We start from the raw sequence: 55,785 nt of genomic DNA on the forward strand, positions 1-55,785 counted from the left end.
TGAACGATGGCGCGGCTGCGCTGATCCTTGCCTCGAAAGACGCCGCCGAAAAGCACGGTCTGACACCCATCGCCAAGGTGCTGGGCGGGGCCGCCGCCGGTGTTGCACCGCGGATCATGGGCTTTGGCCCGGCGCCCGCGTCGAAAAAGCTGATGGCCCGTCTCGGTCTCACGCAGGAAGACTTTGCGGTGATCGAGCTCAATGAAGCCTTCGCCTCGCAGGGCCTCGCCACGCTGCGCGATCTGGGCATCGCCGACGACGACCCGCGCGTGAATCCGAACGGCGGCGCGATCTCCATCGGCCACCCTCTGGGCATGTCCGGCGCCCGGATCACCGGCACCGCGATGCTGGAGCTGAAGCCAGGTGAAAAGTCGCTCTCGACCATGTGCATTGGCGTGGGGCAAGGCATCGCGATTGCGCTCGAAGCCGTCTAACTCTTTCAGCGGGCGGAGAAGTCCTTCGCCCGCTGATGCAACAGACTGGCCAGAAAATCCGCCGGACTGTCCCGTGTGAAATCGAATTTCCGCGTCACCCCCACCGCCCCTGTCATATAATCGACGCCGAGATCGAGTGTCGAAAGCCGCCTCTCGGACAACTCTCGTTCGACGACGCCGCGCGAGATGAACCAGAGCATGTCGGAGCGCTCCACAAGCGGAAGGCCCACAGGCCGCGCCACGGTTTCGAACCGCACATCCACATTTTCATCAAGCCCTGCGGCAATGAGATATTGCATCACCTGTTGGCGAATGATCGAGCCGGGATTGGGCAAGATCACGGGATAGCGTCGCAGCGCCTCCACAGGCGAGAGCGCCAGCCCCGGATGATCTTTGCGCCCGACCAAAAGCACAGTTTCGTCGTAAAGATATTCAAACGACAGCCCCGTCATCTCGCGCGCAGGCGCCATACGGCCGACAACGAGATCCAGCCCGCCAGAGCGCATACGATCAATGAGATAGCGGTTCGGTCCGGTGATGACGGCGATACGCGCGTCCGGGCGCAACTCGGAAAATTCCAGCGCCACGGCGGGAAACAACCCGCTCGCCACCGTCGGCAACACGCCGACTTTCACCACATCCATCCGCCCGCCGCCCGTCAGCGCCCGCACCCCGGCCTCAAGACTTTGCAAGGACGACAGGGCATGACGGCGAAAGGCCTCGCCTGCGGGCGTCAAAACCGCCTGTCGCCCCGTGCGGGTGAACAGTTCCGTGCCCAGCTGCGCCTCCAACTCGCCGATGGTTTTCGACAGTGCCGGTTGCGACACATTCCGCGCCCGCGCCGCAGCCGAGATCGTGCCCGCCTCCGCCACCGCGAGAAATGCCTCCAGATGGCGCAGTTTCATGCCGTTAGGTATATTCATTTGGTTATGCTTTTTGCATCATATTGTATTTTTCACAGAGAAATACTTATGGCAATCTGACAAAAAGGGAAGAGAAGAATGCACGCACTCAAACGCGACTGGGGCACCATGCATGTTCGCCACAAAGGCGGCACTGGGCCTGCTCTGGTCTTTATCAATTCACTCGGCACCGATCTTCGCATGTGGGACGAGGTTTGCGCGCACCTGCCGCAAGACTGGATCACTTTGCGCATGGACAAACGCGGGCATGGCCTGTCGGACACCGCGCCCGAAGGCTACGGCATCCCGGAGTTGACCGAAGACGTAATCGCTGTGATGGATGACGCGGGATTGACCACGGTCATTCTGGTCGGTTGCTCCATCGGCGGGCTGATCGCACAACATGTGGCGCTCATGGCGCCGGAGCGGGTCACCGGGCTGGTTCTGTCAAACACCGCGTCGATGCTGGGCGCGGCCGAGGGCTGGCTCACCCGTATCGAAGCTATCCGCGAAAACGGCATGGCGGCGATGGCCGAGGGCATTCTGCCGCGCTGGTTCGGCCCCGAGATGCTCGCAAATCCGAACGCGCCTTTGTGGCGCACGCTTTTGGCCCGCACCGATCAGGACGGCTACATCGCCACCTGCGCCGCGATTGCCGGCACCGACATCACAGACCGCCTCTCCGAGATCACCCAGCCCGCGCTGGTTTTCGGCGGCAAACACGATCTGGCGACCCCGCCTGAAGTGGTCGAGGCACTGGCCCGCGCCCTGCCCCGCGCCGATCTGGTGATGTTCGACAGCACCGGGCACCTGCCCGCCATCGAGGCGCCGGAGGCCTTTACCGAGGCATTGACGAAATTCGTGGAAAGGATCGCCGCATGAGCGAAAAATTTGATCAAGGCATGAAAACGCGGCGCGAAGTTCTGGGCGATGCCCATGTCGACCGCGCCGAGGCCGCGAAGACCGAGTTCGACCTGCCGTTCCAAGGCCTCATCACCGAAGGCGCTTGGGGGACCGTCTGGTCCTCGGACAAAATCTCGCGCCGTGAGCGGTCTATGCTAACCATCGCGCTTTTGGCGGCGACCGGAAATTTCGAGGAAATTCCAATGCATATCCGTGCCACCGCGCGCACGGGTGCGACGAAAGACGACGTGGCGGAGGCACTGCAACACGTCGCAATTTATGCCGGTGTGCCGAAGGCGAACCATGCGCTCAAGCTCGCCAAACAGACCTATGCGGAAATGGAGGAGACCCAATGACCAGCCTGATCAAAGATCAGGGCCCGCTGATCCCGCGCAACCGCGCGATTCACCCGGCCCCCTACGACCCCGATTACAAGACCTCTGTGGCGCGCTCGCCGAACCTGCCGCTTTTGTCGATGGAAAGCTCTCCGTCGGAGGAAACCGGCCCGACCTTTGGCCATGGCAAACTCGGCGCTTTGGACAACAACCTGATCCTGAACTGGACCAAGGGCGCGGCCCCTGCCGTGGGCGAGCGCATCCTGATGCATGGCCGGGTCCTCGATGAAAACAACCGCCCCGTTCCGCACACGCTGGTGGAGATTTGGCAAGCCAACGCCGGCGGCCGCTATCGCCACAAGAAAGACACCTATTTCGCGCCGCTCGACCCGAATTTCGGCGGCTGTGGCCGGACCATCACCGATGAGAACGGCTATTACGAATTCCTGACCGTGCGTCCCGGCGCCTACCCTTGGCCGAACCGCGCCAACGACTGGCGTCCGATGCACATTCACATCTCGGTCTACGGTCACAGCTTCGGCCAGCGCCTGATCACGCAGATGTACTTCGAGGGCGACCCGCTGATCGATCACTGCCCGATCGCCGCAACGATCAAAGACCGTAGCCAGCTCGACCGCCTTGTCGCGCCGCTCGATTTCTCGAAATCGCGTCCGCTCGATTTCCTCGCCTATAAGTTCGACATCGTGCTGCGCGGCCGCCGCCAGACCATGTTCGAAAACAAGATGGAGGGTATGTAATCATGGTCCAGAAACTTGATGTTCTGCAAGAATCCCCGTCGCAAACCGCGGGCCCCTACGTCCACATCGGATTGATGCCGAGCCATGCGGGCAACGCGGGCGCTTATGAAAACGAAATCGGCCTTTCGCCCATCGACGGCGACGTCCAGGGCGAGGTGATCGAGATCACCGGCTCCGTGTTTGACGGCACCGGCTGGGCACTGCGCGACGCCATGGTGGAAAGCTGGCAATGTGATGGCAACGGGATTTTCCCGGGCCAAGAAGGCGCCGACCCGAATTTCAACGGGCTCTGCCGCTTTGCCGCCGATGCCGAAAGCGGGGAATTCACCTTCCGCACCGTGAAACCGGGCGCCGTCAAAGGCCGTGGCGGAGTGATGAGCGCACCGCATATCTCGCTTTGGGTGGTCGCGCGCGGCATCAACATCGGGCTGAACACCCGGATTTATTTTGACGATGAGGACAACGCGAACGATCCGCTGTTGAACCGGATCGAACAGCGCCCGCGTGTAGATACTTTGATCGCCAAGAAGACCGGAGAGGGCAAATACCGCTTTGACATCCGGCTTCAGGGCGAGCGGGAAACCGTGTTCCTCGACATCTGAACGAAAATCTGACGGTATGGAGGGGGCGGCTTCGGCCGCCCCTCTTGTTCTGAAAGGAAAAATGATGAGCCTGAGCGTCTTTGATCACCCTTGGCTGTCCGGTCTGTTTGGCGACCCTGAGATGGCGGCGGTTCTCGCGCCTGAGCGTCAGATGGCGCATATGTTGGCGTTCGAGGCGGCGTGGTCGCGGGCCTGTGGCAAGGCCGGATTGTTCGACGCAGCACAGGCCGAAGCCGCGGCTCTCGCCACTGAGACGGCTGAGATCGATCTGGCGGATATTGCCGCCGGCATGGCGCAAGACGGCGTGCCGATCCCGCGTCTGGTGAAACAGTTGAAAGCCCTTGCACCCGGCGAAGCGGTGCACAAAGGCGCGACCTCTCAAGATGTGGTGGACACGGCTTTGGTGCTCGCATTGCGCGAGGCGTCTTTCCTGATCGCCGGACGACTGATGGAGCTGGACACCCATCTCAAGGCGCTTGAAGACCGCTTTGGCGACACCCCACTGATGGGCCGCACCCGGATGCAGGCGGCGACCGAGATCACCGTGCGCGACCGCGTTCTGGCCTGGCGCCTGCCGATTTCCGATCACCTCAAGACACTCGATCAAAAACGCGCCGATGTTGAAAAAGTGCAAATTGGTGGAGCCTCGGGCGACCGCAAAGCGCTTAGGGACAAGGCCGATCTTGTCGTCTCTGAGGTGGCGAAAACGCTCGGCCTCGCGCCCACGGACAAGACATGGCAAACCATGCGCCACGGGATCGCGGGCTACGCCTCATTTCTGTCGCTTGTGACCGGGTCATTGGGAAAAATCGGCCAGGATATTGCCCTCATGGCACAGCAAGGCATTGAAGCTGTGTCAATTTCCGGCGCGGGGGGCTCGTCGGCCATGCCGCATAAACAAAATCCGGTCGCGGCCGAGCTTTTGGTCACGCTGGCGCGCTTTAACGCCACGCAAGTCAGCGCCATGCACCATGCGGTCATACATGAACAGGAACGCTCCGGCACGGCCTGGAGCCTTGAGTGGATGGTCCTGCCGCAGATGCTGATGGCCACGGGGCGGTCGCTCTCAATCGCCATTCAACTCGTTCAAAACATTCAAAGATTGGGCGACCCGGCATAAAGCGCCGGGCCGTTTGCCTTAGAACGGCAGACCGATGTAATTCTCTGCCAGATCACGCCGCGCGGTCTCCGACGTCGCCAAATGGGTCAGCGTCGCCTTGCGCATTTGCTCGGCAAAAGCATCCTCGCCATCAAATCGGTGCAACATGGTGGTCATCTGCCAGCTAAAGCGCATCGCTTTCCAAATCCGCTCCAGCGCACGGGTGGAATATTCGTCCACGCCGGTCTTGCTGCCGCCTTTCACCGCGTCGATCAGCGCAGTGTAGAGATAGTACACGTCCGAGGCGGCAAGGTTCAGCCCCTTCGCCCCCGTCGGCGGCACGATATGGGCGCTGTCACCCACGAGGAACAGATTGCCCCAACGCAGCGGCTCGGACACAAAACTGCGCAGCGGCGCAATGCTCTTTTCGATCGACGGCCCGGTGACGAGACGGCTCGCTGCCTCTGACGGAATGCGGCGCGAAAACTCGTCCCAGAACCGCTGATCCGACCAATCCTCGACCTTATCCGTGAGCGGCACCTGCACGTAGTAGCGCACAAGGTTCTCGTTGCGCATCGAGGCCAGCGCGAAGCCGTGGCGGGAATTCGAATAGATCAACTCGTCATGCACCGGCGGGGTCTCGGACAGGATGCCCAGCCAGCCAAAGGGATAGACCCGCTCGAACTCGCGACGTTTCTCTTCGGGAATGGTCTTGCGCGACACGCCGTGGAAGCCATCGCAGCCCGCCACATACAGGCATTCAAGCCGCTTGCGCGTGCCCTCATGCGTAAATTCGACATGGGACTTCGCCTGATCGAGATCGTGAATTTCCACGTCAGAGACTTCATGCAGCACGGTCGTGCCCATGGCGTCCTGCGCGTTGTACAAATCCGTCGTTACCTCCGTCTGGCCGTAAACCATGACCTGCTTGCCGGTCAGATCTTTGAAGTCGATGTGCACCATCAACTCCTCGTCGGTCAGATAACAACCGTCATGCGGAATGCCCTCAGCGTCCATTCGCGCGCCGACACCCGCCTCGCGGAGCAATTCGACAGTGCCCCACTCAAGGATGCCGGCCCGGATACGGGCCAAAACGTGATCTCGGGTGGAACGTTCGAGTATGACGGTCTCGATGCCCGCTTTGTTCAAAAGCTGCGACAAAAGCAGGCCGGATGGGCCGCCGCCGATGATGGCGACCTGGGTGGTCAAAGTGGTCATATGCGTCTCCTCCAATTTGAGAAGACTTTAAAGCGAGCGGCTTGACACCGGAATGGACCCGCGCGGCAATGAATGGTACTTTTCCGGCATGAGTGAGCACAGCCAGATTCCCGCCTTCAACCTTTTTGGCGAAACCAGCGCATTCCCGGACGTGATCCATTGCGAACGCATCTTTGATCGCGCACGGCTCCACGGTTGGAAAATCTCTCCGCATCGACATCACCAGATGGCGCAGGTGTTTCACATAGAAAAAGGCTTTGCGCAGGTCATTCTGGATGGGGAAGAAGCCACACTAAAAAACGGCGAAGTTCTCTATGTTCCGCCGAAAATTGTGCATGGGTTTACCTTTGAGAAGGGCACTGAAGGGTTTGTGCTGTCGCTGCCCTCTCCCGTAGTGCAGCGTCTCGGACCGCAATCGCAACCTCTGACGGCGTGGCTCAGTGGTACGCATCACGCGCCCCTCTCCGACACAGCCAGAGGGCTCTTGTCCCAGATTGCACTATTTCATGATAAATCTGGTATATTTCGCGCACAGAAGCTTGTCGCCCTGTCACATGCGCTCTTGGTGACATTGGCGGAAGACAGCGCCCAGATCGACACTCCGGACCAAGATCAGACGCGGCAAATGCAGCAACTGGACGCCTTGATCGCCGATCATATGACGGAGGGCTGGAGTGCCACCGACTATGCCCGAGCGCTGCATATGACCGCCGGTCATTTGAACCGGATCGTGCGGCGCGACAGCGGGGTGACACTGACCGAATATCTCGAAACCGCGGTGATGACGGAGGCCTGTCGCCACCTCGCTTTTACGCGGCTCCCGGTGGCGGAGGTGGGCTATCGGCTGGGCTACACAGACCCGCCGTATTTCTCCCGCCGCTTCCGGGCGCGCATGGGGGAGACCCCCACGGCCTATCGCGCCCGGGTCGCGGGAGATATTTAAGCGCTGAGTGGCAACCGCACCGGCAGAGGCCGACGCGCCACGCGTTTGGCCAGACGGACCATATCCGCCTCGCCCGTCGCCGCCAATTTGCACCAGACCGCTCGGAACAAAACTTCGCCGGTCAACACCATGAAATCATGGGCTTTCTCCACGGCTTGCTCAGACATGCCTGCACGCGCGCTTTGCCAGTCGGACAAAAGCGCGAGACAGTCGGCATCGCCAGACGCCAGCTCCTCAACAAGTGCCGCAAAGGCGTCCGGTCCCTCTGGCGCACGCAGACCGCGCGTCGCAATGGCCACCGCATGGATGCCATTCGCACCCTCGTAGATCGAAGTGATCCGCGCATCGCGCCAGGTTTGAGACACGCGATATTCGGTCAGGTAGCCATAGCCGCCCAGCACTTGGATGCCGAGATCAGCGGCATCGATGCCCGCATCCGTACAGAACACCTTGCAGATCGGCGTCAGAAAATCGACCAGCGCGCGATTCTGACCGAGGGTCAGCTCGGCCATGGTGAGATAGGTCATGGCGCGGGCGCCGAGCGCGAGGGCTTTTTGCGCGTCCAACATGCGCTGCACGTCCGGGTGATCGGCAAGCACAGCTTCGGCGCCATCGGGCTTGCGACCCTGTTTGCGTTCGGCGGCATAGTCCGCCGCGATGTCGTGCGCGCGCGAAGCATGCGCCACGCCTTGCAGCGACACATCGAGGCGGGCGTGGTTCATCATGGTGAACATCGCCATCAGCCCCGCGCCCTCTTCGCCGATCAGTTCCGCATGCGCACCATCAAAAGCCAGCTGACAGGTGGGCGAGGCATGGAGGCCCAGCTTTTCTTCGATCCGGGTCACCGTGACCGCGTTGCGCGTGCCATCAACCTCGGACGAACAAAGGAACAGCGACAGGCCTTTGACACCTTCGCCGCCGGTTCGGGCAAGCACCAGATGCAACACGTCCTCGGACATGTCCTGATCGCCGCCGGAGATGAAAATCTTCTCTCCCTCGATCCGCCATCTGTCACCCGAAGGCGTGGCCTTGGTGCGGATACGAGAGAGATCGGACCCCGCGCCCGGTTCAGTCAGGCACATGGTGGAGAGCGTCTTGCCCGCCGCGAGACGCGGAATCCAATGCTTTTTTTGCGCCTCAGTTCCGAATTTCATCAGCGTCGAAATGGCGCCCGGCACGAGGTTGCAAACCATCTGCATCGCGTGGTTCGCGCCAGAGAAAATCTCCGAGACGCCCGCCGCCAAAAGGGCGTTTTGCCCCATGCCACCGAAATCCTCGGGGGCTGTGAGGCCTTGCCATCCGCCCTCCGCGAGCTGGGTGTAGGCGTCTTTAAAACCATCGGGCATGGTGACACGGCCATCGGAGAGGGTGCAGCCCTGCGCGTCGCCCGGCTCGTCCAGCGGCGCGATGATGCCCTCGGCAAAGGCGGCGAAATGACCAAGAATGCCCTCGGCGAGTTCGTCGTCCCAGTCAGGCAAACGCTCCGCCCCAGCCACGTTGCGTAGGCAAAAGAGAATGTCATCAAGCGGCGCTTTGAACGGCGTCATTCGGAGACCCCCAACAACCGCATCGCGTTCTCCTTCAAAATCAGCGGCCGCACTTCGTCGCGGAACTCGGCTTTGTCGAAGGCGTCGAGCCATTTCTCCGGCGCGATCATCGGCCAGTCGGAGCCGAACAACATCTTGTTTTTCAACAAAGTATTCGCGTAGCGCACCAGGATCGGCGGGAAGTATTTCGGCGACCAGCCCGACAGGTCGATGTAGACATTCGGCTTGTGGGTCGCGACCGACAGGGCCTCCTCCTGCCACGGGAAAGACGGGTGCGCGAGGATGATCGGCATCTCGGGAAAATCGACCGCCAGATCGTCCATATACATCGGATTCGAGTATTTCAGCCGCATGCCATTGCCGCCCTTCATCCCCGATCCGACGCCGGTCTGACCGGTGTGAAACAACGCCGGTTTGCCGGCCTCGGCGATGGCCTCATAAAGTACATAGGCGCTCCGGTCGTTCGGATAAAACCCCTGCATCGTCGGGTGGAATTTAAAGCCCTGAATGCCGTGATTTTCCACCAGATCGCGCGCCTCGCGGGCGCCCAATTTGCCTTTCGCGGGGTCGATTGACGCAAACGGAATGAGGATGTCGGAATGCTTGGCGGCGGCGTCGGCGACCTCGTAATTGTCGTAGCGGCGGTAGCCCGTCTCGCGCTCGGCATCGACCGGAAAGATCACGGCGGCGATGTTTTTCTCGCGGTAATGCGCAGCGGTCTCGTCGATGGTCGGCGGATGGGCCCAGGGCGCGTTGAAATATGTCGCCATCGCGGATTGCAGATCGTCATAGCCGTCATCGTGGTGACAGCCGCAGGCCTCCTCGGCATGGGTGTGAAAATCAATCGCGCGGACGCTGGAAAAATCTACCATATTCAATTCCTTACACTCGGATCAGGGCCGGATCTTCGTTGTCGTAGAGACGCTCCAAAAGATCGGCGCGGCGGGTGATGATTTTGCGGGTGTTCAACGACCCTTTATCGGTGATCTCGCCATCTTTGACCGAGGGCGGCTCGGACAGGATGATGGCGCGGGCAATGCGTTTGGCAGAACCTGAAGCGGCGCGGGCCATTTTGCGCAAGACGTGGTGAATTTCGGCCTGAAGATGATCGTCGATCACGGCACCCTCAGAGGTGTTGTCGTCATGCACGTGATCGGGGCGCGGGAAGACGAAAAGGCCGATCTCGCCGCGATCATGACCACAGATCACGACATCAAGCACCAGCCCACGCAGGGCCTCCAACGCATCGAGACGCAGTTTGCCCGCCTGCACCCATGTGCCGGTCAGGAGTTTGAAATCCTCTGAAACGCGGCCATCAAAAACGAGGCCCCGGTTCGGATCGTCATTGTCGAGGAATTTGACCGCATCGCCGGTGATGAAAAAGCCGTCTTCGTCAAAGGCCTCTGCCGTTTTCTCCGGGTCATGCAGGTAGCCGGGCATGACGTTCGGGCCTTTGACCCGGATTTCACAGCGCATGTCGTCATCGGGCAAAAGCTTGATCTCGGTCCCCGGCAGCGGCACGCCGATCACGCCGGAGCGGCCGATATGTTCGTGCACCATGACGTTGGCGGGTGCAGTCTCGGTGAGGCCCCAGCTTGAGATCATCAGCGGCAGGCGCCCGCGCACTTCCATCGCCATCTCTTCGAGCCGGGTCCAGATGTCTTGCGGCAGCGACGCACCCGCGTAGAACAGCATGTCGAGGTCTTTGAAATAGGCCTCGCGCAGCGCCATGTTGTGCTCCATCTCATGCACCAGCATTGAGAAGCCCACAGGTACGTTGAAGGCAAAGGTGCCTGCCTTGTCGGTGATGTTGTCGACGGTGTGCTGGAACAGCGCCTTCGTGGGTTTGCCATTGTCGATGTAGAAAGAGCCGCCATGCATGAGCATCATGTTGACGTTATGCGAGCCGCCGAAAACGTGGTTCCAAGGCAGCCAATCGACGATGCGCGGCGGACGTTCTTTGGTGAACGGCAGGACGGAGACCATCTGCGATTGGTTAGCGCACATCATGCGCTGGGTGGTCATGACGCCTTTCGGGTCCGAACTAGAGCCCGAGGTGAAGAGGATTTTCGCCAGCGTATCCGGCCCAACTTTTGCATGGACGGCCGCGAGGTCCACACCCGCATCCCCTTTCAGGAGATCGGCAAAGGGAGTCACCGGGCGCGGGGCGCCTTCGGGATTGACCGCGACAATCTCGATGCCGTCGAGATCGGAGAGGGCCAGCGCCTTCGCGTAGCGCGCGGCGTCATCGACAAACGCCATTTTCGGCTTCGTCTTACCGATCGCATATTGTAGGCGAAAATGCGCCTCTTCGATCAGGGAATATTGTTCGGCCAAGGGCACAGTGGGCACACCCGCCCATTGCGCGCCGAAAGACAGCAAAGCGTGATCGACGGAGTTGCCGGACATGATCAGGATCGGCGTCGTCTCATTGAGGCCGCGCGCGGCCAAGGAGGCAGCAATCGCTTTGACGCGCTCCAACACCTCCGCATAGCCCAACTCGCGCCAGCCCGCGCCGGAGCGTTCGGCGAGATAGGTGTGATCCGGGCGCTCAGAGGCCCATTTCTCCAACCAGACCCCGGTGTGTTCGACCACAGGATCGAGCGGCAGGGCCGAGGTCAGGATGATCTCACCCGCGCTTTTGCGGTCCATGTGCACCGAATGCGGTGCAAGCGTCAGCCCCGTCGTTTGATCTTTCATAGATTCCTCCCAAAAGCCGATAAGATGCGGCTATTTTCTCCCGACGCGGCCCAAAAGGGTCCGAAGCGTGGTCCGTTCTTCATCCGTCAGCGCAGCAAACAGAGCATCCTCATGGGCCTCGACCGCCCGCTCAGCTTCGCGCCATTTTTTATCGCCCAGCGCAGTGGTGCGCAGGGCATATTGCCGCCGGTCCCCTTCGACGCGTCCGCGTTCGATCAGATCGGCACTTTCCAATTCATCCACCAAGACCACCACGCCGGAGCGCTCGATATGCAGCGCCACGGCGAGGCGGCTCTGGGAGATGTCGGGGTTTTCCTGAATGATCGCGAGTGCGGAAAAAGACGTCATCCGAAGCCCCAGAGGCTCCAGCACCTGGGCCAGATCCTCGCGCACCGTCAGGAAGGCACGCTTCATGTTGTAGCCCACGAATTGGCGCAGGTTCTGGTCGGTGATTTCGGTATCTTTATCGCACTTGCTCATCGTCTCTTCCTCAGTTGGCCACCAAATCCACCAGCCAATAGCTCAGCACCGGGAAGCTGACCAGAATGGCGATGCGGAAGAACTCCGCGATGATGAAAGGCGTAGTGCCGCGGAAAATCTGGCTCGTCGGGATGTCTTTCGCCATTGAGGAGATGACAAAGAGGTTCATCCCCACAGGTGGCGTGATCAGCCCCATCTCGACCACCACCAAAGAGATGATGCCGAACCACATGGCTTGCTGTTCCGGCATGAGACCGAAATCGAGCGCCATGATCGTTGGGAAAAACACCGGCACGGTGAGCAAGATCATCGAGAGACTGTCCATGAGGCAGCCCATGACGAGGTAGAAGACAATGATCCCCAGAAGCACGACCATCGGCGCCACATTCGCGGCGGCAAAATAATCGGCCACTTCGGAGGGCATACGAGACAGAGCCAAAGCGACGTTGAAGATGTCCGCCCCAAAGACGATGGCAAAGATCATCGCAGTGGAGCCCGCGGTGTCGATCAGGCAATCCAGAATGGCCCGGCCATCCAGCCCACGGGTCAAAAGCCCCGCGACCAGCATCAGGATCACACCGACGGAGGCGCCCTCTGCAGGCGTGAAGAACCCGCCATAAATGCCGCCCAGCACGACCACGAAGATCACGACCACATGCCAAATGTCTTTCAAGGCTTTCAGACGCTGCGCAAAACTTGCGGCCTGATGGGTCGGGCCCTCTTCAGGGTAGAGCCGGACATAGATCGCGATGGCGATACAAAATCCGATGACGGCCAGAATGCCGGGAATGGTCGCAGCCAAGAACAGTTTGACAATGTTCTGCTCGGTCAAAAGTGCGTAGATGATCAGCACGACAGACGGCGGAATAAGAATACCCAAGGTGCCGCCCGCAGCCAAAGAGCCGGAGGCCAAAGCGCCAGAATAGCCATGTTTGCGCATCTCCGGCAGGGCCACGCGGGCCATGGTGGAAGCGGTCGCGAGAGACGAGCCGGAAATGGACCCGAACATCGCACAACCCGCCACAGAGGCCATCGCCAGACCGCCACGCAAATGTCCGATCCAAGAGTTCGACGCCGCAAAGATCGCCGCAGAGATGCCGGAGCGCGTTGCGAGATGTCCCATGAGAATGAACAAAGGCACGATGGCCAGCTCATAGGACATGAATTTATCGACCCAGGCCGTGTTGAAATAGGCCATGAGCGCGTAAGGCGAGGCGAGCGTGACATAGCCCACGGCGCCGACCAGCCCCATGCCCAAAGCAATCGGCATCCGGGCAAAAATCAGGAGCAACAGCCCCACGACCATCAGGGTGGCAATCGTCATCGGCTCCATCAGCGCACCTCCAGACCGCGAAAGGCGGTGCTGATCATCGGCAGGCCTTGCAAAAAGGCCACGATGGCCGAAAGCCCGGTGCCCAAAAGCGCGGGCAGATAGACCCACCACACGGGCGCGCGCAGCAACATGGTGCGGTCGCCATAGTCATGCATTTCCAAAAGTCCCATTGCGAGCCGCCAGGTCAGAAACGCCCAACAGACGGCGAAAATCATCGTCCAGACGCCATCGAACCGGCGCTGGGTCACGGGTTTCAGCCAGAGCGTGAAGAGATCGACCATGACGTGCCCCTTGTTGAATTGGCACAGAGGCAGGAACAGAGAGGCACAGGCCGCACAGGCCAGCTCGACCAATTCGAAATCCCCGCGGATGCCGCCCAAACCAAGGTTGCGCATCACAACCGACAGGGTGACGGCCAGAGAGGCGGCAAAAATCACAGCCCCCCCAAGCCCAGCAGAGGCCAGGCAAATCGCCCGGAGCGCGAGGAACAGGGGGGTGTGATCCCCCTGGTCCGTTTCAATGTTAAGCCGCTCGGCCATGATGGATCACCCGGCGTCCAGAAGTTCGTTGGCACGCGCCACGATGGCCGCCCCGTCGAGACCCGCGTCGTTCAGCTTGCCGATCCATTCGTCATAGACAGGCGCCGCCATTTCACGCCATTTGGCGATCTCTGCGCCCGGAATGGTGTGGATCTCATTGCCCTGCTTTTCGACGACACCGCGACCGAAGGCCTCAAACTCATCGAATTGCGCGCCGAGGCGGCGGGACAGATCAGGGCCGGAATGATCGTCGATCACCTTGCGCAGATCGTCAGAGAGACCTTCATATTTGCGCTCGTTCATCACCAGCGCGAAGGTGTTTGCGTAAAGGCCACGCGCACCCGCTTCCGGCTCGTTGGAGATAGACGTCAGTTCCTGCAGCTTGAAGGCCGGAACAACCTCATACGGCAGGCAGCAGCCGTCGATCACGCCATTCGAAAGCCCCACGACCATCTCGGTCACCGGGAAGAACACGGTCTCGGCCCCCATGATCTCCAACATCTTGCCCGTCGCCTGATTGGGCGCGCGCAGTTTGAGACCCTTCACGTCGTCAGCGGTCGAGATTTTCTGGCCACGGGTGTGGAACTTGCCGCCATCATGGGTGTGGAATGCCAGCGGCTTCAGCCCGCGATATTCGTTCTGGCCGAACTCATCCATAAGCGTGTGCATCGCGACCGAAGTCTTCTCGGCATTGGTCACCATAAAGGGCAGCGCCATGGTTTCGGCCACCGGGAAACGGTCCGGCGTGTAGACCGGCAGGGTCCATGTGATGTCGGCAATGCCTTGACGCGCCTGATCGGCGAGTTGGGGCGGTTTGCCGCCAAGCTGCATCGAGGGGAACATCTGCATCTCGATGGCACCATTCGTGGCCTCGGAGATTTCCTGAGCCCAAACGTCAAAGAACCGGGTCTGCATCGGGGCCACGCCCGGCAGGAAATGCGCCACGCGAAGGGTCACTTCAGCGGCGTGGGCTTTTTTGAGAAAGGCGGGTGTCGCAAGGGCTGCGCCCATTGTGGCCATAGCCATACGGCGAGTCATATTTGTCATGTGTAATCCTCCCAAATCATGACGGATGCCCGGTTTGTCTCGGGCTATGTTGTGATTGGATGCGGGCCGCCTCCTCTGCCGCCCGCCTCAATACGCATTGCGAGAGCCCGTTAACGGAAGATAGGCACGCGCTTTTCCAAGAAAGCCTTGAGGCCCTCCTCGGCATCTTCACTGGTCTGCGAGACGGCGGCGCACATGCTTTCCATGAACAAGCCGTCCGCTTTGGACATATCCTCGATCCGGCTGATCGCCTGAATCATCATGTAATTCGACAGGGTGGCGTTCTTGGCGATCTTGGCCGCGAGTTTCTGCGCCAGAGCCAAAGCCTCGCCTTCGCCCACCGCATAATGGGTGAGGCCCAGCGCCAAGCCTTCGTCCGAATTGTATTTGCGCCCGGTCAGCATCATCTCGCACATGCGATCCGCGCCAAGGATACGACCAATGCGCACCGTCGCGCCGCCGCCAACAAAGATGCCGCGCATGCCTTCGGGAAGTTGGAAAATTGTCGAAGGCTCCGAAATCCGCACATGAGTGGCAGCAGCCATTTCAAGCCCGCCACCGATAACAGCGCCGAACATCGCCGAAATCACCGGCAGCCCGCCGAACTGGATCTTCTCCATCACGGAATGCCAGTTGCGCGAGTGGCGCATGGTGCCCTCTGCGTTGCGAGCGACATGTTCGGACAGATCGAGGCCAGAACAATAATGCCCCTCCGTCCCGGTCATGATCACAACACGCACGCCCTCTGGCGGCGCTGAAAAGAACCCGTCGATGGCGTCCAAAAGCTCGTCGCACATGGCGTTGCGCTTGCCGGGGCGGTTCATGGTCAGAGTGGCGATCGGCCCCTCGATGTCGATTTTGAGAATCTCGCTGGTCATGGTGTTTTCTTCTTATTTGATCGGCATACGCGCAGCGGCGTCGAGGCGAATAACCGTCCCGTTCAGCATCGGGTTTTCAACAATCGCCTGCGCGAGGCGGGCATATTCGTCCGGGTCGCCCATGCGGGACGGGTACGGCACGTTTTTGAGAATGTCGGCGCGGATATCATCCGGCAGACCGGCGCTCATCGCGGTCTCAAAGAGCCCCGGGGCGATCGCCATCACGCGAATGCCGAAGCGAGCAAGTTCACGCGCGGCCGGCAAGGTCATCGAGGCCACGCCGCCTTTCGAGGCGGAATAGGCCGCTTGCCCGATCTGACCGTCTTCGAAGGCGACCGAGGAGGTGTTGATGATCACGCCCCGCGCGCCGTCTGCGTCCACCGGATCAGCGGCGGCCATGGTGCGGGCGGCGATGTTCATCACCGCGTAGGTGCCCAACAGGTTGACGTTCAACGCCTTGGCGAAAGTGTCGATGGTGAGCGAGCCGTCCCGCGGCAGGATGCGCCCTGCCGTGCCGATGCCCGCGCAAGACACGACAATGCGCGGCGTGCCCAAGTCGCTTTCGATCTGCGCGAACGCCGCCTCGACCGCGCCTGCGTCGCTGACATCTACGGCATAGCCTGTGCCACCGATTTCAGCCGCCGCTTTGGCCGCCGCCTCCCCAGACAGATCGAGAATGGCCACCGTGGCGCCCGCGCCAGCGAGGCGCTTTGCCGTGGCAAAACCCAGCCCGCTGGCAGCACCCGTCACAACGGCGACATGCCCTTTGATCTCCATGATGTCTCCTCCCGTTTGAAGAAACCATGCAGAGGATTAATTGTTCTGTCAATGAACAATTAAATGGATGACCTATCTCGCAGACGCAGCATGATCATGCGCCCACTCAGAAACACCATAAACTTCAACGAATGCGCAAAGAGGCCCCTGCCGAGAGGCCCCCGCCCCTCAAGCACACGTTGCAATGCAGCAAAGCTCAGTTTGAGCGAATGTCAGGATTTCTTGCCGAGAATCAGAGGCGCACGACTGAGGCTGTTTCCGGCGTCGGCCGCCTTGGCCGCGAGGCGCAGAAACTCACTGCGCTCCTCATCCGAAAGACCCGACAGGATGTCATCCTGAAAACCACGCACCACGGGGATCAGGGTCTCCAGGAGCGCTTCGCCATCGGGCGTCAGATGCACCAACCGCGCGCGCCGATCATGTTCAGAGACCTTCCGCACAATCAGCCCCTTGCTTTCGAGCCGGTCAATGACGCCACCAATCGTCGCACGATCATAGGCGATCATCCCCGCCAGCCGCGCCTGATCGATGCCAGGATTGGCGTGCACCGCATTCATCGCCGCGAATTGCACCGACGTCATGGTCAGACCTTGGGCCTTCATCCGCTCCTGAAACACGGACATCGAGATCTGATTCAACCTGCGAATCAGATGCCCGGCCATGTTGTGAATCTCAAGAGCCATGATGAGTGTTCCCTTCGCATCTTGCGGCATGTCGCCCGCCTCATTGCCTTATTCGGGTGACGCAGGTCAATAATAAGTATGCTTACGGAATTGACTCAGATCAATAGTAAGTATACCAATCATTCAAGGCGCAACGGGAGTGCGCCACAAAATTACGACAAATTTTCGGAGGAGCTCACATGTCCATTCGGGCCAAATTCACCCGAGCCAAGCTGCTCGGCACCATCGCCGCAGCGACACTCGCATCCGCAACGTCTGCCTTTGCACAGGACGTCACCCTGATCATGCACCACTTCCTGCCGCCGGTGGCCAACGCTCATAAGGTGATGTTGGAGCCTTGGGCGCAGAAGGTCATGGATGAAAGCGACGGGCGCATCGAGGTTCAGATCTATCCGGCCATGTCGATGGGTGGCAAACCGGGCGAGCTCTACAACCAGGTGCGCGATGGCACAGCGGACATCGTCTGGACGCTTCTGGGCTACACCCCGGGCGTCTTCCCCCGCACCGAAGTCTTCGAGCTGCCCTCCGTGCACGAAGGCTCCGCCACTGACACAACCATTGCGCTGAACGCCTCGATGGATCTTCTGGCCGAGGATTTCAAAGACATCCACGTGCTGTTTCTGCACTCCAATGACGGCAACCTGATCCATTCCGGCAACAAGGAAGTCACCACCTTCGAAGATGTTGCGGGCATGAAACTGCGCACGCCGTCCCGCACCGGGGCCTGGCTGATCGAAGGCATGGGCGCCGAACCTGTGAGCCTTCCGGTGCCCGCCGTGCCCGAAGCCATGGCGAAAGGCGTGATTGACGGCGCGATGACCACCTACGAGATCGTTCCCGCCCTCAAATTGCAGGAACTCGACAAATACACCGCAGAGCTGCCGAATGGCGACCGATTCGGCACCGCCGTCTTCATGGTGGCGATGAACAAAGACGTCTACGAAGACCTGCCTGATGACCTGAAGGCCGTGATTGACGCCAATTCCCGCGCCAATGTCGCCGCCGAGATCGGCGCGATGTGGGAAGGTTTTGAAGAGGCCGGCATCGGCGCGCTCGATGGCGCGGGCGTCACACGTCACACCTTCTCCGACGAGGAAGCCGCAAAATTCCATGCAGTGAGCGAAGAGGTCGTGGCCCGTTGGGTCGTTGAAGTGACCGAAAAAGGTATCGACGGCGCCGCTCTCGTGGAACAAGCCCGCGCGGCCGTCGCCGCCGCACACGGCGAATAAAGCCCGCGACTAATCATACATCCTGAGTGGCGGGATCCTCCCGCCGCTCGCCCCAAACGAAACGCACCCAACCGGGAGGCATGCTATGCACGCTCATGTGACGCGTCTGGCAGACATATTCGCTATGCTTGGAGGCGCGATCCTCTTTGTCATCGTGATGGTCACCACCACCAACACTGGCGCCTTTATTCTTGATCGGTTCATGGGCCTCTTTGGCCAAGACGTCTCCGGCCTGCCCGGCTACGAAGATTTCGTCCAACTCGCCATTTCCGGCGCAGCACTCATGTTTTTCCCCTACACGCAAGCCTCGCGCGGCCATGTCGCCGTGGATTTGTTCGTCGCCAATGCGCCGATGCCCGTGAAACGCGTGCTCGACCACATGTGGCTTACGTTGACTGCCGCGATCGCGCTGTTTCTGGCCTATTGGATGGTCCACGGCATGCTCGAATCCCGCTCTGACGCCGCCGAAGCCGGTGTCCTCGGCTGGCCGATCTGGCCCTTCTACATTCCCGGCATCGCCTCCATGGTCCTTTGGGCCGTGGTCTCCGTGAGCCAGATTTTCGGAGACGCGCGCTATGCTTGATCCCATCACCATCGGGGTTGTCGGCCTCGTCGTTCTCTTTGTCCTTCTGATCCTGCGCATGCCCGTCGGCATCGCGATGATCATCGTCGGCATCGGCGGCACCTATGCGCTCTCGCTGGCCCTGCCCTATGTGCGCTTCGTGCCCTACATCCGTCAGTTCAAATCGCTCCTGTGGGAGAATGTCGCGAGCTACGATCTCTCCGTCGTGCCTTTGTTCGTTCTGATGGGCTACATCGCCGCCGAAGCGCGATTGTCTTCTGATCTGTTCAAAGGTCTCGAAGCACTTCTCTCTCGCCTCAGAGGCGGCGTGGCCATGGCGGCCATCGCGGCCTGTGGCGGCTTTGGCGCGGTTTGCGGGTCTTCGCTAGCGACCGCCGCGACCATGGGCAAAGTGGCCCTGCCGGAACTCAAAGAACTTGGCTACAAGGACCGTCTCTCTGCAGGCGCTTTGGCCGCAGGCGGCACGCTTGGCATCCTGATCCCGCCCTCGGTGGCGCTGGTGATCTATGCGATCATCGTCGAAGGCTCAATCCTCAAGATGTTCCAGGCCGCCGTAATCCCCGGTCTTCTGGCCGTGCTGTCCTTCATCGGTGTGATCGCCATTCTGGTCCGTGTGAACCCGTCGCTGGCGCCAGAACCCCGCCCGATGCCGCGCGATGAACGCAACCTTGCGCTCAAGCGCCTCTTCCCCGTGATCCTTATCTTTGGCGCGATCATCCTTGGTCTGGGTTTTGGCCTCTTCACACCGACGCCCGCCGCCTCCATCGGCGTCTTCCTGATCGGCGCTTACGGCTTTGCGCTCCGCGCTCTGACTGGCGAAGGTCTGAACATGAAAGGCCTGCGCCGCGCGTTGCAAGCCACGGCGATCACCTCCGGCATGATCTACCTGATCCTGTTTGGCGCCGAAGTGCTTAAGGGCTTCTTCACCCGCTCCGGCCTGCCGCAAGCGCTCTCCGAGTGGGCCGCCACCTCCGGCATGGACCCGATGCTGGTGCTGGTGATCATGCTGATCGCCTTTGTCATCCTCGGCTGTTTCATGGAAAGCCTCGCGATGATCCTCGTTGTGGTGCCGTTCTTCTGGCCGACGCTGATCGCACTCAATGGCGGCGAATATGTCACCGCAGAGACCGCCGCCTACGGCATGGACACCGAGAGCCTCAAAATTTGGTTCGGTATCCTCGCGCTCATTGTCGTCGAGCTTGGGCTGATCACGCCCCCTGTCGGCCTCAACGTCTTCATCATCTCCTCGCTTGCCAAGGACACCCCCATGTCCACCGTTTTTCGCGGCGTCATGCCCTTCCTTGGTTCCGAGGTCATTCGCGTGGCTCTGATCCTCATGATCCCGGCCCTCACCCTCACCATTCCACGCCTCATCGGCGGCTGACATAAGGAGACACTACCATGTCTGATCTTCCCATTCTCATTGCCGGTGGCGGCATCGGTGGCCTTGCTGCCGCCTGTGGTCTGGCCCGCAAAGGACACCGGTCCATCGTTGTCGAACAAGCCCCCGCCTTGGGCGAAATCGGCGCCGGCATCCAGATCGGCCCGAACGCATTCCATTGTTTCGACTATTTGGGCGTCGGCGACGAGGCCCGCGAGAAGGCGGTCTATATCGACAAGCTGCGCCTGATGGATGCACAAACCGCCGAGGACATCACCTCTATTCCCTTGGACGAGCCGTTCCGCGAGCGCTTCAAAAACCCTTACGCCGTGGTGCACCGCGCCGACCTGCATGGTGTTTTGCTGAAGTACTGCGAAGACAGCCCGCTGGTGGATATTCGCACCTCACACGTGGTCGAAGGCTACGAACAAGACGGCACCTCCGTGACACTCAAAGTCAAAGACCGCGATCCGATCAAGGGTTCCTTCCTGATCGGCGCCGAAGGTCTGCGTTCTGCGATCCGCGGTCAGATGATCGGCGACGGCGAGCCGCGCATCTCCGGCCACACGACCTACCGTTCCGTCATTCCCACCGAGCAAATGCCCGAAGACCTGCGCTGGAACGCGGCCACGCTTTGGGCCGGTCCGAAATGTCACATCGTGCACTACCCGCTCAAGGGCTGGAAAGTCTTCAACCTCGTCGTGACCTATCACCGCGACGTGCAAGAGGCCATCGCAGGCCGTCCGGTCTCTAAAGAAGAGGTCGCACAAGGTTTTGAGCACATCCACCCGAAGGCCCGTCAGGTCATCGAACATGGCTCCGACTGGAAACTCTGGGTGCTCTGCGACCGCGATCCGATTTCCAACTGGGTCGACAACCGCGTGGCGCTTTTGGGCGATGCTGCCCACCCGATGCTGCAATACTTTGCGCAAGGCGCCTGTATGGCCATGGAAGACGCCGTCGCCATGTCCCATTGCATCGAGCATTACGGCGAGAACGTCGAGCGCGCGCTGCAAATCTATCAGGAAATGCGCAAGGTCCGCACCGCCCGCGTCCAGATGAACTCCCGCCTCATCGGCGAATACATCTACCACCCGGACGACGCCAAAGCCGCCGTGCGCAACCACGTCATGTCGAACATGACCCAAGACGAATGGTACGACCAGCTCTCCTGGCTCTATGGCTCGACCGGCCTCGATGACACGACTGTGAACGCCGCGCTGAAAACCGCCGCCGAATAACCTCCCCTTTCGAAGAAACGCAAAAAGGAACCGATATGTCCTATGTCTTCCCCCCCGCCCCGCAGGCCTCCGTGGCCGTCGACGGCACTGACGACCGCCTGCCGGTCCGCCGCATCTTCTGCGTCGGGCGCAACTACGCCGCCCACGCCCGCGAGATGGGCAAGGACCCCGATCGCGATCCGCCCTTCTTCTTCACCAAACCGGCGGACGCCGTGGTGGACTCGGGCGAAGTGGTCGCCTACCCGCCGCAGACCGAGAATTTCCACTACGAAGCCGAGCTGATCGCCGTGATCGGCAAAGCGGGCAAGAACATCGCAGAGGAAGACAGTCTCAACCACGTTTGGGGCTATGCCGTCGGCAACGACCTGACGCGGCGCGACCTGCAACTCAAGGCCCGCGAGCAAGGCCGTCCTTGGGATTGGGGCAAGGCGTTCGACCGCTCTGCTGTTATCGGCCCGGTGTTCCCGGTTGAAAAAGTCGGCCACCCCGACAAGGGCGCGATCAAGCTGACCGTGAATGGCGAAGTCAAACAAGACGCCGATCTCGCAGAACTCATCTGGTCGGTGCCTGAGATCATTTCGATCCTGTCGCATTCCATCGCGCTTGAGCCCGGCGATCTGATCATGACCGGCACCCCCGCAGGCGTCGGGCCGATGGTTGAGGGCGACGTCTGCGTGGTCGAGATCGAAGGCCTCGGCAAGATCGAGACCCCCATCGGAAAACGCGAGGCGTAGGACATGCCTTTGAAGTTGCATAACTTCTTCCGCTCCTCCACTTCAACGCGGCTGCGTGCCGCGTTGAACCTCAAGGGGCTGGAGTATGACTATATCGCCTATGTGCTGCGCGACGGGGAAACCCGGACGCCGGAGTATCTGGTGAAGAACCCGCAAGGCCTCGTGCCAACGCTCGAGACCGAAGACGGCAGCTTTCTGACGCAATCTCTCGCCATTATGGAGTGGCTGGAGGAGACCCACCCGGAGCCCGCGCTTTTGCCCGCAGATGCCGCCGGTCGCGCCCGTGTGCGTGCGCTGTCATACATGATCGCCTGCGAGATTCACCCGCTCAACAATCTGCGCGTGCTCTTCCGCATCCGCGATCAGTTTGGGGCCGATGAGGAAGCCCAAAAAGAGTGGTTCACCCATTGGGTCACCCTCACCTTCGACGCGCTGGAAGCAGAGCTTTCCGCCTCCGCTCAGACCGGCACCTATTGCCACGGCGACACGCCGACGATGGCCGATTGCTGCCTCTATGCGCAGGTCTGGAACAACAAACGCTTCGGCGTGCCGCTGGAGAACTGGCCGACGATTTCCCGCATCTATGCGGCACTCGACACGCTACCAGAGATGACCAAAGCGGCACCGCCCAACCAACCCGACGCCGCCTGAGGCGTCGCCCAATATGCGCGCGGCCTGACGCGTGACCAACCCGGAGGAAATTCACCATGCTGACCGAAGATCGCAGCCACGACACCATCGAGCACGGCATGCAGCCGGAGGACACTCCGGAACTGCGAGAACTCTATAAAGGGTTCGAAGAGAACAACCTTTTGCCGCTCTGGACCCAGCTTGGCGACCTGATGCCGATGACGCCCAAATCCAAAGCTGTGCCACATGTCTGGCGGTGGGCCGATCTTTTGCCGCTGGCGGAAAAATCCGGCGAGCTGGTGCCCGTGGGGCGTGGCGGTGAGCGTCGCGCAATTGGCCTTGCCAATCCGGGTCTCGGCGGCAATGCCTATGTGACGCCCACGCTTTGGGCCGCGATCCAGTATCTTTGTCCGGGCGAGAACGCGCCGGAGCACCGCCATTCGCAAAACGCCTTCCGTTTCGTGGTCGAGGGCGAAGGCGTCTGGACCGTTGTGAACGGCGATCCGGTGCGCATGTCGCGCGGCGATCTGTTGCTGACGCCGGGCTGGAATTTCCACGGTCACCACAATGTCGCGACGGAGCCGATGGCCTGGATCGACGGGCTGGACATTCCGTTCTCGCAACAGATGGATGTGGGCTTTTTCGAGTTCGGGTCTGACCGAGTGACCGACAATGCGACGCCGGATTATTCGCGGGGCGAACGGCTCTGGTGCCACCCGGGTCTGCGCCCGCTGTCGCAGTTGCAAAACACTGTGTCTTCCCCGATTGGCGCTTATCGTTGGGAGTTCACCGACCGGGCGCTGACCGAACAGCTTTTGCTCGAAGACGAGGGCCAGCCCGCCACGGTTGAACAGGGCCACGCCGCGATCCGCTACGTCAATCCGACCACCGGAGGTGACGTGATGCCGACGATCCGCTGCGAGTTCCACCGCCTGCGCGCAGGTACGGAAACCGCAACGCGCAACGAAGTCGGCTCGACCGTGTTCCAAGTGTTTGAGGGCAAGGGCGCCGTGGTGCTGAATGGCGTCACCCACAAGTTGGAGAAAGGTGACATGTTCGTCGTGCCGTCTTGGGTGCCGTGGTCCTTGCAGGCCGAGACGCAGTTCGACCTGTTCCGCTTCTCGGACGCGCCGATCATGGAACGTCTGGGCTTCATGCGTCAGATGGTCGAGGGGCAATAACATGTCTCTCACCGAGACAGACATCGCCGCCCGCGAAGCGCTAAAGGAACGTTTGGGCAAGGGGGCGCGGTTCGACGCCCCCAACGCCCCCGCCGAAGATTTGTTGCTCGCCCGTCGCGGCACCGCCTATTTCGCTCGCAAACTCATGGAACTCACGGATGACGACCTCTATGCGCCCTCCGCTATCGACGGCCTGAGCCGCGCGCATATCATTGTCCGCGTCAGTTACGAGGCCCGCTATCAGGCGCTGGCTTTGGAGGCTTTGGACAAGGGCGAAGTCTTGGAGTTGCCTGAAGAACTGCCCTCGCTCGATCTCGCAGCGACCCTTCCGGCCCGCGCGCTTCGGCACCTATTCCAGCATTCCGAAGTGCATCTCAACGTCTGTTGGCGCGATCTGTCCGAGGACCAATGGGATGCGGCGCTCACATTGGCCGACGGCACGCAAACGACCCCACGCGCCCTGCCCTTGATGCGCGCGCAAGGCATCTGGCAAGGTGCCCTCGATCTCGGCAATGGTGCAAGGCTCAAGGATGTGCCGAAAGCGCTCGCGCTGTGATCACTCGTCGAGCAAGTGCTCGTAACGCGCATCCGTCAGGGTCTTCATAAAGGCCACAAGCGCGTCAATCTCGCGATCCTCAAGCGCCGGTCCCGTGGTCAGCTCTTCCATCGAGAGGTTCTGCGGCACCTCCGGCGCACCAAAGCGTTCGCCGGTTTCCGGGTTGAGCATCCGCGCCTCGGATTTCGTGTTGTAGGTGTTGTAGAACAGCACGACCGTGCGCAGGTCCTGAAACACACCGTTGTGCATATAGGGCGCGGTCACGGCGACGTTGCGCAGCGTCGGCACCTTGATCTTGCCTGCTAAACCCGCCGTATCCTCGACCAGCGCGTTCTGCGCCAGCCCCAGATCGACCTGCCCCCGCCCAACGCCGTTCATGTCGCGCAGCGCGCCATTCTCCGGCACGCCGATGTTGTGATATTCGTAATTGGTGAAGGTCTCGCCCTCCATCCCCGCACGCGGCAACAACTCGTGGCACAGGTTGCAATTGGTGAATTGCTGAGAAAAGAACAGCGTCTCGCCCAGCATTTCCTCGCGCGTCAGTTCTGCTTCCCCGCGCAGGTAGCGGTCGTATTTGCTGTCAAAAGGAGAGAACAGATCGGTGCCTTCAAAGGCCGCAATCGCCTTGGTCATCGCCCCATAGGCCTCGTCTTGGTCGGCAAATATCTCGTCGCCGAACAGATCTTTGAAAGCCACGACATAGGCTGGGTTTTCCTCTAGTCGCGCCACCACGGAGGCCGCATCCGACATGCCCATCTCGATCGGGTTCAACGGCGGCCCGCCCGCCTGATCGGCCAAGGTCGCGGCGCGTCCGTCGTGGAACTGCCCACCGCGATAAACGCCCTCATCAAGCTTTTCGAACATCGGCGCGAAATGCGCGTAGCTCGCAGTCGGCGCGTTGCGGTCGCCCAAAGACACACCATCGTCGCCCGGCGAGGCCATGCCACGCGGATCGGCAAAGGCATATTCGGGATCATGGCAGGTCGAACAGGATTGCGTGCGGTTCTTTGACAAGTTTTCGTCAAAAAACAGCGCCTCCCCCAGCCCTTCGAGTGTGGCGAGGTCTTCCGCCATCGCGGGCGTGACCAGCAAAGTGCAGAAGAGCGGCAGGGCGAGCGTTTTCATCATGGGCTTCCTGAAAAGCATGGGCAGATTTCCAAAGCACGGCGTCTATCGAGACGGCCTTATCCGAGCTTTTCAATCAGGAATTTGACCAAAGTCAAGCCCCGCACCCAAATCGTGATCGCACGTGCCGAAAGCCCTTCACAAATGGCATCGCCGTTGACCACTTGACGCTCCAAAATCCATAGCCTAAACACAGGGCTCTACGCGGCGGGCGTTGTGTAGTGGTAAGACCTTAGCCTTCCAAGCTAATGACGCGGGTTCGATTCCCGCCGCCCGCTCCAAAATCCCCCTCCATCTCGAAATCTGTGGCCCGGCGAAAGGTCGTCCTGCGGTTCTCTTTGGCAAAAATTCTCATAAAAAACGGGGCCGCAAAGGACCCCGCTTAAACGTCATGTCGCTCCGAGATCACTTCTCGAAGGCACAGCCTGCCGGGATGCCGAGTTTGGCAAAGACTTTGGCCGCAGGGCACCAGCCGGTAAAGGACGATTGCAGCAGGTTGGCGCCGATAAAGACGGTGAACCAAACAAAGCCGGGGTGGACGAACTGGGTCAGCGCAACGCTGATCAGGACCATGATGCCGGCAAAGCGGAACACAGCGCGGTCGATGGACATGGGGGATTCTCCATAAAAGGTATGCCAAGTTTGGGACTAAGATATCAGGTCTTGAATACAAATTCAATATATTGAATGCGAGTTATCCACCGGATCGCACCCGAAACGTCCCCTGCGCTGTGGCGATCAATTCTCCGGTCTCATCGGTTAAGTGCCCTTCAGTGAAAAACGTCTTGGCCCCGCCGCCCAGACGCCGCCCCACTGCGATCAGCCGCGTGCCTTTTGGACGCGACAGATAGTTGATGTTCAGCGACAAGGTGAGCGTCATGCGCCGATCTTCCGGGTCACCCGTGTAAGCCCCAGAATAGCCCATCGCGGTGTCGAGCATTGTGGCATAAACGCCGCCATGCGGAAGGCCCGAACGGTTCAGGTGCTCGGGCGCCACCGTCGCCTCGAAGCGCGCCACATCCCTGTCCCACCCGGTCATTTCAATACCCAGATGCGCCAGCGCCGCAGACGGCCCCTCCAGAAGCGATGTGTTCATTCTTCGATCTCCTCGATCAGCTCAGGGCCACTGGCCCGATTGGAATTCACGGCCTTGCCGACGCGGTGAAACTTGAGCGAGTCGTCAGAAGCAGGCTGCATCAAACGTGCGGCGCCATGCCCTTCTTCACCCAGCCATTTGCCCCAGTCGTGGGGCTGCAAAATAACAGGAATTCGGTGATGAATTTCGGCCATCCGCCCCGTGGCCTCGGTCGTGACCATAGCACAAGTCGTCAGCCGTTCACTGTTTTGCTCCCACGTTTGCCAAATGCCCGCAAAGACCATCGGGCCCTCACCAGAGGGCTGGATGTACCACGGCAGCTTCTCCCCCCCTTCGGGGCGAAACCATTCATAAAACCCATCCGCCGGAATGAGACACCGGCGCGCGCGACAGGCCTCGCGAAAGGCGGGTTTCTCGGCGAGGGTCTCGGCGCGTGCGTTGATCAAAAGCGGCCCGTCAGACGGCGTTTTATACCAATGCGGGACAAAGCCCCAGCGCATCGGCACGAGGCGGCGCTGGCCCTTATCCTGCTCGCTTTCCCGGTAGATCACATGAATCTGCGTCGTCGGGCATATATTATAATTAGGCAGGATCGGCAGGTCATTCGCGGGCGCGGCCTTGAAAAGCTGCGCCATGGCGTCACTGGGCATGGAAAGGGCAAAACGTCCGCACATAGGCGCATTTTACGTGCTGGGGCGACGGGGGCCAGAGGCGATCGTGCAGGTGAGGGAATGAAATAGTGCGCTCCCTGCCCAATGGGCGAGGCCGCAGGAGAATCGATCTGACATTTCGCCAACTCGTCCGGCCCCCATCGCCACAACATCAGCTGTGCAGCGTAAGGGAAGCGGGCACGAAAAATGCGGCAACGCCTCTAGAGCTTGTAAGTTCGAGAGCCAGCTGCGGTCTCTCACCGATGCGCCTTACGCGCCAGATCGATCTTGGCGTCCATCATCGACATCTCCTTCATGATCTCGGTCCGCCGTGTCCGGTCTCCCGTTTCACGCAACTCCTCGCGCAGTTTTTCCAAATGCCGCGACAGAGTTACGAACTCTGGCACGCCACCGTTTTCCTTGATCACCCGATTGAGCAAGGCGTTCTCCGGGTCGTCCTCCTGCGGCAAGGGCTTGCCCGCCCCCGACAGGTTGTCAAAGGCGCCCTCACGCTCGGCCTCGGCGATCTTCTGATTGATCAGATCGATGAGTGGGTGATCCATCTACGCCTCCTTCGCGGCCCTGAACCGCGCGAGGCTTTGCGCGGACCAGACCTCTTTCGGCTTGTAGAAGCCCTCAAACACCTGCGCCCCTTCGGGCAAAACGACCCAAGGCAGTTTCGTCGAGGTGAAGATATGCACATCCGGCACGATCTCAGCGCGCTCCTCAAGCGTGCCGCAGCGCACGAAGGCAAAGGCCTCTCCCGAGCCCGCGTAGTGGGACCACAGCGCGACCTTGCAGGTCGGGCACCGCGCAATGGTCTGGCCATGACCCGAGTTCGAGGGCGTCATCACCATATCAGGCAGACCCTTGGTGAGTTTAATCTCAGATGTCTCGACATAGGCATTCAGCGCAAAGGCCGATCCGGTTTCCCTCTGACACCAAGTGCAATGACAGCAATGCACAATCATCGGCGGGGCCGTGACCTCGAATTCCACCTCACCACATGTACACCGCCCGTGCATCGTCGTCCCTCCATAAGAAAAGCCCCCGCATGTTCGCGAGGGCTTTTCCGTTTGTCTAGATCGAACCGCCTATTACCCATCGCGGCTCCGCGATTTACTTCACGGTGATGCGACCGTCCGTGTAGGGCGTGTAGGGCGCGTTTGCGATCAGATAATCGGCCAGAACGTCGGCGACATCGGGGCCGAAGTCATAGGCATTCTCAGCGCTCAGGAACATCTTGTAGCCATCACCGCCGTTGCGGACGTAGTTATTGGACGCCACGCCATAGACCTTGTCCATCTCGATCGGAGCGCCGCCGACCATCACGTCGGAAATACGGGCGCCGACCTCGGCGTTCGGGTCAACGGTGTAGGACATGCCGGACACTTGCGGGAAGCGGCCCGCGCCATCGGCCATCTCCGAGACACCGTTTTCAAGCGCTGCGACGATGGTTTCGCCTGTCACCTGGAAGGTCGAAAGCGTATTCTGGAACGGCAGAACCGTGAGCACGTCGCCCATGGTCACCTGGCCACTTTGAATGGAGGCGCGCAGGCCACCGCCGTTTTGGATCGCGATTTCGATGCCTTGATCTTTCACACGCTCCAGCATGGCGTCAGCCACGAGGTTGCCCATGGCGCATTCAACCGCACGGCAGGTTTCGCGAGCCCCATCGATGTCAGCGGCGGCTTCCGCGACGACCGTAGCTTTCAGCTCGTTGATCGGTCCGGCCAGTTCGGCAACACGCGCTTTGATGCTTTCATCTTCCGCCACGGAAGCGTCGAGCAGGATCGGCGCGCCCTCGGCGGAGATCAACGCGCCATCGTCGTCAAAGGTCAGCACGAGGTGACCGAGATATTTCGAGTAGGCATAGGCGGAGACCACCGGGACCTCGCCAACCATGGTCGGGTAAGCCATGGCGCCTTCGATCTCGTTGGAGAACAGCGTGTGGGAGTGACCTCCGACCACAGCGTCAATGCCAGCGACCTCTTCCGCGAGAGACATATCTTTTTTCACACCCACGTGGGTCAAGGCGATGATCTTGGTCACACCTTCGGCCTCAAGCGCGGCCACATCTGCGGCAAGGCTGTCGGCTTCGTCTTGGAAGATCACATTCGGGCCGGGGCTGGAGGTCTCTGGCGTGTCGACTGCGAGCGCGGAGATGATACCGATCTTTTCGCCGCCCACCTCAAGCACAACATGGTTCTTCACCTTGTCCGCCAAAATGTTGGATTGCGACACATCGAGGTTGCCGGAGATCACCGGGAAGGAGACGTTATCAATCAGCTTGAGCGTGCCATCGGGACCATCGTCGAATTCGTGGTTGCCCAGCGCCATCACGTCATAACCGATCTTTTCCATCATCTCGGCTTCGACATCGCCCTTGTAGGTCGTGTACATCAGAGAGCCCTGATACTGGTCGCCGGCGTCCAGCAGGAGCACGTTCTCACCGTCGAGTTCAGCGCGCATTTCGGCGACTTTCGTGGCCAGACGGGCATAGCCGCCAAAGCACTCACCCGCGGCGTTATCCTCTTCGGCGCAGGTGTTGTCGTATTTCGTAATCGGTTCGATTCGGCTGTGCAAATCGTTGGTGTGAAGAATGTGCAGCGTATATTCGGCATGCGCCGCGCCGGCCATCAGAGCCATTGCAGCGGTGGTGGTGAGAACTTTTTTGAGCATATCGTGCCCCCTGTTAAACTAGATGACCCCGAGCCTGACCAAAGTTTATCAAAGAGTCAAAGCCCAGTGCTGGGATTTGGCTACATTCGCAACGTAACGGATTTGTAACGATGCAATGACAGGCAGATCATCCTTTTTCGACGTTTGGCCCACTCAGCCACCCGTCCAGCACCTCATGCGCCAGTCGTTCAGGGTCGGTCTCAAGCCTTCCGGTCAAAAGCCGCATCCAGGCCGCCGCCATAATCGTCTCCGCGATGCCCTCGGCGGACACACCCGGCTTTACCTCTCCCCGTTCGATCGCGATTTCAACCACATCACGCAGCGCCTCAAGCCGCTCAAGGCGATACCCCTCCAAGGCCTCCGCGACATCCGCGTTGCACTGCGCCTCCGCGATGATCAGTGCGAATATCTGCCCTTTCGGTGTCTGCCAATGCGTGAATACAAAGCGGTAAAACGCCGAGATTGTGGCAATCAAAGTGCCTTTATCCCCATGCGTATGGCTGCCCTTTGCGCGCTCATAGACCGCAACCAGCAAGGCACCGCGCGACGGCCACCACTTATATAGCGTCGCCTTGCCCGCCCGCGCACGCTTCGCCACGGCCTCCATGGTCAACCCCTTCACGCCCTTCTCGACCAAAAGCGCCTCGGCCGCCTCCAAAATCGCCTCCTCGGTCGCGGGATTGCGCCGCGCTCCAATGGATCGACGTTGCGGCCGAGACTTTTTCCCCTCTCCGCCCATCGCCTCCGCGGAGGGGGCTGTGCGATTTGCCACAGGATTTGTCACAAGCTGATCCTTTACATATCAAAACGCATCGTTCATATAACTCTAACGAAACGCATCGTTCTCTTTGGAGCTACCATATGTCTGCATCCACCGCCACCCCATCCAAAACTCCTCCCAGAAAACCCAACCGCCTTCGTTTCAGCTTTTTTGTCTTTATGGGCGTCTACCCTCTGGTGACCGCTGTGATCTACGCGCTCACCCCCTTCACCTCCGAGTGGCAGATCTGGCAACGCAACCTCATTATGGTGCCCATGATCGTCGGCTCCATGGTCTTTGTCATCATTCCGGCGATCCACAAGCACTGCCACCGCTGGCTCTGAACCACGCGGCATTTTCGCCTCTGCGTGAAAGTGTCATTGACCGCGCGGCCCGGCACTGGCATCTGGAAGCCATGCTGATTTACAAAATCTTCCGTGCCCCCGAATGGACGGCAATGCAGACCGCTGGCGAGACCCTCGGCGCCCCCGTGGATCTCGCCGACGGCTATGTCCATTTCTCCACCAAAGATCAGGTCGCCGAGACCGCCGCGAAATGGTTCGCGGGTGAAGAGAACCTGCATCTTCTTGCGCTCGAAAGCGATGCGCTTGCGCCCCATCTCAAATGGGAACCCTCACGCGGCGGCGCACTTTTCCCGCACCTCTACCGGGCGCTGACCATGGAGGACATCCTTTGGGTCAAACCCCTGCCGCTTGGCCCAGAAGGCCATATCTTCCCCGATCTGTCCTGAGCCCCTAGGAGCCGCAAATGTCTATTTTCGAACAATTCGGCATGATGGTCCTGCGCAGCTTTGACCCGGAAAAGGCGCACACGCTTTCTCTTTCCGCGCTGCGTGCAGGGCTTGCCCCCCTGCCCGGTCCGGTCACCTCGCCCCGGCTCAAAACCACCTTCGCCGGGATTGAGATGCCTAACCCTGTCGGCCTCGCGGCAGGGTTCGACAAGAATGCCGAAGCCATCCCGCAGCTCTCGCGCGCGGGTTTTGGCTTTATCGAATTGGGTGCGGCCACGCCACGTCCGCAGCCCGGCAATCCAAAGCCGCGCCTGTTTCGCCTCACAGAAGACCGCGCGGTGATCAACCGCTTCGGTTTCAACAACGACGGCATGGAAGAGATCGCCAACCGCCTCGCCCGCAGCCGTCACGCCGCCAACGGCATCGACATTCCCGTTGGCCTCAACCTCGGCGCCAACAAGGACAGCGAAGATCGTGCCGCGGATTTCGCCAAGGTTCTGGCGCATTGCGGCAATTTCATCGATTTTGCGACGGTCAATGTGTCGAGTCCCAACACCGAGAAGCTGCGCGACCTGCAAGGTGCCGAAGCGCTCGAAGCGCTCTTGGCCGGCGTCCTCGACGCCCGCAAGGGCCTGAAACGCGCGGTGCCGGTTTTGCTGAAAATCGCCCCCGATCTTGAGCTGACAGAGCTACAGGAAATCGCCGAGGTCGCCCGCAAATCCGGCATCGACGGCGTCATCACCACCAACACCACGCTGTCGCGCGAAGGTTTGAAATCTGCACATAGAGGCGAAGCAGGCGGGCTTTCCGGGCGTCCATTGTTCGAAAAGTCCACGCGCGTGCTCGCAACGCTCTCCCGCGAATTGGGCGACGACGTGCCGCTCATCGGCGTTGGCGGCATCTCTTCGGCGCTCGATGCCTATGCGAAAATCCGCGCGGGCGCCTCTTTGGTCCAACTCTATTCCGCGATGGTCTACCAAGGCCTCTCGCTCGCCCCTCGCATCGCGCGCGGCCTCGACGACTTGCTGGCGAAAGACGGTTTCGACCACGTCTCGGAGGCGGTTGGCACAGGACGCGGCGACTGGCTCTAAGCCGCCGTTTCCTTTGCTGCCCAAATACTCAAATCAGACCTCAGCACTCCGCTCCAGCCCCGGATATTTCGCAAACAGCGTCGCGCCACGGGCGATGTAGCTGATCATAAGCGCCGCCCAAAGCCCGTGATTGCCCCATAGCGGGATCAACACGGCCACCGCCGCCAGATAGACCAAAAGCGACAGCACCATCATATTGCGCATGTCGCGGGTGCGCGTCGCGCCGATGAAAATCCCGTCGAGCATCCAGGCCGCCAGCCCCAACAAAGGCCCGGCCACCATCCACGGCAGATAGGTGCGCGCCTCCGCACGCACATCTGGCGCGGTGGTCATCACGTCGATGATCGTGCCGCCCAAGACGGCAAATCCCAATGCCAGCAAAGCGGACACGATCAGCCCCCAAAAGGACGCCAAAACCGCGCCTCGGCGCAGCGCCATGCGCGACCGCGCGCCCAAGGCATTCCCGACAATGGCCTCGGCGGCAAAAGCAAAGCCGTCGAGCGCGTAGGCAGTGATTTCGATGAATTGCATCAGAATCTGGTTGGAGGCCAGCGTCAGATCGCCGAAACCCGCGCCAAAGAACGTGAAGCTCACCATGATGCCCAAAAGCAGGACGGAGCGGATCAGGATATCCGTGTTGACCCGCAGCATATGCATCAACCGCGCGCCATCGAAGACCTGCGCCCAATCGCGCCAGAGTGTGGTTTTGAAGGCATCTCGACAGAGCCAGAGGCCAAAACCCGCGCCGGAGACCTCGGCCAGAACCGTCGCGATTGCCACGCCCTCGACGCCCCACCCCAGCCCCAGAACGAACCAGAGATCGAGCCCGATGTTGAGACCGTTCATCCAGAGTTGCAGCAGAAGGACCCCGGTCGTGCGCTCTTGTGCGATGAGCCAGCCGGTGAGGCCAAAAACCGCGATGTTAAACGGCGCGGACCAAATGCGGATGCCGATATAACTGCGCGCAAGGCTTTCGACCTCGATTGAGGCCGGCGCCACTTGAAACGCCGCCCAGAGGAGCGGCGCTTGAAAGAGGATCAAGAGCCCGCCACCGATGACGCCGATCATCAGCGCGCGGGTCAAAAGCGCGGCCACTTCGGCCGTATCGCCTGCGCCCCGCGCCTGGCTGACCATACCGGTCGTGCCCATACGTAGAAAGCCGAAGACCCAGTAAAGAGACGCTAGAATAATCGCGCCAAGCCCGACCGCTCCGATGGGCGCGGCCTCCCCCATTTGCCCCACGACGCCGGTGTCGACCGCGCCCAAAATAGGGACAGTGGCGTTGGACAAGACGATGGGCAGCGCGATTTTCAGGACCCGTCGATGGGTCAGGGGAAGCGCTTCAGTCATTGGGAGTGCGAGTGTCCGGCATCAGGAAATGCCCTGTCGCATGCACAGTCGGGCGCGCGCGGTTGTCCTGCCAGGCCTCAACCTGCACCGAGGCGTAACGCCGCCCGGCGCGTGTGATCTCGGCACGGGCATAGGCATCGCGCGGCAGGCCGGAACGCAGGTAATCAACGGTCAGGTCGATGGTTTTCGGAAACTTCGGCAGCACATCCACGGTCTCACCCGCTTCGATCTTGGGCCAGACCATCGACCAGCTCAAAGTGATCAAGGCGGTCACCTCGAGAAAGGCTGCCAAAGCTCCACCATGCAACGCAGGCAGCGCTGGATTGCCGATCAAATCGGGGCGATAGGGCATCACGGCGGTCAACTCATCACCGCGGCGTTCGAATTCGAACCCCATGAAAGCGATATAGGGCACGCGCGCCACCAGGGCTGAGAGCGCGGCATCACGGCGTTCCTTAACGACCTGAATCGGTTCGGGTTTTGCGCGGCTCATGAGTTGCCCCTTTCCACAGTAAAGGCGCCAGTGGCGGCGGCGACCGGCACATCGGAGGCCCCATCGGTGGCGGAGACCCGCACGAATCCCACAGCACGCGTCATGTGATAGCAAATTGCATGGGCCGTGATCGTCGCGCCGGGTTTGGCTGCGCGCATATAGTCGATTCTGAGATCGAGCGTGGCGGTCGCAAGCCCTGCGTTCGGATGGCTCATCACCGCAGCGCCCGCGCAGGTGTCCATCAGGGCCGAAACGGCGCCACCGTGGATCACGCCGCTTTCCGGGTCCCCAATGAGCTTTTCCGAATAAGGCATGTAAACCTCTGCCTCGCCTTCCCCAATGGTTGTCAAAACCATGCCAAGCGCCTCGCAGTGCGGCAGGCTCGCAATGAATTGGCGGGCGATTTCGGTGCGGTCGGCGGACATGATCTTCTCTTTATGGTCTTGCGTCTCGGCTCTGTCGGCGCGCTTTTAGTGAGGTGGCTGACAGGCGTGTTCATAATGTGTCCTGCCGCTCTCGCTGCAAGGAGAAAATCATGCAAAGCACATACGCGCGCCCTGAGCTGACGCAACGAAACCTGTGTGCGGAACATGGCTTGATCCGTCCCCTCGCGCGTGGCTATGGTCGCGCACGACAGCGGAATAGAGTTGCCAAACTGAACTCATCAGTTTAGATGCGACGTGAGGAGAGAGAAGCCATGTCCGATCAACGTCTCACGTTCAAAGAGATGTGCGCCGAGTTCGATGTGACCCCGCGCACGTTGCGATACTACGAATATATCGAGTTGTTGGCCCCCGAAAAGGAGGGTCGGTCACGGTTCTATACGCCGCGTGAAGTGGCGCGCATGAAACTGATTTTGCGCGGGCGTAAATATGGGTTTTCTCTGGAAGAAATCCGGCAGTGGCTGTTGATCTACGGCGAAAAGGGCACGGCGGCGCAAGCACAGGCTTTCCTTGAACTTGCCGATCGTCAGCTGACCGCGCTCGAAGAGCAAAAACGTGAGCTTGATCAGGCCTTGGCTGAACTCAAAGAGCTGCGTGAAGAGACAGCGAAGAGCTTTTCTGGCTAAACCGCGTCCGACCGTTGTCGCCCTTGCGACGTTACGTTCCATTACAAGCCCCCCAAGACTCGCCCCACACACGCAGCCTGAAACCGGCTGCGCGATACGTCATTTATAGGAACGACCGGCCGACCACCAAAGCGCTTTAAATAACTATATTCCTTTAAAAACATTCACTTCTCCAAATCTAAACCAAATCGTTTGCATTGACGTGCGCGAAAGAATATTTTGTCGGAGTTCAGCAGAGCTTTTATCCTCGTCGCGTCGCCCAAAAGTGACGCCACGTTTCGATTAAAGAGGCCTCTGTGATAAGATTAGAGTAAGTGCGAAGGCAAAGCTTCGCGCCTCAGAACAGGTCGCCACGTCCCGAGGGTTTACCCCATAGGACCAGCCACCTAAGCGACGAGACCGGAGCACGCCGACGTGACGAATGAGGTTATGACGATCCGTGAAATGTGTGATGCGTTCGACGTGACGCCCCGCACATTGCGCTTTTACGAAGCCAAGGAGCTTTTGTTTCCGATCCGCGAGGGTCAGAAACGGCTCTTTACCAAACGGGACCGGGCGCGATTGACGCTGATCCTGCGCGGCAAGAAATTTGGCTTCGCCCTTGAAGAGATCCGGCAGCTGCTCGATCTCTACAAGGAGGAAGATCACGGCGAAAAGCAGTTGCGTGAGACGCTAACGGCCTATCACGCGAAGCGCGCGGAAATGGAAGCGCAGAAACAGGCGCTGATCGCGGTCATGACCGATCTGGAGGATGAAATCGCATTTGTCGAAGGACAAATCGAAGGATTGAAACGCGTCGGGTGACGAAAAAGTCTCCCCGCGCGCTGAGTGAAAGGGAGACACGCCATGCCGAGCTACACGGCTCCGACCAAAGACATTCAATATGTTCTGCACGATGTGCTGAACATTTCGGGCTCCGATATTCCGGGCTACGCCGATCTTGAACCCGAGTTTACCGAAGCCATTTTTGAAGCTGCGGGCCAACTGGCCTCCGAGGTGATCGCACCCTTGAACGTGATCGGCGATCAGGAAGGCTGCAAACTCGAAAACGGCGTTGTGACAACGCCCACAGGTTTCAAAGAGGCTTTCGAGCAAGTGAAAGAAGGCGGATGGCCCGGTCTCGACATGCCGGAGGAATACGGCGGTCAGGGCATGCCCTATGTGATCAACACCGCCGTGGGCGAAATGTTCTCCGCCGCGAACCAGGCGTTCACCATGTATCAGGGCCTGACCCATGGTGCGGCCTCCGCAATCCTCGCCCATGGCACGGATCAGCAAAAGGCCACCTACCTGCCGAAGATGACGTCCTGCGACTGGACCGGCACGATGAACCTGACGGAACCGCATTGCGGCACCGACTTGGGCCTCATGCGCACCAAGGCAGAGCCGCAAGCGGACGGCAGCTACAAGATCTCCGGCCAGAAGATTTTCATCTCGGCGGGCGATCACGACATGTCCGAAAACGTCATCCACCTCGTGCTGGCAAAGATTGTCGGCGGGCCTGAGGGGATCAAAGGCGTGTCCTTGTTCATCGTGCCGAAATTCATCGTCGATGAGGATGGCAATCCGGGCGCGCGCAACGGTGTGTCTGTCGGCTCCATCGAAGAGAAAATGGGCATCCACGGCAACTCGACCTGCGTGATGAACTACGATGAGGCGACCGGCTATCTCTTGGGCACCGAACACAAAGGCATGCGCGCCATGTTCACCATGATGAACGAAGCGCGTCTGGGCGTCGGCATGCAAGGTCTCGCCCAAGCCGACGCCGCTTACCAAAACGCGGTGATCTACGCCAAGGACCGCCTGCAAGGCCGCGCCGTGACCGGCGTCGAAAATCCGGACGGCCCCGCCGATCCGCTGATTGTCCACCCGGACATCCGCCGCAACCTGATGGATCAAAAGAGCTTCATCGAGGGCGCCCGGGCCTTCATGCTTTGGGGCGCGCAGCTCATCGACCAGGCGCATCGTTCCGAGGACAAGGACGCCGACGGCCTCATCTCTTTGATGACCCCGGTGCTCAAGGGCTTCCTGACCGACAAAGGCTATGAGGCAACCGTGAACGCGCAGCAGGTCTACGGTGGCCATGGCTATATCGAAGAATGGGGCATGTCGCAGTTCACCCGCGACGCCCGGATTGCCATGATCTACGAAGGCGCCAACGGCGTGCAAGCGCTCGATCTCGTGGGCCGCAAACTGGCAACCGATGGCGGCAAACACGTCATGGCCTTCTTCGAGATGGTGAAATCTTTCTGCAAAGAGAACGGCGACGGCGACATGGCCGAATTCGTCGACCCGCTGAAAGCCGCCTCAAAAGACCTTCAGGGCGCGGGCATGTTCTTCATGCAGAACGGCATGAAAAACCCGAACGCGGCTCTGTCCGGCTCTTATGACTTCATGCATCTCTTCGGCTATGTCTGCCTCGGTCTGATGTGGGCGCGGATGGCGAAAGTCTCGCTGGCGGCGTTGGAAAACGGCACGGATGATGCGGAGTTCCACCAGAACAAGCTCACCACCGCGCGCTATTACATGGCCCGCCAACTGCCGATGACCGGCACGCTTTTGAAACGCATCGAATCCGGTGCCGATCCGGTGATGACTCTCCCCGCCGAGGCGTTCTAAACTGCATTCAACCCGAAACATGAGGCCCCTGCCCTTCGCGGCGGGGCTTTTTCTTTTGATGCGTCTGAAAAGACGAAATGACGGAGCGTAACCATGGCAAAGCGGTTCAGAATGACGCGGCGTTTTCCTGTTTCCATGACCGAAGACGGGTATCGTCGTCTCAGAAGTTTCGCGAGGGAGGCGGGACTCGATGAAGGGGAGGCGCTGTCTTTCCTGTTCGAGAATTTCAACTCCGTCACGGATGAAGAAAAGCTGACGCACAGGCTGCGCCTGTTCAATTCGGATTTGGAGACAAGAAAGAGATGAAACGCCCGGCGCATCATACCCAACAGGCCCGCAAGGGGCATGTGATGCGCCAAGAGTGTTTTATCCGAGAAAACGCCCTCAAAACCCGCGCCATCCGCCCTAGCTATAACAGGAAGGGAGACGTGGAATGAGCATTCAACTCTATTGCTTTGGAGAGAGCGGCCACTCCTACAAGGTGGCGCTTGGCCTGACGTTTGCGGGCCTCGACTGGACCCCGGTCTATGTCGACTTCTTCCATGGCGAGGCCCGCTCCGAGACCTTCCGCGCACTGAACCCGATGGGCGAATGCCCGGTCTATGTCGACGGCGATCTCGTGCTGACGCAATCGGGCGTGATCCTCGATTATATCGCGCGTCAGACCGGCAAGCTCGAGGGCCAAACCGAGGCAGAGCGGCGCGAGGTCCTGCGCTGGGTCCTGTGGGACAATCACAAGATGTCCGCACAGGCTGGCACAACGCGGTTCTTGATGAACTTCCTGCCCGAGGACAAACGCCCGACTGAGGTGATCGCCTTTATGCAAGGCCGCCTCAAAGCCGCCTTTACGGTCCTGAATGACGCACTTGCGGAGCGCACATGGCTGGCCGGAACGGAGGAGATCAGCGCCGCCGATCTGTCCTGTTGCTCCTATCTCTTTTACCCGGAGCCTTTCGGATTTGACCGCACCGACTGGCCCCATATCGACGCCTGGCTGGATCGCATCAGCGCCCTGCCCGGCTGGAAACACCCATACGACATGATGCCCGGAAATCCATCGGACCGACTTTGATATCCGGGCCTGAAACGCCACTGCCAAGACTTTGGAGGAGACTATGACCGAAGCCTATATTTATGACGCCCTGCGCAGCCCGCGCGGGAAAGGGCGCAAGGACGGGAGCCTGCACGAGGTGACCTCGGCCGCGCTCTCCGCGCAGATGCTGAATGCCGTCAAAGACCGCAACGGGCTTGAGGGCCATGCCGTTGAGGACGTGATCTGGGGCAACGTGACCCAAGTGGGCGAACAGGGCGGCTGCCTCGCGCGCACCGCCGTTCTGGCCTCTGAGTTGGACCAATCCATCCCCGGCCTCGCGATCAATCGCTTCTGTGCCTCGGGCATGGAGGCCGTGAACCTCGCCGCCAACCAAGTCAAAGGTGGCGCGGGCATGGCCTATATCGCCGGTGGCGTCGAAATGATGGGCCGGGTGGCCATGGGTTCCGACGGGGCGGCGATTGCCGTCGATCCGGCGATTGCGATGAAGACCTATTTCGTGCCGCAGGGCATCTCGGCGGACATCATCGCCACCGAATACGGCTTCACCCGCGAAGAGGCCGATGCACTGGCGGTCGAGAGCCAGAACCGCGCCGAAGCGGCATGGAAAGACAACCGTTTCGCGAAATCCATCGTGCCGGTCAAAGACATCAACGGGCTGACCATTCTCGACCATGATGAATACATGCGTCCGGGCACGACCGTGGACGCGCTCGGCCAACTCAAGGCCTCGTTCAAAGACATGGGCGAAGTCATGCCGGGGTTCGATAAAATCGCCCTGATGAAATACCCGCATCTGGAACTGATCAACCACATCCACCACGCGGGCAACTCGTCGGGGATCGTCGACGGCTCCGCCGCCGTCTTGATCGGCAACAAGGAATTCGGCGAAAAATACGGCCTCAAGCCGCGCGCCCGTATCCGCGCGACCGCCAAGATCGGCACCGATCCGACCATCATGCTGACGGGTCCGGTTCCTGTGACCGAGAAAATCCTGCGCGACAGCGGCATGTCGATCAACGACATCGACCTGTTCGAAGTGAACGAGGCCTTCGCCTCTGTCGTCATGCGCTTCATGCAGGCCTTTGACGTGGACAGTTCCAAGGTCAACGTCAACGGCGGCTCCATCGCCATGGGCCACCCACTTGGCGCGACCGGCGCGATCATCATCGGCACACTGTTGGACGAGCTGGAGCGGTCTGGCAAAGGCGTGGGCCTTGCCACGCTCTGCATCGCATCCGGCATGGGTGCGGCCACCATCATCGAACGCGTGTAAGGGAGGGAACGCTATGACCGATTTTCACTACTCCGTAGACGCGGACGGCGTCGCGATCATCACATGGGACATCCCGAACAAGAGCATGAACGTGCTCTCGATGGAGGGGATTTCCGAACTGGACGCCTGTATCGACAAGGCGTTGGGAGACGAGGCCGTCAAAGGCATCGTGCTCACCTCCGGCAAGGACACATTCGCTGGTGGCATGGATTTGAACATCATCGCCCGGATGCGCGACGAGGCCGGTGACGAGCCCGCCAAGGGGCTGTTCGACGGCATCATGAACATGCACGCGATCCTGCGCAAACTGGAACGCGCAGGCATGGACCCGAAGACCAACAAAGGTGGCAAGCCGGTCGCGGCGGCCCTGCCGGGCACGGCGCTTGGCATTGGCTTGGAGCTTCCGCTGGCCTGTCATCGCATCTTTGCTGCCGACAATCCGAAGGCCAAGATCGGCCTGCCGGAAATCAAAGTCGGCATCTTCCCCGGCATGGGCGGCACCACACGCGTCTCGCGCATGGTCGGCGCGATGGCGGCGGCGCCGATCTTGCTCGAGGGCAAGATGCTGGACCCGAAGAAAGCCAAGGGCGCGGGCATCATTCAAGAGGTGGTGGAACCCGGCGAACTTTTGGCGAAAGCCAAAGAGTGGGTGTTGAACGCGAAAGACACGGACATCGTGAAACCTTGGGACGCGAAAGGCTGGAAAATGCCCGGTGGCGCGCCCTACCATCCGGCAGGTTTCATGACCTTCGTCGGTGCCTCCGCTATGGTCAACGGCAACACGCAGGGCGTCTACCCGGCGGCGAAAGCCCTGCTCTCGGCGGTCTATGAAGGCGCGCAGGTGCCGTTTGACACCGCCCTCAAGATCGAAGCCCGTTGGTTCACCCATGTGCTGATGAACCCGTCGTCGTCGTCGATGATCCGGTCGCTGTTCATCAACAAAGAAGCGCTTGAAAAGGGTGCGAACCGTCCCGAGGTCGCGGACCAGACCGTCAAGAAAGTCGGCGTCTTGGGCGCAGGCATGATGGGCGCGGGTATCGCTTATGTCTCCGCCAATGCGGGCATCGAGGTCGTGTTGATCGACATGAAACAAGAGGCCGCGGACAAGGGCAAAGCCTATTCCGAAGCCCTCCTCGACAAGGGCATTTCCCGCAAGAAGGTAACGACGGAGAAGAAAGAGCAAGTGCTGTCGCGCATCACCGCGACCACCGATCTCGACGCTCTCAAGGGCTGTGACCTGATCGTCGAAGCCGTATTCGAAGACATCGGCGTCAAGGCGGAGATGACCAAGAAAGTCGAGGCCATCGTGGGCCCGGACTGCATCTTTGCGTCAAACACCTCGACGCTGCCGATCACCGAGCTGGCCAAGGCGTCTGTGCGCCCGGAGCAGTTCATCGGCATCCACTTCTTTAGCCCCGTGGACAAGATGCTCCTCGTGGAGATCATCAAGGGCAAGGAAACCGGCGACGTGGCAGTGGCGAAAGCGCTCGATTACGTGCGCCAGATCCGCAAGACCCCGATCGTCGTGAATGACGCGCGCTTCTTCTACGCCAACCGTTGCATCATCCCCTACATCAACGAGGGGGTGCGCATGGCGGCCGAGGGTGTGGATCTGCCGCTCATTGAGAATGCTGCGAAGCTTCTGGGCTTCCCGCTCGGGCCGCTTCAGCTCATTGACGAAACCTCGATTGATCTCGGTGTGAAGATCGCGAAAGCCACAAAAGCCGCGATGGGCGATGCCTACCCGGATGAGGCCGTGGACGAGGTGGTGTTCTGGATGTTCGATCAGGGGCGTCTGGGCAAAAAGGCCAACGCGGGCTTCTATGACTACGACGAGAAGGGCAAGCGCGGCTATCTCTGGGAAGGCTTCAACGAAGAGTTCCCGGTGGCCGACGCCCAGCCCGACCTCGACGAGGTCCAGCACCGTCTGATGATGGCGCAGGTGTTGGAAGCCGTCCGCGCGCTTGAAGAGGGCGTGTTGGAAGACATCCGCGAGGGCGACGTGGGCGCGATCCTCGGCTGGGGCTTTGCGCCTTGGTCCGGTGGGCCGTTTAGCTGGCTCGACATCATCGGAGCAGGCAAAGCGGTGGAGATTTGCGACAATCTCACCGCCACGCACGGGCCGCGGTTTGAGACACCGAAGCTCCTGCAAGAGATGGCGGCTTCGGGCGAGACCTTCTACGGTCGCTTCGGCACGGGAGTGGACAGCAAAGCCGCCTGAACTGCTTTCACATGAAAATCGGCCCTTCCCAAATTGGGAAGGGCTTTTTTTATGCGTCTTCTTTGGCCAGTTCAGCGAACATTTCGCGGCCTTGGATTTGCGGCGCCATGGTGCACCAGCGGTCTTCGACCTGCACCCAGTGGGCGTCCTGTTCCGTGGCATGCACGATGATCCGCCCCGGCTCCGAGGTGACCGGCGCGACGATGAGATTGAGGAAAAGCGCGAGCGCTTCGGCTGAGATACACATGGATCGGGCTCCGTAGTTGTGAACCCTCGCGCCCTAATCATTCCCCCTGCACGAGGCGTGGTCTCAGTTTAAAAGCTGGCTTTCCCAAAAAAGATCAACAATGCTGCATCGCAGCATTATCTCGGGTCAAATGATACATTTTCAGGCAAAAAAGCCCACATAAGCTCAAAGATGCTGCAACCAATCAGTCAAAACCATAGCCAAATCGGGCAATATCCTCCGCCGCGATCCGGGCCACAAGCGCCGCATCGGCCTCCGAATAATAGGTCCGATAATCGCGGTTGCGCATCGACTCATTCACCGGCGCAATTGGCGAGAGATCAAAGCCCAAATGATCCCAGAGCGGTGCCAGATCCTCATCGAGCGCCTCAAGCCGCACGTAAAGATTGGCCCGCTCCCGCCCTGCCCCGTCGCACATGTAAGCGCGGGCGGGGACAGAAAGGCCTTTCACGGTTTCAGGCGCATTCAGAAATTCGGAAAACTGAGACGCCTTGGCCAGGGCCACCGCAGGATGCTCGAAACGTTGCGCCCCGAGCCAGTGATAATAGGACACGAAACGATCCCAAGGATTGCGCACAAGGGTGAAGATGAAGTGATCCGCAAAGTCCTCGCGCGCGACCACCCCTTCGATGTCCGCAAGGCCCGAGTGTTTCCACAACCGCCCCGCAGCACTCAGTCCCTTGACCCGCCCGCGTCGCTTAACGGCCTTGGGTGTGTCGCCGATCAGAATGTCATCGGCCATCGCACGCGACTCCAACGCCTGCGCCAGCGCCGTGCCCCCGGTTTTGGGAATGTGAACAAAGATATAGCGGCGGCCCGGCGAGATGATCATGACCAAAGACTAATGCTTTTTATCTTCGCTTCCCAGAACGATTGTGGCGCCCGACGTTCCGCGATAGATTGCCCGAAACAACGATGAAAAGAGCAGCCCGCGCATGATCGCGCTTACGGAATTCGAACGGCTTGAAGCCCCCGGCCTCTGGCTTCCCGAAGGGGAAAGCCAGCGCCGTTCCGTGATCGTGTCCGTCGGTGAGGCGACCTTGACGCTCAGCGATGATCGCACCGACGGCAAGCCTCTGACGCATTGGTCCCTGCCCGCCATTGAACGCCTCACCGCCGAGGGGGAGACCCCCGCCCGCTACCGCCCGGCATCCGATAGCGGCGAAGAACTGGAGATCGACGACGAACTGATGATCGAGGCGATCGACCGCATCCGCCGTGCGATTGATCGCGCCAGACCGCATCCCGGTCGGTTGCGCGGGGCGATGATCGGGCTTGGGGCGGCTGCGATCCTTGGGCTGGGCGTGTTCTGGCTTCCGGGCGCACTCATTCGTCAGGCCGTCACCATCGTGCCCCCCGTCACCCGCGCCGAAATCGGCCAAGAGCTTTTGGACCGAATTCAGCGCCTCGCCGGTGCGCCTTGTGACACAGTTCATGGGGCTCGCGCGCTCAACACATTGAAAAAGCGTCTCATGCCCGGCGGTGGTGGCCAAATCGTCGTGCTTACCAGCGGAGTCGCCCTGTCGCAGCACCTTCCCGGCAAGATCATCCTGTTGAACCGCTCCATCGTGGAGGATCATGAAGACCCCGAGGTTTTGGCGGGCTATGTGCTCGCTGAACTGGTGCGAGCGGAGGAACAGGACCCGCTTGAACGCCTGTTGCAAGACGCAGGTCTCACCACCTCGCTCAGACTTTTGACCACCGGGCATATCCCGCCCGAAATCCTCGACGCCCATGCCGAGAGCCTGTTGACGGCCCCCGTGGCTCCGGTCGAGGACACGATGCTGATCGCAGCGTTTGAAACAGCCGAGGTGCATAGCGCCCCCTATGCCTATGCCCGCGACATCACCGGCGAAAGCGTCCTCCCCCTGATCGAGGCCGATGGAGTCCAGATTGAGACCACTCGACCCGTGTTGTCAGATGGCGATTGGGTTGCTCTACAAGGAGTGTGTGGCGGTTGACGATACGCGACAAAGCCAACTGCAGATAAAAGAATACCCCCGCCAGATGCGGGGGTTTCTTTTTTATTGTTCTGCCTCGTCTAACTCAACGCTATTTGCGCGCGAATGCGTCCCCATAGCCTGCCCCACGAACGGCAGACAAAGCGGACAGGGTTTGCTCGGGCCGGGCGAAGGGGCCGGCCAGAACAATCTTCAAAGGCTTTCCGCCTCGGCGCAGAATCTGCGACGAAACCGGATAGCCCATGGCCGAAAGGCGCGCGATTGAGCGCTCGGCATTTTCGGGGACACCGAAGGTGCCCACCTGAACATAGCGCAAAGCCTGCGCCTGTTGTTGTTTTTGCACCTGAGCCACCGCCGTATTGACAACAGTCGGCGTGCGGGCGGGCGCGACAGATTTGGTCGAAATCTGGACCAGCGCCTCTCCTTGCGGTGCATAATACGGAGCCTGAACCGTGACGGCCCGCGTCTTGACCGGCGTGCCGAAGAGCCATTCCCAAAAGGTCTTGCGGCGCGGCGTGTATAGGTCATAGGCGGGCGTGGTCTGGGTCCAGACTTGCGCCATCTGCAAATCGCCCCGCGCGGTTTGCGGACCACGGTTCGGATTGAGACGTCCGTCGGTCCAAGCGCGGCTATAGCCCTCCGGCAGAGTTCCCACCACAGGGCGCGGCAGCGCGTAGGGCTCAATCCCTGCAGCGCGGGCCACGGCCTGCTGATTGGCGCTCTGCGTCGAGAGGCGCAATTGGACCCTTTGCTGAATGTAAGCAGAGGGATGCACTGCCTGAGGACCACAACGCACGGCATAGCGTCCGTTGGTGTTCAAATATTGCGCCGCATTGCCCGAAAGACCGCCGCATTGCGTCAGGGCGACCGTGCCAGTTGGCGCAACGTTGGCCGGAGCAGTAGTCGCGACCATGATCGGCGCAGGCATGGGCGCGGCACGTTTGACCGGCACACGCACCAGCGTCGGCTCCGTCGTGGTCATACGGCGACCGTCGGCGGTGCGCACGGTGACGCCTGCGGGCAGACGCTTGAGAATATATTCGACAGTATCGGTGGCACAGCGTACTTGGCCGTCCGCCACGGAAGCCACACAGCCGCGCTCGCCGACGGTCTTCCCGGCGAGCTGCGCGAGCGGCGGCAGGCTTGGCTGTTGTGGCTTGGGGGCATTCTCAGCACTTACGGAAACAGGGGCCACCGGAGCGCCACTTTGCGGCACGGGTTTCGCAATCGCGGCCGCCACCGTGTTCGGCGTCGCACCGACAGGATCCGGGATCACCGGCAGGCTTTTTTCGGTCTGGGCCAATGTCGGTTTGAAGCCGCACAACACCCGACGATCCCGCGACACGCGCGGCACCCATTGCACCGCGCCGCCAGAGCCTGCACGCACATAGGCACAGCCCCGGCTGTCGACATATTGCAGTCCTTTATAGGACGCTGGCGGGAATTCTGCCGGGTGATCGGCATCGTAGAGCGAACGGGCCCCTGCCTCGGACAAGCCGAGGACGGACACTCCCAAGGCCGCTACCATCACTGCGACAGAAATCGTTCTCAAACCCTGCATTAAGCTGCCCCGCACAAGATATGGGGGACAGCGTAGCGCAGAACTGATTCGCTGTTAAGAGGGGAAATCGCTTATTTTGTACCAAACATGCGATCGCCCGCATCCCCTAGCCCGGGGACAATATATCCATGCTCGTTGAGCTTTTCGTCCACTGCTGCTGTCACGATCGGCACATCCGGATGGGCCGCTTCCATCCGCTTCACGCCTTCAGGTGCCGCCAAGAGGCAGAGAAAACGAATGTTTTTCGCGCCTGCCTCTTTCAGCTTGTCAATAGCCGCGACCGAGGAATTGCCGGTTGCAAGCATCGGATCGACTGCAATAACGAGACGGTCACCAAGATCTTCGGGCACTTTGAAGTAATATTCAACCGGCTCGAGCGTCTCTTCGTCTCGGTAGAGCCCGACAAAACCGACGCGCGCGGAGGGGATAAGCTCCAAAATCCCGTCCATCAGACCGTTGCCCGCGCGCAGGATCGAGATCAGCGCCAGTTTTTTGCCATCTAGCGTCGGCGCCTGCATGGTCTGCATCGGTGTTTCGATGGTTTTCTCCGTCATGTCCAACTCGCGGGTCACCTCATAGGCGAGCAGCAGGGAAATCTCCCGTAGCAGCTGCCGGAACCCGGCGGTGGAAGTGTCTTTGTCCCGCATAATGGTCAGCTTGTGCTGCACCAGCGGGTGTTTCACGACGGTCAAATGATCAAGCATCGGTTGGCTCCAGTTTCTTTGCGACCGCCCCTCGGGTCGCCTCATTACAGAAGGCCGCCTCAATCGCGACCTTGTTCAAGTCTTTGAAATCATCCTCTTCCCAACCGAAAGTCTCGGCAAGGCGGTCGAATTCATACCGCATGGTAGAATGAAAGAATGGCGGATCGTCTGTTGAGACGGTCACCTTCACACCGCGCTCGCGCAGTTTGGCAATCGGGTGATCGGACCATTTCGGATAGACACCCAACGCAATGTTCGAGCCCGGACAGACCTCCAACACGATCCCCGCTTCGGCAATCTCATCGACCAGAGCAAGGTCTTCGATGGCACGCACGCCATGGCCAATCCGCTCGACCTTGAGGTCGCGAATGGCGTCGCGGACACTGTCCGGCCCGCCCCATTCGCCCGCATGAGAGGTGAGCCGCAGCCCCGCCTCGCGCGCCATGTCGAAAGCGTATTTGAAATCGCCCTGCTTGCCCATCGCCTCGTCACCCCCCATGCCAAAGCCGGTCACGAAATCGCCCCCAGTTTCCTGCGCGCAGGCAGCAGTTTTCTTGGCCTGATCCGGACCAAAATGGCGCACACAGGTCGGGATCGCTCGCATCACGATGCCCGCCTCCTGCTCAATCTCGTCAGCGGCCTGTTTGATCGCGGCGAGGTAGTCTTTCCACGCCGTGACATCGCCGCCGCCACAAAAATCAGGCGCGAGGAAGCTTTCGGTGTAGATCACATTCGACGCCACACTTTCTTCGAGAACGGCGCGGGTCAGGCGGTAGTAATCCTGAGGTGTTTTCAGGACCGAGGTGGCGGCCTCATAGACCTTGAGAAAGTCCCAGAAGTCTTTGTATTTATAGGCGCCTCTCTCGTCGAAAACGCCCGAGAGATCGACCTTTTTCTCAGCCGCCAAGCCGCGAATAAAGGCCGGCGGCGCGGCCCCTTCGAGGTGCATGTGCAGCTCGATTTTCGGCATATCAGAGACTGTCATAGGAAACTCCGTCCGGGCCCTTGCGCCTCAATCCCGAGGTGTTTGGCAATCGAGGCCGCTACATCGGAAAAGGCCACAGGGCCAATGGGTTTAAGACCGACACCATAGCCCAGCACCGGCACCTGTTCGCGGGTGTGGTCCGTGCCCGACCAAGTCGGGTCGTTGCCATGGTCGGCGGTGAAAATCAAAAGATCGCCCTCGCGCGCCCGCTCGAACAGTCGCGGCATCTGGCTGTCGAACCATTCGAGATGGCGGGCATAGCCGGAGACGTCGCGCCGGTGGCCGTAGAGGCTATCGAATTCGACGAAATTGGCGAAGGTAAAGGAGCCGTCAGGCGCCTCTTCCATCACATCACAGAGGTGATCGAAGAGCAGATGATCGTTGCCCTTGCGCACCTCATCCAACCCCTGCATCGAGAAAATATCGCCAATCTTGCCAATAGCATAGGTTGCACGCCCGGCGGATTTCGCCCAATCGCAAATCGTCGGACTTGGCGGCGCGATGGCGTAGTCGTGACGATTTCCGGTGCGGGTGAAACCGTCTTCCAGCGTGCCTATGAAAGGCCGCGCAATGACGCGCCCGATCTTCATGGCATGGAGCGTGGGCGCGAGGTCTTCGCAGAGCTTCAACAGCCGGTCGAGGCCGAAATGATCCTCATGCGCGGCGATCTGAAACACGGAATCCGCAGAGGTGTAGCAAATCGGCCAACCGGTCGCGATGTGCTGCGCGCCGAACTCTTTGATGACTTCGGTGCCGGAGGCGTGGCAATTCGCCAAAGTGCCCCCTGCACCACAAAGCTCCGCCGCCTTCTCCATCAAATCCTTCGGAAAAGATGGCTGCTCATTCGGGAAATAATGCCAATCCCACGGCACCGGCACACCGGCCAATTCCCAATGGCCCGAAGGCGTGTCCTTGCCGGGAGAGATTTCTGCTGCCACACCATAAAGCCCCTTGGGCATCGCCTCCAAACCCGGCGCGGGATCAGTGGTCGCGTGCGCCATCGCCGCGCCCAAACCAAGCGCGTCTAGGTTCGGCAGATGCAAGGGCCCGGAACGCCCCTCTTCGGCGCGGCCCTCGGCACAGGCCTGCGCAATATGGGCGATGGTGTTGGCGCCCGTGTCGGGCCGCTCCCCGTTGAAAAACGCGTCCGCATCCGGTGCGCCGCCGAGGCCCACCGCGTCCATCACGATCAAAAATGCCCTGCTCATACCGATACCTTCTCATATACAAGAGGCGGCTCGTCGGGGGCTTCAGGCGCCAGCCGAACCGCCGCACGGATCGCGGCCTCCGCCCGGTCAGCCTCATCCACGGATTTGGCATGGATGGTCGCGATCAGGTTGTCCGCATCGAGATATTCCCCGATCATACAACAATTGGAAAGCCCAACCGCCGGGTCGACTTTGTCGCCCCCCTTCATGCGCCCGCCGCCCAGATGCACCACCGTCATGCCAAGCGCATGGCCGTCCATCTCTGAAACATACCCCGGCTGCTCTGACAAAACATCGCGCACGACGGGGGCCGAAGGCAAACGGTCGCGCCAGTGATCGACGAAATCGGCGGGTCCACCCAATTCGGAAATCATCCGGCCAAACCGCTCGGCGGCGGAGCCATCGGTGAGCGTGTCGCGCACCGCCCAAGCGGCTTGGTCCGCATCCTCGGCCAATCCGGCCAAAACCATCAACTCTCCCCCCAATGCACAGGTCACATCGCAAAGGATATTGTCCACTTCGCCCGTGGTCAGCGCCTCCATCACCGTCATGACTTCCAAGGCATTGCCCAGCGTCGGACAGAGCGGCTGGTTCATATCGGTGATCAGCGCGGAGGTCTTGCAGCCTGCGCCATTGGCTGTGGTGACGAGGCTCTGCGCCAAGGCGCGGGCGTCCTCGGGCGTGGTCATGAAAGCCCCCGAGCCGCATTTAACGTCGAGCACCAACGCCTCAAGGCCCGCCGCGAGTTTCTTCGATAGGATCGAAGCGGTGATCAGGTCGATGCTCTCGACCGTGCCGGTGACGTCGCGGATCGCGTAGAGCCGTTTGTCCGCAGGCGCGATGGAGCCGGAGGCGGAGACGATGGCGCATCCAACGCGCTCGACAATCTCGTGGAACCGCGCATCCGTGACTTCGGTTTTGAGGCCGGGAATGGATTCGAGCTTATCCAAAGTGCCGCCCGTGTGACCAAGCCCGCGCCCCGAGACCATCGGCACACAGGCGCCCAAGGCAGCCAAGGCGGGCGCGAGCAAAAGCGACACACAATCGCCGACACCGCCTGTGGAATGTTTGTCGATCGCGGGGGACGGCAAGTCCCAGCGCATCACTTCGCCACTATCGCGCATCGCAAGCGTCAAAGCCACGCGGTCAGGGTCGGACATACTGTTTAGCAAAGCGGCCATGGCAAAAGCACCCGCTTGCGCGTCGGTCACGGCACCGCTGGCGAGACCCTGCGCAAAGCCGGTCAGCTCCGTTGGCGACAGCTCGCGCTTGTCCCGCAATTTCTCAATGATTTGGCGCGCATCAAACGTCATGAGGATTAATCCATATGATCCGGCGTAAACGCCCCCGGCAAAAGCTCGCCCACCGTCATGGTCAACACTTCGCCCGTGCGCGACATCATAGAGACCTTCACATCCGGCCCTGCAAATTCGCGAATTTTCTGACGACAGCCCCCGCAAGGCGGCACCGGTGCGTCACTGTCCCCGATCACGGCAACCTCGGCGATTTTGGTCTCCCCGCCCAAAACCATCGCCGCGATCGCGCCCGCTTCGGCACAGGTGCCTTCGGGATAGGCGGCATTTTCCACATTCACGCCAGTGAAAACCGCGCCCGATGCGGTGCGGATCGCTGCGCCGACGCGAAACTTGGAATAGGGCGCATAGGCTTTGTCCTGAATTTTTGCAGCTTCATCCAAGAGAGAGGTGGGCGCAGACATGGGAAACCCTCATTTTTGACTATCCGGTCCAGAGTGAAGCCTCACCCGTCCAGATGCAAGTGCGATACGCTGTCCAGACCACGACCTTGCCGATTGTGCGGTTCCCCACACAGGTTTGCTCGTCTTTTACGCGCAGCCATATGCCCTCAAGCAGATGCCGACCATTTTACATGTCTCCCCTTGCATCAGCCCCCTCCTGCGGCGTAGAGGCTTGCCGAGGGAGAGGCCTTGAGGCAAACTTGTTTAACATTAAACAATACCCCCGCGCACCGCAACCGCGGACATGAGCACAGACAAGGCAGCAGACAAGATTGGGAGATCACCAATGGCGACGGACAAGCGCAACGACAGCCTGAGACAAGCCGCGCTCGACTATCACGAATTCCCCAAGCCCGGGAAATTGGAAATTCGCGCCACCAAGCCGATGGCCAACGGCCGCGACCTCGCGCGGGCCTATAGCCCCGGCGTCGCCGAAGCCTGCCTCGAAATCAAGGCCGACCCGACCACCTCAAGCCGCTACACTGCGCGTGGCAACCTCGTCGCCGTCGTGACCAACGGCACCGCCGTTTTGGGCCTCGGCAACATTGGTGCCGCAGCCTCGAAACCGGTGATGGAGGGTAAGGCGGTGCTCTTCAAGAAATTCGCCAACATCGACTGTTTCGACATCGAAGTGAACGAAAGCGACCCGGAAAAACTCGCCGAGATCGTCTGCGCGCTGGAACCGACCTTTGGCGCGATCAACCTCGAAGACATCAAGGCGCCGGATTGCTTTATCGTTGAACAACTCTGCCGCGAGAAGATGAACATTCCGGTGTTCCACGACGACCAACACGGCACCGCCATCGTCGTCGGAGCCGCCGCGACCAATGCGCTGCGCGTGTCGGGCAAAAAGATCGAAGACATTAAAGTGGTGTCCACCGGCGGCGGGGCGGCGGGAATTGCCTGTCTCAACATGCTTTTGAAACTCGGCCTCAAACGCGAAAACGTTTGGCTCTGCGACATCGCCGGGCTGGTTTACGAGGGCCGCGAGGAAGAGATGACGGCGCAAAAGGCCGCCTTTGCGCAAAAGACCGACCTGCGGACGTTGGACGAGGCGATCGAAGGCGCGGATATGTTCCTCGGCCTCTCCGGTCCGGGCGTCCTGAAGCCCGAGATGGTCAAGAAGATGACCAAACAGCCGATCATTTTCGCGCTCGCCAACCCGACGCCGGAAATCATGCCCGACGAGGTCAAAAAGGTCGCCCCCGATGCGATCATCGCCACGGGGCGCTCGGATTATCCCAACCAAGTCAATAACGTGCTATGTTTCCCCTTCATCTTCCGCGGCGCGTTGGATGTCGGTGCAACCGAGATCAACGACGCGATGCAGATCGGTTGCATCGAAGGGATCGCAGCCCTGGCCCGCGCCACGACGAGCGCAGAAGCTGCCGCCGCCTATCAAGACGAGCGGATGGAGTTCGGCCCGGATTATCTGATCCCGAAACCTTTTGACCCGCGCCTTATGGGCGTTGTCGCCTCTGCGGTCGCGAAAGCCGCAATGGAGAGCGGCGTGGCGACCAAGCCGGTCACGGACATGAAGGCCTACAAGGACGCGCTCGACGGTTCGGTGTTCAAATCCGCGCTGATCATGCGCCCGGTCTTTGCCGCCGCAAGCCACGCCGAACGCCGCATCGCCTTTGCCGAAGGCGAAGACGAACGCGTGCTGCGCGCCGCCCAAGGCATGATTGAGGAAACCACCGATAAACCGATCCTGATCGGCCGCCCGGAGGTGATCGCCATGCGGGCCGAACGCGCAGGCGTGAAAATTCGCCCCGGCATCGATTTCGAGGTGGTGAACCCGGAAAACGACAGCCGTTACAAACAATATTGGCAAGCCTATCATGACCTGATGGCCCGCAAAGGGGTGACACCGGATCTGGCAAAAGCGATCCTGCGCACCAACACCACGGCGATTGGCGCCATTATGGTGCAACAGGATCACGCCGACAGCATGATCTGCGGCACTTTCGGTCAATATCTGTGGCACCTCAACTATGTGACGCAAATTCTCGGCACCAAGGAGCGCCAGCCGGTCGGCGCGCTCTCCTTGATGATCCAAGAAGACGGCCCGCTGTTCATCGCAGACACCCATGTGCACACGGAACCGACGCCGAAACAGATCGCCGAAACGGTGATCGCCACGGCGCGCCATGTGCGTCGTTTCGGGATCGAGCCCAATATCGCCCTGTGTTCCCACAGTGAGTTCGGCAACCTCAATTGCATGACGGGTCGACATATGCGCGAAGCCATGGAAATCCTCGACTCGGAGCCGCGAGACTTCAAATACGAGGGCGAGATGCACATCGACAGTGCCCTGACCCCGGATTTGCGCGAACGCAACTTCCCACACTCGCGACTTGAAGGCCCGGCGAATGCGCTGGTCTTTGCGATTGCCGATGCGGCCTCCGGCGTGCGCAACATCCTCAAGACCAAAGGCGGCGGCCTCGAGGTCGGTCCGATCCTGATGGGGATGGCGAACAAGGCGCATATCGTCACACCCTCGATCACCTCGCGCGGACTTTTGAATATGTCCGCCATCGCGGGAACGCCGGTCGCACATTACGGCTAAGCCCAAGTCCTAAAACAAATTTGCAACGCCTCCGCCTCACCCGCGGGGGCGTTTCTGTTTGCAACATCAATCTCTTGTGTCAAAGTTTGCAAACTACATTTCTAGAGATGTTTGCGAATTTTATATAAACATTTGCGGCGCGCTCTGGTAACAACATTGCCGGAGCGGGCCAAATTACCAGCGGCCCCCGTGATTGTTGCGCGTGATATTCCTACGTAGCCCCGCAGGGAATCACTGACTGAGCCAATCACGCCAAGTCAGCGAGGAGGACGCGAAGAGTGGCATATAAAGACGTTTACGAGGCCTGGAAATCCGACCCGGAAGCATTTTGGATGGAGGCCGCGGAGGAGGTCCATTGGTTCAAAAAGCCGTCGAAGGCGCTGTTTGACGACAATGCACCGATTTACGAATGGTTCTCGGACGGGTTGACCAACACCTGTTACAACGCGGTGGACCGCCATGTCGAAGCCGGTCGCGGCGATGAGATTGCGATCATGCACGAGAGCCCGATCACCCATTCGACCAAGGGCATCACCTACAAGGAATTGCAGGCCCGCGTGTCCTCTCTGGCGGGTGCGCTCAAGATGCGCGGCGTCGAAAAAGGCGACCGCGTCATCATCTATATGCCGATGGTGCCCGAAGCGCTTGAGGCGATGCTGGCCTGTGCCCGAATTGGCGCGGTGCACTCCGTCGTTTTCGGCGGCTTTGCGGCGCATGAGCTTGCGGTGCGAATCGACGACTGTACGCCCAAGGCGATCATTGCCGCCTCTTGCGGCCTCGAACCGAACCGCGTGGTGCATTACAAACCGCTTCTGGATGAAGCCATTGAGGTGGCCACCCACAAACCTGAGTTCTGCGTGATTTTCCAACGCGAACAAGAAGTTGCCAAGCTGATCGAAGGCCGTGACTTCTCCTGGCATGGCTTCCAATACGGCGTGAAACCGGCGGAATGTGTTCCGGTCGAGGGCAATCACCCGGCCTATATTCTCTACACCTCGGGCACCACCGGCGCGCCGAAAGGCGTGGTACGCTCCACCGGCGGGCACCTTGTGGCGCTGAACTGGACGATGAAGAATATCTACAACATCGAGGCAGGCGACCGGTTCTGGGCAGCCTCCGATGTGGGTTGGGTCGTGGGCCACAGCTACATCTGTTACGGCCCGCTGATCAAAGGCGCGCAAACCATCGTCTTCGAAGGTAAGCCGGTCGGCACGCCGCATGCCGGTGTGTTCTGGCGGATCATTCAGAACCAGCGGGTGAAGTCGTTCTTCACCGCGCCCACGGCGCTGCGCGCAATCAAGCGTGAGGACCCGAATGGCGAATGGATCAAACGTTACAAGGCGCATGAACTTCAAGCGATTTTCCTTGCCGGTGAACGCGCGGACCCCGACACGATCAAATGGGCGCAGGAGAAATTCGGCGTGCCAGTGATCGACCACTGGTGGCAGACGGAAACCGGCTGGGCCATCGCCGCAAACCCGCTGGGCATCGAGGAACTGCCGGTCAAGATCGGCTCGCCGTCTGTGGCCATGCCGGGCTATGACATCGACATTCTCGACGAGGCAGGTCATCCGGTGGCCGACGGTGAGTTGGGTGCCATCGCGATCAAGCTGCCGCTGCCGCCGGGCACGTTGCAGACGCTATGGAATGCCGAAGATCGCTATAAAAAGAGCTATTTGACCACTTTCCCGGGTTATTACGAGACGGGGGATGCCGGGATCAAGGATGAGGACGGCTATGTCTACATCATGGCCCGCACCGATGACGTGATCAACGTCGCCGGGCACCGCCTCTCCACCGGCGCGATGGAAGAGGTTCTGGCGAACCACCCCGATGTGGCAGAATGC

Annotated in this window: 58 protein-coding genes, 1 tRNA gene and 1 pseudogene (1 of these 60 only partly in view); 29 read left to right on the forward strand and 31 right to left on the reverse strand. The window is 60.3% G+C overall.

Features of this window, described 5'->3' with window-relative positions; genetic code table 11:
• Positions 1-434 (forward strand): annotated as a pseudogene (locus tag J5Y17_RS11360) (3-oxoadipyl-CoA thiolase); the annotation flags it as partial.
• A gap of 5 nt (positions 435-439) precedes the next feature.
• Here the strand turns inward: J5Y17_RS11360 and J5Y17_RS11365 are convergent.
• Positions 440-1,357 carry a LysR substrate-binding domain-containing protein gene (locus tag J5Y17_RS11365; RefSeq protein ID WP_219785373.1) on the reverse strand — a complete coding sequence of 306 codons (918 nt, stop codon included), beginning with the start codon at positions 1,355-1,357 and terminating at the stop codon, positions 440-442.
• Positions 1,358-1,435: 78 nt separating this feature from the next.
• On the opposite strand from J5Y17_RS11365, the gene pcaD reads away from it, so the two are divergent.
• The 5 genes from pcaD (at position 1,436) to J5Y17_RS11390 (ending at position 5,054) form a co-directional block, all read left to right on the forward strand.
• Complete coding sequence (pcaD, locus tag J5Y17_RS11370; protein ID WP_219785374.1) at positions 1,436-2,218, forward strand: 3-oxoadipate enol-lactonase; 783 nt, start codon at positions 1,436-1,438, stop codon at positions 2,216-2,218.
• Positions 2,215-2,595: a 4-carboxymuconolactone decarboxylase gene (pcaC, locus tag J5Y17_RS11375; RefSeq protein WP_219785375.1), complete on the forward strand. Its 381-nt coding sequence runs from the start codon at positions 2,215-2,217 to the stop codon at positions 2,593-2,595. Before pcaD ends, pcaC begins: the two co-directional genes overlap by 4 nt.
• Positions 2,592-3,332, forward strand: a complete 741-nt coding sequence (pcaH, locus tag J5Y17_RS11380) for a protocatechuate 3,4-dioxygenase subunit beta (protein WP_219785376.1) — start codon at positions 2,592-2,594, stop codon at positions 3,330-3,332. The genes pcaC and pcaH overlap by 4 nt, the downstream gene beginning before the upstream one ends.
• A 2-nt stretch (positions 3,333-3,334) precedes the next feature.
• Complete coding sequence (gene pcaG / locus J5Y17_RS11385; protein ID WP_219785377.1) at positions 3,335-3,934, forward strand: protocatechuate 3,4-dioxygenase subunit alpha; 600 nt, start codon at positions 3,335-3,337, stop codon at positions 3,932-3,934.
• A 64-nt stretch (positions 3,935-3,998) separates the two neighbouring features.
• Complete coding sequence (locus J5Y17_RS11390; RefSeq protein WP_219785378.1) at positions 3,999-5,054, forward strand: 3-carboxy-cis,cis-muconate cycloisomerase; 1,056 nt, start codon at positions 3,999-4,001, stop codon at positions 5,052-5,054.
• Positions 5,055-5,072: 18 nt separating this feature from the next.
• On the opposite strand, the gene pobA is transcribed toward J5Y17_RS11390, so the two are convergent.
• Positions 5,073-6,251 (reverse strand): 4-hydroxybenzoate 3-monooxygenase, encoded by a 1,179-nt coding sequence (gene pobA / locus J5Y17_RS11395; RefSeq protein WP_219785379.1) that lies wholly within the window; start codon positions 6,249-6,251, stop codon positions 5,073-5,075.
• Positions 6,252-6,303: 52 nt separating this feature from the next.
• Between pobA and J5Y17_RS11400 the strand changes: the two genes are divergently transcribed.
• On the forward strand, positions 6,304-7,194 hold the full coding sequence (locus tag J5Y17_RS11400) for a helix-turn-helix domain-containing protein (protein WP_255572050.1): 891 nt from the start codon (positions 6,304-6,306) through the stop codon (positions 7,192-7,194).
• On the opposite strand, the gene J5Y17_RS11405 is transcribed toward J5Y17_RS11400, so the two are convergent.
• The 10 genes from J5Y17_RS11405 to J5Y17_RS11450 form a co-directional block, all read right to left on the reverse strand.
• Positions 7,191-8,741, reverse strand: a complete 1,551-nt coding sequence (locus J5Y17_RS11405; RefSeq protein WP_219785380.1) for an acyl-CoA dehydrogenase family protein — start codon at positions 8,739-8,741, stop codon at positions 7,191-7,193. The two genes, J5Y17_RS11400 and J5Y17_RS11405, sit on opposite strands and share 4 nt — an antisense overlap.
• Positions 8,738-9,613, reverse strand: a complete 876-nt coding sequence (locus J5Y17_RS11410; RefSeq protein WP_219785381.1) for an amidohydrolase family protein — start codon at positions 9,611-9,613, stop codon at positions 8,738-8,740. Before J5Y17_RS11410 ends, J5Y17_RS11405 begins: the two co-directional genes overlap by 4 nt.
• A 10-nt stretch (positions 9,614-9,623) precedes the next feature.
• Positions 9,624-11,441, reverse strand: a complete 1,818-nt coding sequence (locus tag J5Y17_RS11415) for a feruloyl-CoA synthase (RefSeq protein WP_219785382.1) — start codon at positions 11,439-11,441, stop codon at positions 9,624-9,626.
• 30 nt (positions 11,442-11,471) lie between these two features.
• On the reverse strand, positions 11,472-11,921 hold the full coding sequence (locus J5Y17_RS11420; protein ID WP_219785383.1) for a MarR family winged helix-turn-helix transcriptional regulator: 450 nt from the start codon (positions 11,919-11,921) through the stop codon (positions 11,472-11,474).
• A gap of 10 nt (positions 11,922-11,931) precedes the next feature.
• A complete protein-coding gene (locus J5Y17_RS11425; RefSeq protein ID WP_370628930.1) occupies positions 11,932-13,245 on the reverse strand; it encodes a TRAP transporter large permease in 1,314 nt (437 codons plus the stop codon).
• A gap of 8 nt (positions 13,246-13,253) precedes the next feature.
• A complete protein-coding gene (locus tag J5Y17_RS11430) occupies positions 13,254-13,793 on the reverse strand; it encodes a TRAP transporter small permease (protein WP_219785385.1) in 540 nt (179 codons plus the stop codon).
• Between the two features lie 6 nt (positions 13,794-13,799).
• Positions 13,800-14,840, reverse strand: coding sequence for a TRAP transporter substrate-binding protein (locus J5Y17_RS11435; RefSeq protein WP_255572051.1), 1,041 nt, complete (start codon positions 14,838-14,840; stop codon positions 13,800-13,802).
• 110 nt (positions 14,841-14,950) lie between these two features.
• The gene (locus tag J5Y17_RS11440; RefSeq protein ID WP_219785386.1) at positions 14,951-15,718 is read right to left on the reverse strand and encodes a crotonase/enoyl-CoA hydratase family protein; all 768 of its coding nucleotides are present in this window, start codon (positions 15,716-15,718) and stop codon (positions 14,951-14,953) included.
• A gap of 12 nt (positions 15,719-15,730) precedes the next feature.
• The gene (locus J5Y17_RS11445; protein WP_219785387.1) at positions 15,731-16,495 is read right to left on the reverse strand and encodes an SDR family NAD(P)-dependent oxidoreductase; all 765 of its coding nucleotides are present in this window, start codon (positions 16,493-16,495) and stop codon (positions 15,731-15,733) included.
• 212 nt (positions 16,496-16,707) lie between these two features.
• Complete coding sequence (locus tag J5Y17_RS11450; protein WP_219785388.1) at positions 16,708-17,178, reverse strand: MarR family winged helix-turn-helix transcriptional regulator; 471 nt, start codon at positions 17,176-17,178, stop codon at positions 16,708-16,710.
• 179 nt (positions 17,179-17,357) lie between these two features.
• On the opposite strand from J5Y17_RS11450, the gene J5Y17_RS11455 reads away from it, so the two are divergent.
• The 8 genes from J5Y17_RS11455 (at position 17,358) to J5Y17_RS11490 (ending at position 24,713) form a co-directional block, all read left to right on the forward strand.
• A complete protein-coding gene (locus J5Y17_RS11455; protein ID WP_219785389.1) occupies positions 17,358-18,407 on the forward strand; it encodes a TRAP transporter substrate-binding protein in 1,050 nt (349 codons plus the stop codon).
• An 85-nt stretch (positions 18,408-18,492) separates the two neighbouring features.
• Positions 18,493-18,990 (forward strand): TRAP transporter small permease, encoded by a 498-nt coding sequence (locus J5Y17_RS11460; RefSeq protein ID WP_219785390.1) that lies wholly within the window; start codon positions 18,493-18,495, stop codon positions 18,988-18,990.
• Complete coding sequence (locus J5Y17_RS11465; protein WP_219785391.1) at positions 18,983-20,374, forward strand: TRAP transporter large permease; 1,392 nt, start codon at positions 18,983-18,985, stop codon at positions 20,372-20,374. The genes J5Y17_RS11460 and J5Y17_RS11465 overlap by 8 nt, the downstream gene beginning before the upstream one ends.
• A gap of 17 nt (positions 20,375-20,391) precedes the next feature.
• A complete protein-coding gene (locus J5Y17_RS11470) occupies positions 20,392-21,612 on the forward strand; it encodes a 3-hydroxybenzoate 6-monooxygenase (RefSeq protein WP_219785392.1) in 1,221 nt (406 codons plus the stop codon).
• A gap of 35 nt (positions 21,613-21,647) precedes the next feature.
• Positions 21,648-22,346, forward strand: coding sequence for a fumarylacetoacetate hydrolase family protein (locus J5Y17_RS11475; protein ID WP_219785393.1), 699 nt, complete (start codon positions 21,648-21,650; stop codon positions 22,344-22,346).
• 3 nt (positions 22,347-22,349) lie between these two features.
• Positions 22,350-22,997 carry a maleylacetoacetate isomerase gene (maiA, locus tag J5Y17_RS11480; RefSeq protein WP_219785394.1) on the forward strand — a complete coding sequence of 216 codons (648 nt, stop codon included), beginning with the start codon at positions 22,350-22,352 and terminating at the stop codon, positions 22,995-22,997.
• Positions 22,998-23,053: 56 nt separating this feature from the next.
• Positions 23,054-24,157, forward strand: coding sequence for a cupin domain-containing protein (locus J5Y17_RS11485; RefSeq protein WP_219785395.1), 1,104 nt, complete (start codon positions 23,054-23,056; stop codon positions 24,155-24,157).
• A 1-nt stretch (position 24,158) separates the two neighbouring features.
• Positions 24,159-24,713 carry a maleylpyruvate isomerase N-terminal domain-containing protein gene (locus J5Y17_RS11490; protein ID WP_219785396.1) on the forward strand — a complete coding sequence of 185 codons (555 nt, stop codon included), beginning with the start codon at positions 24,159-24,161 and terminating at the stop codon, positions 24,711-24,713.
• On the opposite strand, the gene J5Y17_RS11495 is transcribed toward J5Y17_RS11490, so the two are convergent.
• Positions 24,714-25,841 (reverse strand): cytochrome c peroxidase, encoded by a 1,128-nt coding sequence (locus tag J5Y17_RS11495; RefSeq protein WP_219785397.1) that lies wholly within the window; start codon positions 25,839-25,841, stop codon positions 24,714-24,716.
• 204 nt (positions 25,842-26,045) lie between these two features.
• On the opposite strand from J5Y17_RS11495, the gene J5Y17_RS11500 reads away from it, so the two are divergent.
• Positions 26,046-26,119: transfer RNA gene (locus J5Y17_RS11500), tRNA-Gly, on the forward strand.
• A 124-nt stretch (positions 26,120-26,243) separates the two neighbouring features.
• Here J5Y17_RS11500 and J5Y17_RS11505 read toward each other — a convergent pair.
• The 7 genes from J5Y17_RS11505 to J5Y17_RS11535 form a co-directional block, all read right to left on the reverse strand.
• On the reverse strand, positions 26,244-26,450 hold the full coding sequence (locus J5Y17_RS11505; protein ID WP_219785398.1) for a DUF2892 domain-containing protein: 207 nt from the start codon (positions 26,448-26,450) through the stop codon (positions 26,244-26,246).
• An 82-nt stretch (positions 26,451-26,532) separates the two neighbouring features.
• The gene (locus tag J5Y17_RS11510) at positions 26,533-26,934 is read right to left on the reverse strand and encodes a PaaI family thioesterase (protein ID WP_219785399.1); all 402 of its coding nucleotides are present in this window, start codon (positions 26,932-26,934) and stop codon (positions 26,533-26,535) included.
• Entirely contained in the window at positions 26,931-27,608 is a 678-nt protein-coding gene (locus tag J5Y17_RS11515) for an SOS response-associated peptidase (protein ID WP_219785400.1), read from the reverse strand. The genes J5Y17_RS11510 and J5Y17_RS11515 overlap by 4 nt, the downstream gene beginning before the upstream one ends.
• A 233-nt stretch (positions 27,609-27,841) precedes the next feature.
• Complete coding sequence (locus tag J5Y17_RS11520) at positions 27,842-28,147, reverse strand: DUF1992 domain-containing protein (protein ID WP_219785401.1); 306 nt, start codon at positions 28,145-28,147, stop codon at positions 27,842-27,844.
• Positions 28,148-28,609: a GFA family protein gene (locus J5Y17_RS11525; RefSeq protein ID WP_219785402.1), complete on the reverse strand. Its 462-nt coding sequence runs from the start codon at positions 28,607-28,609 to the stop codon at positions 28,148-28,150. It abuts the gene before it with no gap.
• Between the two features lie 94 nt (positions 28,610-28,703).
• A complete protein-coding gene (locus J5Y17_RS11530; protein ID WP_219785403.1) occupies positions 28,704-30,266 on the reverse strand; it encodes a bifunctional UDP-sugar hydrolase/5'-nucleotidase in 1,563 nt (520 codons plus the stop codon).
• A 127-nt stretch (positions 30,267-30,393) separates the two neighbouring features.
• Positions 30,394-31,050 carry a TetR/AcrR family transcriptional regulator gene (locus J5Y17_RS11535; protein ID WP_370628931.1) on the reverse strand — a complete coding sequence of 219 codons (657 nt, stop codon included), beginning with the start codon at positions 31,048-31,050 and terminating at the stop codon, positions 30,394-30,396.
• Between the two features lie 77 nt (positions 31,051-31,127).
• On the opposite strand from J5Y17_RS11535, the gene J5Y17_RS11540 reads away from it, so the two are divergent.
• From J5Y17_RS11540 to J5Y17_RS11550, 3 genes are all read left to right on the forward strand, one after another.
• Complete coding sequence (locus J5Y17_RS11540) at positions 31,128-31,370, forward strand: hypothetical protein (protein ID WP_219785404.1); 243 nt, start codon at positions 31,128-31,130, stop codon at positions 31,368-31,370.
• A gap of 71 nt (positions 31,371-31,441) precedes the next feature.
• Positions 31,442-31,777, forward strand: a complete 336-nt coding sequence (locus J5Y17_RS11545; protein ID WP_219785405.1) for a DUF952 domain-containing protein — start codon at positions 31,442-31,444, stop codon at positions 31,775-31,777.
• A gap of 17 nt (positions 31,778-31,794) precedes the next feature.
• Complete coding sequence (locus tag J5Y17_RS11550) at positions 31,795-32,868, forward strand: quinone-dependent dihydroorotate dehydrogenase (RefSeq protein ID WP_219785406.1); 1,074 nt, start codon at positions 31,795-31,797, stop codon at positions 32,866-32,868.
• Positions 32,869-32,901: 33 nt separating this feature from the next.
• On the opposite strand, the gene J5Y17_RS11555 is transcribed toward J5Y17_RS11550, so the two are convergent.
• The 3 genes from J5Y17_RS11555 to J5Y17_RS11565 are packed head-to-tail and all read right to left on the reverse strand — an operon-like array spanning position 32,902 to position 35,136.
• Positions 32,902-34,218 (reverse strand): MATE family efflux transporter, encoded by a 1,317-nt coding sequence (locus J5Y17_RS11555; protein ID WP_219785407.1) that lies wholly within the window; start codon positions 34,216-34,218, stop codon positions 32,902-32,904.
• Entirely contained in the window at positions 34,211-34,711 is a 501-nt protein-coding gene (locus J5Y17_RS11560; RefSeq protein ID WP_219785408.1) for a PaaI family thioesterase, read from the reverse strand. Before J5Y17_RS11560 ends, J5Y17_RS11555 begins: the two co-directional genes overlap by 8 nt.
• On the reverse strand, positions 34,708-35,136 hold the full coding sequence (locus J5Y17_RS11565) for a PaaI family thioesterase (protein WP_219785409.1): 429 nt from the start codon (positions 35,134-35,136) through the stop codon (positions 34,708-34,710). Before J5Y17_RS11565 ends, J5Y17_RS11560 begins: the two co-directional genes overlap by 4 nt.
• 272 nt (positions 35,137-35,408) lie before the next feature.
• Here J5Y17_RS11565 and J5Y17_RS11570 point away from each other — a divergent pair, with 272 nt between their 5' ends.
• The 7 genes from J5Y17_RS11570 to J5Y17_RS11595 all read left to right on the forward strand — a co-directional run bounded on the left by J5Y17_RS11570 (position 35,409) and on the right by J5Y17_RS11595 (position 42,947).
• A complete protein-coding gene (locus J5Y17_RS11570; RefSeq protein ID WP_219785410.1) occupies positions 35,409-35,780 on the forward strand; it encodes a MerR family DNA-binding transcriptional regulator in 372 nt (123 codons plus the stop codon).
• Positions 35,781-36,194: 414 nt separating this feature from the next.
• A complete protein-coding gene (locus J5Y17_RS11575) occupies positions 36,195-36,584 on the forward strand; it encodes a MerR family DNA-binding transcriptional regulator (protein WP_219785411.1) in 390 nt (129 codons plus the stop codon).
• 42 nt (positions 36,585-36,626) lie between these two features.
• Entirely contained in the window at positions 36,627-38,399 is a 1,773-nt protein-coding gene (locus J5Y17_RS11580; RefSeq protein WP_219785412.1) for an acyl-CoA dehydrogenase C-terminal domain-containing protein, read from the forward strand.
• Positions 38,400-38,492: 93 nt separating this feature from the next.
• The gene (locus J5Y17_RS19215) at positions 38,493-38,705 is read left to right on the forward strand and encodes a hypothetical protein (RefSeq protein ID WP_255572052.1); all 213 of its coding nucleotides are present in this window, start codon (positions 38,493-38,495) and stop codon (positions 38,703-38,705) included.
• Positions 38,706-38,832: 127 nt separating this feature from the next.
• Entirely contained in the window at positions 38,833-39,471 is a 639-nt protein-coding gene (locus J5Y17_RS11585; RefSeq protein WP_219785413.1) for a glutathione S-transferase family protein, read from the forward strand.
• Positions 39,472-39,514: 43 nt separating this feature from the next.
• Complete coding sequence (locus J5Y17_RS11590) at positions 39,515-40,726, forward strand: acetyl-CoA C-acetyltransferase (protein ID WP_219785414.1); 1,212 nt, start codon at positions 39,515-39,517, stop codon at positions 40,724-40,726.
• Positions 40,727-40,739: 13 nt separating this feature from the next.
• The gene (locus tag J5Y17_RS11595) at positions 40,740-42,947 is read left to right on the forward strand and encodes a 3-hydroxyacyl-CoA dehydrogenase NAD-binding domain-containing protein (protein ID WP_219785415.1); all 2,208 of its coding nucleotides are present in this window, start codon (positions 40,740-40,742) and stop codon (positions 42,945-42,947) included.
• A gap of 49 nt (positions 42,948-42,996) precedes the next feature.
• On the opposite strand, the gene J5Y17_RS11600 is transcribed toward J5Y17_RS11595, so the two are convergent.
• Together J5Y17_RS11600 and J5Y17_RS11605 are read right to left on the reverse strand one after the other, a co-directional pair.
• Positions 42,997-43,194, reverse strand: a complete 198-nt coding sequence (locus J5Y17_RS11600) for a hypothetical protein (RefSeq protein ID WP_219785416.1) — start codon at positions 43,192-43,194, stop codon at positions 42,997-42,999.
• A gap of 184 nt (positions 43,195-43,378) precedes the next feature.
• Positions 43,379-44,026: a sulfotransferase family 2 domain-containing protein gene (locus J5Y17_RS11605; RefSeq protein WP_219785569.1), complete on the reverse strand. Its 648-nt coding sequence runs from the start codon at positions 44,024-44,026 to the stop codon at positions 43,379-43,381.
• Positions 44,027-44,129: 103 nt separating this feature from the next.
• On the opposite strand from J5Y17_RS11605, the gene J5Y17_RS11610 reads away from it, so the two are divergent.
• Entirely contained in the window at positions 44,130-45,155 is a 1,026-nt protein-coding gene (locus J5Y17_RS11610; RefSeq protein WP_219785417.1) for a hypothetical protein, read from the forward strand.
• A gap of 91 nt (positions 45,156-45,246) precedes the next feature.
• Here the strand turns inward: J5Y17_RS11610 and J5Y17_RS11615 are convergent, their stop codons facing one another.
• From J5Y17_RS11615 to cdd, 6 genes are all read right to left on the reverse strand, one after another.
• Positions 45,247-46,716 carry an SPOR domain-containing protein gene (locus tag J5Y17_RS11615; RefSeq protein ID WP_219785418.1) on the reverse strand — a complete coding sequence of 490 codons (1,470 nt, stop codon included), beginning with the start codon at positions 46,714-46,716 and terminating at the stop codon, positions 45,247-45,249.
• Between the two features lie 71 nt (positions 46,717-46,787).
• Positions 46,788-47,420 (reverse strand): uracil phosphoribosyltransferase, encoded by a 633-nt coding sequence (upp, locus tag J5Y17_RS11620; RefSeq protein WP_219785419.1) that lies wholly within the window; start codon positions 47,418-47,420, stop codon positions 46,788-46,790.
• Complete coding sequence (locus J5Y17_RS11625) at positions 47,413-48,405, reverse strand: adenosine deaminase (protein ID WP_219785420.1); 993 nt, start codon at positions 48,403-48,405, stop codon at positions 47,413-47,415. Before J5Y17_RS11625 ends, upp begins: the two co-directional genes overlap by 8 nt.
• Entirely contained in the window at positions 48,402-49,613 is a 1,212-nt protein-coding gene (locus tag J5Y17_RS11630) for a phosphopentomutase (protein WP_219785421.1), read from the reverse strand. The genes J5Y17_RS11625 and J5Y17_RS11630 overlap by 4 nt, the downstream gene beginning before the upstream one ends.
• A complete protein-coding gene (locus tag J5Y17_RS11635) occupies positions 49,610-50,926 on the reverse strand; it encodes a thymidine phosphorylase (protein ID WP_219785422.1) in 1,317 nt (438 codons plus the stop codon). Before J5Y17_RS11635 ends, J5Y17_RS11630 begins: the two co-directional genes overlap by 4 nt.
• 5 nt (positions 50,927-50,931) lie before the next feature.
• A complete protein-coding gene (cdd, locus tag J5Y17_RS11640; RefSeq protein ID WP_219785423.1) occupies positions 50,932-51,330 on the reverse strand; it encodes a cytidine deaminase in 399 nt (132 codons plus the stop codon).
• A gap of 325 nt (positions 51,331-51,655) precedes the next feature.
• On the opposite strand from cdd, the gene J5Y17_RS11645 reads away from it, so the two are divergent.
• Positions 51,656-53,938, forward strand: a complete 2,283-nt coding sequence (locus tag J5Y17_RS11645) for an NADP-dependent malic enzyme (protein ID WP_219785424.1) — start codon at positions 51,656-51,658, stop codon at positions 53,936-53,938.
• A 278-nt stretch (positions 53,939-54,216) separates the two neighbouring features.
• On the forward strand, positions 54,217-55,785 hold the 5' portion of the coding sequence (locus J5Y17_RS11650; RefSeq protein ID WP_219785425.1) for a propionyl-CoA synthetase. 324 nt of this gene lie beyond the right edge of the window; the window shows 1,569 of its 1,893 coding nt (coding positions 1-1,569); the start codon lies at positions 54,217-54,219; its stop codon lies beyond the right edge, outside the window.

It is taken from the genome of Celeribacter sp. PS-C1, assembly GCF_019429625.1.
Taxonomy (GTDB): domain Bacteria; phylum Pseudomonadota; class Alphaproteobacteria; order Rhodobacterales; family Rhodobacteraceae; genus Celeribacter.

Coding starts and splice junctions, on each gene's coding strand:
- J5Y17_RS11365 (WP_219785373.1), bottom strand. CDS start 1,357: ATGAATATACCTAACGGCATGAAACTGCGCCATCTGGAGGCATTTCTC.
- pcaD (WP_219785374.1), top strand. CDS start 1,436: ATGCACGCACTCAAACGCGACTGGGGCACCATGCATGTTCGCCACAAA.
- pcaC (WP_219785375.1), top strand. CDS start 2,215: ATGAGCGAAAAATTTGATCAAGGCATGAAAACGCGGCGCGAAGTTCTG.
- pcaH (WP_219785376.1), top strand. CDS start 2,592: ATGACCAGCCTGATCAAAGATCAGGGCCCGCTGATCCCGCGCAACCGC.
- pcaG (WP_219785377.1), top strand. CDS start 3,335: ATGGTCCAGAAACTTGATGTTCTGCAAGAATCCCCGTCGCAAACCGCG.
- J5Y17_RS11390 (WP_219785378.1), top strand. CDS start 3,999: ATGAGCCTGAGCGTCTTTGATCACCCTTGGCTGTCCGGTCTGTTTGGC.
- pobA (WP_219785379.1), bottom strand. CDS start 6,251: ATGACCACTTTGACCACCCAGGTCGCCATCATCGGCGGCGGCCCATCC.
- J5Y17_RS11400 (WP_255572050.1), top strand. CDS start 6,304: ATGGACCCGCGCGGCAATGAATGGTACTTTTCCGGCATGAGTGAGCAC.
- J5Y17_RS11405 (WP_219785380.1), bottom strand. CDS start 8,741: ATGACGCCGTTCAAAGCGCCGCTTGATGACATTCTCTTTTGCCTACGC.
- J5Y17_RS11410 (WP_219785381.1), bottom strand. CDS start 9,613: ATGGTAGATTTTTCCAGCGTCCGCGCGATTGATTTTCACACCCATGCC.
- J5Y17_RS11415 (WP_219785382.1), bottom strand. CDS start 11,441: ATGAAAGATCAAACGACGGGGCTGACGCTTGCACCGCATTCGGTGCAC.
- J5Y17_RS11420 (WP_219785383.1), bottom strand. CDS start 11,921: ATGAGCAAGTGCGATAAAGATACCGAAATCACCGACCAGAACCTGCGC.
- J5Y17_RS11425 (WP_370628930.1), bottom strand. CDS start 13,245: ATGACGATTGCCACCCTGATGGTCGTGGGGCTGTTGCTCCTGATTTTT.
- J5Y17_RS11430 (WP_219785385.1), bottom strand. CDS start 13,793: ATGGCCGAGCGGCTTAACATTGAAACGGACCAGGGGGATCACACCCCC.
- J5Y17_RS11435 (WP_255572051.1), bottom strand. CDS start 14,840: ATGACAAATATGACTCGCCGTATGGCTATGGCCACAATGGGCGCAGCC.
- J5Y17_RS11440 (WP_219785386.1), bottom strand. CDS start 15,718: ATGACCAGCGAGATTCTCAAAATCGACATCGAGGGGCCGATCGCCACT.
- J5Y17_RS11445 (WP_219785387.1), bottom strand. CDS start 16,495: ATGGAGATCAAAGGGCATGTCGCCGTTGTGACGGGTGCTGCCAGCGGG.
- J5Y17_RS11450 (WP_219785388.1), bottom strand. CDS start 17,178: ATGGCTCTTGAGATTCACAACATGGCCGGGCATCTGATTCGCAGGTTG.
- J5Y17_RS11455 (WP_219785389.1), top strand. CDS start 17,358: ATGTCCATTCGGGCCAAATTCACCCGAGCCAAGCTGCTCGGCACCATC.
- J5Y17_RS11460 (WP_219785390.1), top strand. CDS start 18,493: ATGCACGCTCATGTGACGCGTCTGGCAGACATATTCGCTATGCTTGGA.
- J5Y17_RS11465 (WP_219785391.1), top strand. CDS start 18,983: ATGCTTGATCCCATCACCATCGGGGTTGTCGGCCTCGTCGTTCTCTTT.
- J5Y17_RS11470 (WP_219785392.1), top strand. CDS start 20,392: ATGTCTGATCTTCCCATTCTCATTGCCGGTGGCGGCATCGGTGGCCTT.
- J5Y17_RS11475 (WP_219785393.1), top strand. CDS start 21,648: ATGTCCTATGTCTTCCCCCCCGCCCCGCAGGCCTCCGTGGCCGTCGAC.
- maiA (WP_219785394.1), top strand. CDS start 22,350: ATGCCTTTGAAGTTGCATAACTTCTTCCGCTCCTCCACTTCAACGCGG.
- J5Y17_RS11485 (WP_219785395.1), top strand. CDS start 23,054: ATGCTGACCGAAGATCGCAGCCACGACACCATCGAGCACGGCATGCAG.
- J5Y17_RS11490 (WP_219785396.1), top strand. CDS start 24,159: ATGTCTCTCACCGAGACAGACATCGCCGCCCGCGAAGCGCTAAAGGAA.
- J5Y17_RS11495 (WP_219785397.1), bottom strand. CDS start 25,841: ATGATGAAAACGCTCGCCCTGCCGCTCTTCTGCACTTTGCTGGTCACG.
- J5Y17_RS11505 (WP_219785398.1), bottom strand. CDS start 26,450: ATGTCCATCGACCGCGCTGTGTTCCGCTTTGCCGGCATCATGGTCCTG.
- J5Y17_RS11510 (WP_219785399.1), bottom strand. CDS start 26,934: ATGAACACATCGCTTCTGGAGGGGCCGTCTGCGGCGCTGGCGCATCTG.
- J5Y17_RS11515 (WP_219785400.1), bottom strand. CDS start 27,608: ATGTGCGGACGTTTTGCCCTTTCCATGCCCAGTGACGCCATGGCGCAG.
- J5Y17_RS11520 (WP_219785401.1), bottom strand. CDS start 28,147: ATGGATCACCCACTCATCGATCTGATCAATCAGAAGATCGCCGAGGCC.
- J5Y17_RS11525 (WP_219785402.1), bottom strand. CDS start 28,609: ATGCACGGGCGGTGTACATGTGGTGAGGTGGAATTCGAGGTCACGGCC.
- J5Y17_RS11530 (WP_219785403.1), bottom strand. CDS start 30,266: ATGCTCAAAAAAGTTCTCACCACCACCGCTGCAATGGCTCTGATGGCC.
- J5Y17_RS11540 (WP_219785404.1), top strand. CDS start 31,128: ATGTCTGCATCCACCGCCACCCCATCCAAAACTCCTCCCAGAAAACCC.
- J5Y17_RS11545 (WP_219785405.1), top strand. CDS start 31,442: ATGCTGATTTACAAAATCTTCCGTGCCCCCGAATGGACGGCAATGCAG.
- J5Y17_RS11550 (WP_219785406.1), top strand. CDS start 31,795: ATGTCTATTTTCGAACAATTCGGCATGATGGTCCTGCGCAGCTTTGAC.
- J5Y17_RS11555 (WP_219785407.1), bottom strand. CDS start 34,218: ATGACTGAAGCGCTTCCCCTGACCCATCGACGGGTCCTGAAAATCGCG.
- J5Y17_RS11560 (WP_219785408.1), bottom strand. CDS start 34,711: ATGAGCCGCGCAAAACCCGAACCGATTCAGGTCGTTAAGGAACGCCGT.
- J5Y17_RS11565 (WP_219785409.1), bottom strand. CDS start 35,136: ATGTCCGCCGACCGCACCGAAATCGCCCGCCAATTCATTGCGAGCCTG.
- J5Y17_RS11570 (WP_219785410.1), top strand. CDS start 35,409: ATGTCCGATCAACGTCTCACGTTCAAAGAGATGTGCGCCGAGTTCGAT.
- J5Y17_RS11580 (WP_219785412.1), top strand. CDS start 36,627: ATGCCGAGCTACACGGCTCCGACCAAAGACATTCAATATGTTCTGCAC.
- J5Y17_RS19215 (WP_255572052.1), top strand. CDS start 38,493: ATGGCAAAGCGGTTCAGAATGACGCGGCGTTTTCCTGTTTCCATGACC.
- J5Y17_RS11585 (WP_219785413.1), top strand. CDS start 38,833: ATGAGCATTCAACTCTATTGCTTTGGAGAGAGCGGCCACTCCTACAAG.
- J5Y17_RS11590 (WP_219785414.1), top strand. CDS start 39,515: ATGACCGAAGCCTATATTTATGACGCCCTGCGCAGCCCGCGCGGGAAA.
- J5Y17_RS11595 (WP_219785415.1), top strand. CDS start 40,740: ATGACCGATTTTCACTACTCCGTAGACGCGGACGGCGTCGCGATCATC.
- J5Y17_RS11600 (WP_219785416.1), bottom strand. CDS start 43,194: ATGTGTATCTCAGCCGAAGCGCTCGCGCTTTTCCTCAATCTCATCGTC.
- J5Y17_RS11605 (WP_219785569.1), bottom strand. CDS start 44,026: ATGATCATCTCGCCGGGCCGCCGCTATATCTTTGTTCACATTCCCAAA.
- J5Y17_RS11610 (WP_219785417.1), top strand. CDS start 44,130: ATGATCGCGCTTACGGAATTCGAACGGCTTGAAGCCCCCGGCCTCTGG.
- J5Y17_RS11615 (WP_219785418.1), bottom strand. CDS start 46,716: ATGCAGGGTTTGAGAACGATTTCTGTCGCAGTGATGGTAGCGGCCTTG.
- upp (WP_219785419.1), bottom strand. CDS start 47,420: ATGCTTGATCATTTGACCGTCGTGAAACACCCGCTGGTGCAGCACAAG.
- J5Y17_RS11625 (WP_219785420.1), bottom strand. CDS start 48,405: ATGACAGTCTCTGATATGCCGAAAATCGAGCTGCACATGCACCTCGAA.
- J5Y17_RS11630 (WP_219785421.1), bottom strand. CDS start 49,613: ATGAGCAGGGCATTTTTGATCGTGATGGACGCGGTGGGCCTCGGCGGC.
- J5Y17_RS11635 (WP_219785422.1), bottom strand. CDS start 50,926: ATGACGTTTGATGCGCGCCAAATCATTGAGAAATTGCGGGACAAGCGC.
- cdd (WP_219785423.1), bottom strand. CDS start 51,330: ATGTCTGCGCCCACCTCTCTCTTGGATGAAGCTGCAAAAATTCAGGAC.
- J5Y17_RS11645 (WP_219785424.1), top strand. CDS start 51,656: ATGGCGACGGACAAGCGCAACGACAGCCTGAGACAAGCCGCGCTCGAC.